This window comes from Virgibacillus aidingensis, from assembly GCF_010994035.1.
Lineage (GTDB): Bacteria > Bacillota > Bacilli > Bacillales > Amphibacillaceae > Virgibacillus_N.
Genome location: NZ_WIXN01000007.1, coordinates 1 through 57671 on the forward strand (window position 1 = coordinate 1; position 57671 = coordinate 57671).

The window sequence follows — 57671 nt, forward strand, 5'->3', positions numbered from 1 at the left end:
TCAAAGAACGGACTAAACGATACAAAATAAGGGACTTTAAAAATCTCCCACAAGTACTTGACTCAATCGGCGGGATCAGTGTGGTTGCACCCCAGCGCAATCCATTATAAAATTGTTCACCGACTGCATCAGTATCTACTGCATGCCACATCGCCTGACGCAGTGCCGGATCAGACATTTTCATATCTGGATCTGTAGCTACTTCACCATTGGAGGCATCCCATGTTCCCAATTTAAACCCAATGTACTGGTAATAACGATCAATCGTGCCCAGAAATTCCACATTGGACATCCCCGCATTATCCGGGTATTGATCAATCGGGAAGGAACTTACCGTATCCACACCGCCGGTTTCCAGTTCCTGAACAACAACATTTGGATTAATAACTCTTACAACTACACCATCAAGATTTGGTTCGCCTCTCCAGTAGTCTTCGTTTTTAACCATAGTTACAGACTCACCGGGTACAATGCTATCCACTTTAAATGGACCAAAACCAATCGGGTTTTCACGAACCTCAGGTGATTGAGACATATCGGCAACTTCCATATCACCAAAAATATGCTTAGCTAGCGGATATGTCCAGATACTTCCGGTGACAAGTGACGGTGTTGATTGAATATACGTAATTTCCAATGTCTTCTCGTCAATTACTTCAATACCTGAAATAGGTTCTGCATCTTCAATAGATAAATCAATTGTCTCGCCCTCATCATCCAGGAATTGCGCCCTATATTCTTCCATACCTTCAATATTAGTAAAATCAGAACCATACCGCGGGCCATCGTAATCCGGATGCCCAATTACCTCGTGTGCGAACAGCCAGTCTTCTGCAGTTACCGGCTCCCCGTCATGCCAGTTAACATTATCTCCGATAGTGAATGTAAATACATTTCCATCATCGTTTACTTCATAAGATGCTGCACCGTCATTTGTATACACATAGTTTTCATCCCATTGTAATAATGGTTCATCAAACCAGTCTAGGATTTGCGCATCAGGGTCACCGGAATAAAAGTTCCAGTTTAATGTACCTTCAAACGCAGTATCGGATACAAGTCCGAAATTCAGTGTACCGCCCTCGATGGCTTCACCTTCATTTGTTTTTATTTGACTGAAATCTTCAATCGAATAAAGCTCATCTTCTCCGCCTGCATCGTCTCCGTCATCTTCTTCCTCTGCTGCTTCATCATCTGCCGTTTCTTCTGAGTCAGCACCATCATCAGTTCCGGCATCTGCGTCCCCGTCATCTCCATTACATGCAGCCAGTGCAAGCAGCAGTACGAGCAGCAGCGCAAATAGTGCCTTCGTCCAAGTTGACTTTCCCATTAATTTAACCTCCCTTTTTTTCCTTCCCTCTTCCAGCCTGAATAACAAGACTGGCAATGTATACTCAACATTAATATTTATACAGCATATTAATGCAGGTATCAAAATAGTACAACAATCCCCCTTTGCCTCACCTCCTTAAGCTCATTAAATTTATCCTCTGCGCTGTCTGGCATCGGTTGCACGCTTTAATGCCTGGCCGACATTATTTACTGCAAGCATTAATAAGAGAATTAATACGGCAGCCGGCACCCATATCCACCATCTGAACTCCAATGTTTGCGGGTTGCGGGCATAACTGATCAATGTCCCAAGACTCGGCGTACTTTCCGGAAAGCCAAACCCAAGGAAGGACAGTCCGGATTCAATTCCGATATTTGCAGCCAATTGCAGTGTCATCGTTACAATAATAATAGATGTTAAATTCGGCAGCACCTGGGTAAGCATAATTTTTAAATTGGATGAACCCAATGTCTTGGAAGCCTGAACATAATCAAGCTCTCTTTCTGCCAGTGCTTTTGAACGGATAAGCCTTGCTACCCCCATCCACAGGAATGCGGCCATAATCAGGGAGAAGGCCCAAATACTGTAGTCGGGGACAATCGTAACAAATACAATTACCATCAATAATGTCGGCAGCACCATAAAGAAATCAACAAGCCGCATTAATGCATTATCAACATGGCCGCCAAAATAACCGGAAAGCAATCCTACCAATATCCCGACAAAACCGGCGATTAAAGTGACCAGAATACCTATGGCCAAAGAATTGCGTGTCCCGATGATCAGCTGGCCAAATACATCACGTCCGCCGTAATCGGTCCCCAGAATAAACTCATCCCCCGGCGGCTCGTGAATGGCAAATAAATCAACAGTAACAATTTCATCCTGATCGAGAATTATTGATATGCCAAATACAAAAGAACTGATAAGGACTAGAAAAATCAATGATATTAATGCAATTTTGTCTCTGACTATTTCCCGCCACAAGATCTTTAAACCGGATGGACTGCTGGTTGAATCCTGTGATTGAAGCTCCGCGTTTACCTTGGTTGTTTCCATTTTATTTCACCTCAGTCTATTTAATCCGTATACGGGGATCAATGATACTCAGTAGGATATCAGAGATTAACGCACCCAATATTGCTGCAATCCCAAAAATTAATACGACAACCGTCACCACACTAAAATCCCGCAGTAATACAGAATCCAGAAAAAGCTGCCCCATACCCGGATAACCATAAATATTTTCAACGAAGATAGACCCGCCGATTAACCCGGTAATTTCATAACCAAAAAAGGCTGCAATCGGAACGAGAGAATTCCTGAATATATGGCGGTTGTACACTCTTGATTCGGGTGCACCCTTTGCTCTGGCCGTAATGATAAAGTCCTTTTGTTTCGTGTCGATAATCTCACTTCTTAAGTATTGTACGGTGGAGACGGTCGTAATTACCGCCATGGAAAAAGCAGGCAGGAGCAGGTGCTGAACCTTACTGACAAAATAATCCCATGATCCGGGTTCAAGTCCCGGGGCAACACTTCCTCCGGTCGGAAACCAGCCTAACTGGAAACCGAATACCCAAAGCATGACCAGTGCTGTAATAAACAGAGGCGCTGCAAAACCAACATATGTATATCCTGTAATTAAACGATCTCCCCATGTATCATTCCAGCGTCCGCTGATAATTCCAAGCGGAAGTGCGATAGCATACGTAAATATTAATGTAGCTACGGATAACCAGAATGTATTAAGTAATCGCTGACCGACTAAATCACTGACAGGCATTTTAAATCTGAAGGACTGTCCCAGATCCCCCTGCACCAGTCCACTCACCCAATCCGCATATTTAATATGCCAAGGGTCGTTTAAGCCAAGTCTTTCCCTTTGTGCTTCAATCGCCGCAGGGTCAATGTTCGGGTCAATCAGACCGGTCAGTGCATCCCCTGGCATCATTTCTGCCATCAAAAAAACGATTATACTTAATAGAAGTATTTGAGGAAATGTTACAAAAAGTCGTCGCACAATAAATTTCCACATTTAACCATCAACCTTTCTGCGGTAAAGCTACTTTATGTGTACCTGATATGTTCTGCAGTTTATAAGCTAATCCATCATGATCAAAATAATCATTATAGGATTTATCATATTCTTCTTTTACTTCCTGTCTGAACTGCTGATGCGCTTTCCGCTTTTTCGGATCTATATCAGGTATGGCTGCAACCAGCCGCTTCGTATAAATATGCTGCGGGTTGTTAAAAATTTCATCCCTTGTCCCTTCTTCCACATAGCGGCCCTTATACATAATTCCTATATCATCACACATATGCTTGATAATACCGAGATCATGGCTGATAAATAAGTACGTTAGTCCGAGATCTTTTTGTATATCCTTCATAAAGTTCAATACTTGCGCCTGAACAGAGACATCCAGTGCCGAAACAGGCTCATCCGCAATGATTAATTTCGGCTTCAGGGCAAGCGCTCTTGCTACACCAATCCGCTGGCGCTGTCCGCCGGAAAATTCGTGCGGATACTTTAAGATGCTTTCCGGACTCAGGCCCACCTGTTCCATTAATTCCTGTACGCGTTTTTTGACTTCCAATTTGCTGAGCTTTTCATAATTTCGTATCGGCTCTGCCACGATATCAATGACCCGCTTTTTCGGATTTAAGGAAGAATAAGGGTCCTGGAAAATCATTTGAATATCCCGGCGGACCTCTTTGGATTGTTTCTGGCTGACTGACAGGTCCTTTCCTTCAAATGTAATTTCTCCGGAAGTAACCTTGTTCAGGCCGATAATCGCCCTGCCCGTTGTCGTTTTCCCGGAACCGGACTCTCCGACAAGCCCGTATGTTTTCCCTTCCTCAATGGATAAAGACACGCCATCAACTGCTTTCACATGACCGACAGTGCGCTGCAATATCCCGCCCTTGATTGGAAAGTGCACTTTTAAGTCTTTTACATCAAGAAATGCCATCAGAATGTTCCTCCTTGTTCTCCTCCGGGAAGTAGAATTGACTGTGACATGTGCAGCGCACAAAATGTCCCGGTCTTACCTCATGCATTTCCGGATTTTCTTCATGAGCTGATTCATCAATCCACGGAATCCTGGAAGCAAAACGGCATCCTTTCCGCGGCAGATATTGCAAAGAGGGCACTATTCCCTGGATCACATGCAGTTTATCCTGCACCTCATCGGCATTCGGTACAGAATTCAGCAGAGATCTTGTATAGGGATGGAGCGGATTTTCAAAAAGGGAATGCACATCCGCAATTTCTACAATTTGCCCGGCATACATTACCGCTACCCGGTCTGCCATTTCAGCTACAACACCGAGATCATGGGTGATCAGAATAACCCCGGCATCCATATCTTCTTTCAGTTCCCTTATCAAATCGAGAATTTGCGCCTGTATCGTAACATCGAGTGCTGTTGTCGGTTCATCAGCAATTAACAGCTCTGGCTTATTGGCAATAGCAATCGCAATAATGACGCGCTGACGCATCCCTCCTGATAATTCATGGGGATACTGATCATAAATATATTCCGGCCGGGGAATCCCAACCTGATTAAGTAAATCTATTACTCTCTCCCGGCGTTTCTCTTTTGAGAGATTTTTGTTATGGAGAAATAATGTTTCGGAAATTTGGTCACCAATGGTCATTAAAGGATTTAATGCTGTCAAAGGATCCTGAAATATCATAGCCATATCGTCTCCGCGCATTTGGTTCAGTTTAGCCGGAGAGAGCTTTGGAATATTCTGATCTTTGAAATAGATGTCACCTTCTATTTTTGCCCGATTATGGAGACCCATGACCGAGAAAGCCAATGCGCTTTTTCCTGATCCCGATTCTCCGACGATGGCAAGCACTTCATTTTTATTAACCGATAATGTTACATCATCCACAGCGGCATAATAATCATCTTTGATTCTGAACGATGTTTTTAAATTTTGTATTTTGACCAATTCTTCGCTCAAAGTAATCCCCCTAGATCTATCTTCACATAAGTTTGCTAATTAAATTTATCCTGTGAAGTTTCAAATAATTGACGTTAAAAATTTTTTTGAAGGTATTTTATTTGTTCTGAAAAATTTAACAGCAGTATAGTTACTATGCACCAGTTTTTTAAGGATTTGCTTTGCTGCATATACATAACGGATCCTTAATTACTTACTGCTTACAACAAACGAGTACACGGCTTTGTAATCGCCAACATAAATATTATTAAAAAATTTAACATAATTGTAATATGTACTTGTAATTATAAGGTGAACTACAGTAAAAAAGCAATATGTTTTTTAATATTTTTGTCCTTATCTGCTACTATTTTCCTTATATCGCTTATATTCATTCATCCTGGAGGTTTAAGAAAGTGTTAGAAGGGTAACTATAATAGTTTTGCAGGTACTTAGTCTCAGAATTAGTTAAAGCCACTATACATGAGGCTCATTAATTAATCAAGCGCGTAATTCATACTATTCTAATATGAATTAATAGAGTATATTGACTTCCCTATCTTTCTATTTTAAATGTCGTTAAATAAAATAACCTTTTCCTTTTGTAAATTCCAGAAACAAAGTTGAAACAAAACTGTAAGATTATTGCATCATAAAAAAGGAAATAGACTATTAGGCTTTACTGTGTACGATAAGTTATTAAGCTGCCACTTCAAACCTTTTTCCTAAAGTTTATGGGGGGTGGCGGTATCGTCCTGTTTTTGAAGTTAATCAATTAACGAGAGAGGGGTTCTTCCATGAAGGGAATCATATTGGCGGGCGGCAGCGGTACGAGGCTTGCTCCGAGTACGCACAGTATTAATAAGCATTTATTGGCTGTGTATGACAAGCCGATGATTTATTATCCGCTTTCCGTTCTCATGCTTGGCGGCATAAGGGAAATCATGATAATCAGCACGCCTGAAGATCAGCCACGATTCAGGGGATTGCTTGGGGATGGATCATCACTGGGAATCAACCTCAAATATAAGGAGCAAGCGGAGCCAAATGGCATTCCGGAGGCTCTAACACTATCACAGGATTTTATCGGTTCTGATGATGTAACCCTTATTTTGGGTGATAATATTTTCTATGGGCAGGGATTTACTACGATTCTGAGAAATGCGCTGAACAAGCACAGCAATGCAACTGTTTTCGGATACAGAGTTAAAGATCCAAGACGATTTGGTGTTGTCGAATTTGATGAAAACCAAAAAGTAAAATCCATCGAAGAAAAACCAAAAAACCCAAAATCCGATTTCGCGGTGACCGGCCTGTATATTTATGATAATAAAGCGGCAAGCCTTGCAAAAAATCTAAAGCCATCGGACCGCGGGGAATTGGAAATCACTGACTTGAACAGGGAATACTTAAAGCGCGGGGAACTCGATGTGGAACTGTTGGGCAGAGGGTTTGCCTGGATGGATGCGGGAACTCATGAGGCATTATTTGAAGCAGCCGAGTTTGTAAAAATCACACAGCAGAGACAAGGATTTAAATTGGCATGTCTGGAGGAGATAGCTTATTATCTCGGCTATATATCCCAGCATGAATTATACAGAAAAGGCAAATCCATGGAAAAAAATGATTATGGCCAGTACTTACTGGAAATAGCTAAAAGAAAGTACACAAAGCAGTATTGGGATCACACAGATCAAAATCCAATGTTAGGAATGGTTAAATGAAGAAACACAATCCAACACTCCTTATTACAGGCGGGGCCGGTTTTATCGGTTCCAACTTTGTAAACTACATGCTGCATCATTATCCGGACTATCAGATTATAAATATTGATAAATTGACCTATGCCGGGTCAAAGTCAAACCTGGCGGGTGCGGATAACAATGCCAACTACCTTTTTATCCAGGCAGATATTACGAATCGCACTCTAGTAAATGCTATTTTCAATGAATACGATATTACTGGTGTGGTCCATTTCGCAGCAGAGTCCCATGTGGACAGATCCATCAAAGATGCAGCGGTTTTTACAGAGACAAACCTCGTCGGAACAATGACACTGCTCCAGGCGGCCAAAAACGCCTGGGAAAAACGCGGCGCCCTGAAAGAAAGACGCTTTCATCATATATCAACGGATGAAGTATATGGTTCATTGGGAGAAACCGGCAAGTTTAATGAAAAAACACCGTATGATCCCCGTAATCCGTACAGCGCTTCGAAAGCAGGGTCCAACATGCTTGTAAAAAGCTTTGGACACACATATGGAATGAATATCATCATCACAAGCAGCTCCAACAATTACGGGCCCAGACAGCATGAAGAAAAGCTGATTCCCACTATTATTTCCAATGCTTTAAAAGGGCAGGACATCCCTATTTACGGGGATGGCAAGAACGTTCGTGACTGGCTGTATGTCGGGGATCACTGCCGGGCTTTGGATGTTATATTTCATCAGTCAGCGACAATGGAAAAATACAATATTGGCGGAGGCAATGAACTGACAAATATTGAAATTGCCACACTTGTTTGCGAAATTTTGGATAAGCAGGCAGATGTAAGCAGGGAAGAGTCTTTAACAAGTTTTAAAGAGTTAATCACTTTTACGGAAGACCGCTTGGGACATGACAGAAGATATGCGATTGATGATTCCAAACTCAAAAATGATTTAGGCTGGAAACCAAAAGAAAGTCTGACAACAGGACTTCAAAAAACCGTGGACTGGTATGTGAGCAAATGGCTGCCGCAGCTGACCCGCTGATTTCCGTCGTCATCCCCGTCTACGGCTGTGAAACCTGCCTGAAAGAGCTGTGCAGCCGACTGGAAACAACATTAACATCCATTCCAGCCAATTATGAAATCATACTAGTAAACGATGCCAGTCCGGACGATGCGTGGACGACAATCAAAGCATTGCATGAAAAAAATACAAATATTAAAGGAATTGATCTGGCGAAAAACTTTGGGCAGCATCATGCCATTACTGCAGGCCTTGATATTGCGGAGGGTGACTGGGTCGTTGTCATGGATTGTGATCTGCAGGATCAGCCGGAGGAAATACCAAAGCTTTATTTGAAGGCACTTGAAGGCTATGAAGTGGTTTTTGGCAAGCGCATAGAACGCCAGGATAACTGGTTTAAGAAAAAAGCTTCGCAGCTGTTTTACCTTATCTATGACTATTTTACCGGTGCATCCTCCGACTATACCGCGGCTAATTTCAGCATCATTTCACGAAAAGTAGTGCGCGGCTTCAGGCGAATCGAGGAGCAAAACCGTTTTTTTCCATTGTTTATTCAATGGATGGGATTTAAGACTGCTTCAGTGGAGATCAAACACAGTGAACGCAAAGCGGGAAAATCCTCCTACAACCTCAAGAAGCTGATCACACTGGGAACAGACGCTATTATTTCCCAGTCGAACAAACCGCTCCGGTTATCTATTCAATTTGGATTTCTCATAGCTTCCGTATCATTTATTTATGGTCTATATTTATTTGGCCGCTATTTTTTCCTTGATGAACCTGTGCAGGGATGGACCAGTGTCATGGTTTCCATCTATTTTATCGGGGGACTGATTTTTTTCAATTTCGGTGTGCTTGGCCTATATATCGGCAAAGTATTTAATGAAACGAAGGGCCGCCCTCTCTATTTGATCAGGGAAACAACGCAGGATGAAGATGGAGAAAAGTGACGTACAAGTCTATATAAAAGGAGTGGGATGGAAAATGGAATTGATAGATGGATATTTAAGACCCACACCATGGGATAAGCGGAATTTCCATGTGGAAACATACGAACTTGCAGAAGCCGGTGTTCAAGCATTGCAGGCAACAAATGAAACGGAAGGACATTTCACATTAAAAGTGGATCCTTCTGCAAACACGGAACAGCTGAACAAATATGGCTTTTACTATGTAGATACATTAATAGAACCGGCCTGCCGGAGAGAAAATCTTCACATATTCAACAAAGAGGATATACAGCTGTCAGCGGATTTTGACAGGGATGAAGTGCTGGAAATTGCTAAAGAATCCTTTAAAGGCGGAAGGTTTCACCGGGATTTTAATATTCCTGATTTCATGGCAGATCAGCGATATATGAATTGGGTCAGCGACCTGATTATTAAAGATATGATTGTCGGGCTGTATTTCCAAGGGGAGCTTGCCGGCTTCTATGGCTATGCCAATAATAAAGTGCTTCTGCTTGCCATTAAAAAAGAATTCCGGCAAGAAGGGCTGGCAAAACCGTTCACGAGTCATGCTGTATGGGAGCAGTTTGAACAAGGAGAATATGAGATGCTGACCACTTCCATTTCTGCGTCCAACATGAAATCCTTAAACTTATTTTTATCCCTTGGTTTCCGGCCGCAGGGCGCTGTAGATGTGTACCATAAACTAAACGGATCATTGCCGGTTGGGGTGTCGTGATGGGGTATTTTTATATTTTTGGTACCATTTTTTTCACCGTGTACGGTCAATTAATTATAAAATGGAAAATTGACCAGCATGGCAGCCTTCCTGAAGCCTTCTGGGAAAGAATTTCTTTCCTTCTGCAGCTGCTATTGAATCCGTGGATCCTTTCCGGCTTTTTCGCAGCGTTTTTGGCCGCATTAAGCTGGATGGCGGCAATGACAAAATTTGATATCAGCTATGCATATCCGTTTATGAGTCTTTCTTTTGTGCTCGTATTTATTTTATCGGCTTTTTTATTCGGCGAACCTGTTTCGATGCAAAAAATAATGGGTTTTGCATTAATCGTGCTTGGAATTATCATAATGAGGTGATTGCTTGATACCATTTTACAAACCATGTGTAACAGGAAAGGAATCCGTTGCAATTCAGCAGGCACTGACCAATGGAAAACTGTCCGGCAATGGACCCTTTGGAAATAAATCAGCAAAGTGGCTCGAGATGCGGCTTGGTTGTGAAAAAGCAGTACTCACGCCTTCCTGCACAGATGCACTGGAAATGACTGCCTTATTAATGGGGATAGAGCAAGGCGATGAAGTAATCATGCCTTCCTATACATTTGTTTCGACAGCCAATGCGTATGTTTTAAGGGGGGCGGCCATACGTTTCATAGATGTGGATCCATTAACAATGAACCTGGATCCCAATCTGATTGAGGATGCCATAACCGAGCGGACAAAAGCGATTGTTGCCGTCCACTATGCCGGCATTCCCTGTAATATGGATGAAATTATGGACATAGCAGCGCGCCACGGTTTATTTGTTGTAGAGGATGCGGCCCAGGCCTTGATGAGTACATATAAGGGGAAGCATGCAGGCACCATCGGGCATTTTGGCGCATTCAGCTTTCATGATACGAAAAATTACACTTGTGGAGAAGGCGGTGCCCTGATATTGAATGACTCCGCTTTTATGGAAAGGGCGGAGATTTTGCAGGAAAAAGGCACAAACCGCTCCCAGTTTGTACGTGGTGAAGTAGATAAATATACATGGCAAGATATTGGTTCTTCCTATTTATTAAGCGAAATAAATGCAGCTTATTTATCCGCACAGCTGGAGGATGCTGATGCTATTTTACAGGACAGGATGGCCTCCTGGGAATTATATCAGCAGGGGTTGGAGAATTTGGCCGGGGAGGGACTGCTGGAAATTCCCCATGTACCTGAGGAGACACGCCATAATGCACACATGTTTTATGTGAAAACAAGAGATGGAGAAACACGCAATCGGCTGATGAAATTTTTAAGGGACAAGCAGATTCAAACAGCGTCACATTACGTGCCGCTCCACAGCTCTGCGGCAGGAAGTAAATACGGTAAATTAGTTGGTGAGGATAAGTATACTACAGCAGACAGTGCAAGGTTACTTCGTCTGCCAATGTATTACGACATGGGAGAAGAGGCTGTACGTTATGTCATCGAACAAGTCCGGAATTTTTTCAAAGCATAATATTTTAATTGGTATTGCAGTATTTATTATTATTTTATATCTCATGCCCTATTTTATTCTGGGAGAAGACACCCACATCCGGGAGCATGACAATCTGGATTCAAATATAGTCTGGTATAAACTGCTTGCTGAAAGCGGTCAGATTTTCACTCTGACCGATACGAGACTGCCTAATGTCATCAATGGCCTGCCAAGAAGCACACTTCCTTCGGGGCTGGATGGCATGGTTTGGCTGTATGTACTTTTTGCACCGATGACTGCGTATACGATCGGGCAGACTATTATGCGTTTTGCTGCTTTTTTTGGGATGTATTTATTATTGAAACGGCATATCATCCGCAGGGAAAAGTACCAATTAATCGTCGTTGGGGCTTCCCTGGCTTTTGCCATGCTGCCGTACTGGCCATCGGGTATGCTTTCCATTGCAGGGCTGCCGCTTGCACTTCACCTTTTTTTGACGATTAAAAAACGCGGTAAAGATACCCCGTGGTATTATTGGCTTACGCTTTTACTGATCCCCTTCTTTTCAAATTTTGTGTTAACATTTGTTTTCTTTTTGGCAATCATGGGAGTTATATGGCTCATGGACTGGATTCGAAGCAAACGCCCAAATTGGATTTTTCTCATTGCGATAGCTTCAATGACAGCCATTTATGTAGTGAAAAATTATTTGCTCATATTCTCGATGTTTCTGGATGACGGCTTTGTTTCCCACCGGGAGGAAATGAATCTCGGCCATAATTCCTTTCAGCGCAGCGTGGAGCTTTCATTTGAAAACTTTTTATTTGACCATACCCATGATTTATCAGAACACATATGGGTGATTGTCCCTGTGATCGGAATAGCTTTCATTGCTGCAGCCCTCCGGAAACTAAACGGGAAGCTGCTGCTTGGACTGTTTTTGTTTAATTTTGCTATATCTGTCTGGTATGCGTTCTGGTATTGGGAAGGCTGGCGGATAGTAAAGGATAACTTTTCCGTGGCCAATACATTTAATTTTGCAAGGATTCATTTTTTTGACCCTGCGATTTGGTATGTCTGTTTTGCACTCGCTCTGGTTATTTTATGGAAGTCGTTCAGATATGGAAAGGTTATTGCTGTTTCACTGCTTGTGATCCAGTGCGGCATTTTATTTAATTTGAATGAAGAATCCAAGTACAGTGCATTTGGAAGAACCACTTTCCAGGAATTCTATTCGGAGGAATTGTTTGACGAGGTGCAGGAATATATTGGCATGGAGCCTTCAGCGTACAGGGTTGTCAGCATCGGCATGCACCCAACCATCGCACAGTACAACGGTTTTTTCACATTGGATACGTATAATAACAGTTTTCCATTGGAATATAAACATGCATTCAGAGAAGTGATTGAAGGAGAACTGGAAAAGAACCCGGGACTGGAGCGTTATTTTGATACATGGGGCGGCAGACTTTACATTTATGTCGGAGAACACGGGGAAGATTATATGTTTACCAAGGAACGTGAAGAAGAAGGAGCAATTGAAGAACTGAATATTAATACAGATGCTCTGAAAGCACTTGGCGGCGATTATATCCTCTCTGCCGTGCCGATTCAAAACAGTGAAGCACTTGGATTGGAACTGGAAAAAACCTTCGAGCACAAAGATTCCCCCTGGCGGATAAGACTTTACGCAGTAGAATAGCGGGACACGGGGACAGGTACCTTGTCCCAGTTTGTTTTGCTGTGGGACAGAGGGACAGGTACCTTGTCCCAGTTTATTTTTCCGGATTGCGAAGGAGGATGTTCGGGATCTTATGAATTCGGTAGGTGAATGAATGGGTTCTGTGGCATTCTGGATTTGATAAACCTGTTGAGTTAATGAATGAAGGTTTTCCCCAGCATTCGTTGCCTGATAAGCCAGATCTGTTAATGAATGACGATTTTTCCTCTCCATTCATTGCGTGATAAGCCTGATCTGTTAATGAATGAAGGTTTTCCCAACCATTCGTCGCCTGATAAGCCAGATCTGTTAATGAATGACGATTTTCCAACGATATTCGCCCGATCTGTTAACGAATTAAGATATTCCCTCGCCATTAATTGCGTGATAAGGCCGATCTGTCAACGAATGAAAGCTTTTCCTCGCCATTCATTGCGTGATAAGCCTGATCTGTTAATGAATGAAGATTTTCCCCACCATTCGTTGCCTGATAAGCCTGATCTGTCAATGAATGAAGATTTTCCCTCGCCATTCGTTGCTTGATTAGCCTGATCTGGTTACGTATTAAGATTTTCATCCGCCATTCGTTGCCTGATAAGCCTGATCTGTTAACGAATGAAGATTTTTCCTCACCATTCATTGCGTGATAAGCCCGATCTGTTAACGAATGAAAGGTTTTCCCCACCATTCGTTGCCTGATAAGCCTGATCTGTTAACGAATGAAAGCTTTTCCACTGCCATTCGCCGATTGATTAGCCCGATCTGTTAACGAATGAAGGTTTTCACCCACCATTCATTGCCTGATAAGCCTGATCTGTTAACGAATGAAGATTTTTCCCCACCATTCGTTGCGTGATAAGCCCGATCTGTTAATGAATGACGATTTTTCCTCACCATTCATTGCGTGATAAGCCCGATCTGTTAACGAATGAAAGGTTTTCCCCACCATTCGTCGCCTGATAAGCCAGATCTGTTAATGAATGAAGATTTTCCAACGACATTCGCCGCTTGGTTAGCCCGATCTGTTAACGAATGGAGACTTTCCCTTGCCATTCGTCGCCTGATAAGCCAGATCTATTAACAAATGAAGATTTTTCTCAGACGTTCATTGCTCGATAGGCACGGTATGTAATGTAATCGAAGAGGGCTTCGTCTTTTGAGAACTTAAGCAGAATGACAGGTGAATAAAATTTTAATTTCTCCCGCTATTCATCGACTTTTACGGTACAAAAATATTTTTAGCGTGCTAAACAAACACCTCCAACTTTCTCCCCTTCAGAAGAAAGCAGGAGGTTTTTTATATTTAATTTTCCATCAATAATTATTCCGAAATTTGCTCGGTAAAATCGGCCAGCAGCCTCGTTCCAAATCCTGTGGCAGACTTTGCGTAATAACCGTTTTCCTCACTTTGCATCCTGCCGGCCATATCAATATGAAGCCATCTGATGTTCTCCGGCACAAACCGGCGGAGAAACAGCCCGGCAACAATTGATCCTGCTTCACCTTTGGCACTTGTGTTATTAAAATCGGCATAATCACTTTCTATATAGCTTTCATAGGCGTCAACGAGCGGCATCGGCCAGTTAAAGTCGCCATTTCCATCACCAATTTGCTTCATTTTCCAGGACAGCTGTTCATCACCGAAAACGCCAGCCAGCTTTGTTCCAAGCGCATTCATAATGGCACCGGTTAATGTAGCTATATCCACAATATACGCTGCCTGGAGTTCCCCTGCTCTTATCAGTGCATCAGCCAGTATTAACCTGCCTTCCGCGTCCGTGTTGCCAACCTGCACATGTAATCCGTTTTTATAGCGAATGACATCCCCCGGGATGACCGATGTACTGTCAGGCATATTTTCCACAATGGGGATGAGTGCCACTGTATTGACCTTTGCTTTTGAAGCAGATAAAAGCTTCATTGCCCCTGCAACTGCTGCAGCACCCCCCATATCAAACCGCATGCTGCTTAGATCTTTTCCTCTTTTCAGGGTAATGCCGCCAGTATCAAATGTAACCCCTTTTCCTACAAGGGCAACAAGCGGCTTCGTTTCATCGCCGCAATATGTCATTTCCACAAATGCCGGCTCATGTATGCTTCCCCGTCCGACCGTCAATATGCCGTTCATTTCCTTTTCCTTGAGCATCTTTTTATCCAGTACGGTTATTTCCACATCCGTACCTGAAAACTCTTTCTCCAGCAATGATGGAAATGTTGCAGGATTCAGCTTGCTCGGTATTTCATTCATCAGATCGCGGGAAAAAGCGGTAGCTTCTGCACGGACTCTTCCCTTTTCCGCCCACTTTTCTACCTGTTCATCTCCCTCTATTTTCAAAACCGTTCTATCTCCAGTCTGTTCCGATTTATAAGAGGAGAAACTGTACTGTCCCAAATCCCAGCCCTCTGCAAAGGCAGTTACCAGTGCTGCTGTTTCCACCTCAGGAAATATTTCCTGTAAGGTTATTATGTTTACCACAGCTGCTTCTACGCTGTTCTTCCCTAAACTGCGGGCTACATCACCGGCGAGCATCCTGACTTTTTCACTCGTTTTGTTTTTCCCTTTTATTTCTTTTACCACAACGGTGAATTCATCATTAACAGGAAGCATACAAAATTTTCCCGGGGCATTTGCTGTATACTGTTTTATCGAATGGTTCTCCTGTATCAATTTACTTCCTTCATATATAATAGCTGCTTTTTTAATCATTTAATTAATCCTCCTCAAAAAGTCCCTTCCTAACATATTTATTCGACACCCGAAGTAATAAATCCTCCAACCAATAAAAATATATTTTTAAATCATTATAATGGATTCTACAATTCCGTCCCCTGCATATAATGAAGAATGTGTGTATATCTTTACATAATTAGGAGGTAACAGCAATGCCAAGTGCTCATCATCAAATGGAATTGGAGATCCCGATCCACCGTGCATGGAATTTCGTGAAAGATATGAATAACTGGGCCCCGCTCGTGCCGGGTTATTCCGGCCATAAACAGCTTAATGACAGACAATCCACCTGGACATTCACAGGGGAGGCAGGGTTCGTGCAGAAAACTGTTCAGTTGAGATTAGATATTAAAGAGTGGGCAGAACCCACCAGGGTGATGTTTACATTAAAAGGAATGGACGAAAATATATCTGGAGACGGATATTTTCAGGCAGATGCACTTAGTGAGAAATCCATAAAAATGACGGGGTACCTGCAAATCTCAGCCGGTGGATTTACCGGACCAATGATCAATCCAATTTTGAAAACGCTGCTACCAAAAACGATGAAAAGATTTACTGAATCGGTTGCATACAATATGATGAAACGGCAAACGGCAGAAGCAGTAAATATATAATTACAATGACAGCTTTTCACCGGGTATGATGGTGAAAAGCTTTTTATTATTATGGAAATATTGATCCCGGATTCAGCCTGTTTACTCTGCTGCCCCTGAATGATAGAATATAGCAGGCACCTATTTTCAAATGAATTCAAAAAAACTTCGGATGATTTGCTTAGAAAGGATCCGGCCTGCTATGACCAAAAGAAAATTTCATAAACCATCACTAGAATATGTACAGATAATTGTTGGCGCCACCCTTGTAGCACTTTCCTATAACTTGTTTCTATTGCCATCAAAACTTGCTGCGGGCGGAATATCAGGAATCAGTACAATTTTATTTGAATTGTACGCCTTAAGCCCTGCCTTCACGCAATTTTTAATTAATATTCCTATTTTTATTATAGGCTGGCTTGCCTTGGGATCGGATTTCAGCTGGAAAACACTGCTCGGTACTTTCTGGGTTCCTTTTGTTATTTGGCTTACCGCCGATATCCCATTTACAGTGACAAATCCCCTGCTTGGCGCCATTTACGGAGGGGTTATTTTAGGAGCCGGTCTTGGTATTGTATATAAAGGAAACGGATCAACCGGGGGAACAGCAGCCATTGCTCAGATAGTTAAAAAATTCACCGGCCTCTCAAGCGGCTATTCCCAGCTTTTTGTGGATGGCGTAGTAGTCATTTCTTCTATTATTGTGTTTAACCTGGAACTTACATTATTTGCGTTAATGTGTATCTATATTACAAGCAAAACGATTGATGTGGTGCAGCTGCGGACTTCTGCCACCAAATTGATTATGATTATTACTGAAAATGAAGAAAAAATTCAGCGGATCATCAGCAATGAAATAGACCGGGGCCTCACGAAAATCCGGTCTATTGGAGGGTATTCAAACACAGATAAAACAATGATCCTTTGTGTTACAGAAAATCAGGAGGCTGTTCAATTAAGGAAGATTTTACAAAAAGAAGAACCGGATTCTTTTGTTATTTTCATTAACGCATCGGAAATTCTGGGCCGCGGTTTCTCGTTGGACAAGTATTACGGGCAGAAATTATAAGAAATCTGGCGGTGATGCTAAATCATCGTCCTATGTTCTAAAAGACAAAAAAAGAACTCTATTTGGTTGATCATCAGACTCTGAAGTCTCTATTCCTATCAAATTTTCTCATATTAAATAAACGGATTCATTTTCACGAAATGAATCCGTTTCATAATTGTACCACCATTCACATTCATATTGATAAATCTATGCTGAATAATGAAAGCTCTTTGCGAGTTGCTGAATTTTTGGCATCATGCTGATATCCATATTTCCCCCGCTGACTACAATCCCGCAATGCCTTGATTTTAACTCATCTTTATACGCAAATAAAGCTGCAATCGCTGCTGCTCCCGCTCCTTCAATTAAAGTTTTATTACGCTCGAGCATATACAGAATAGCTGATGCAATTTCCGCGTCTGTTACCGTTACAATATCATCTACATATTCCTGGATGATCGGCAGTGTATGCTGACCCGGTCTTTTCACGGCAATGCCTTCCGCAATTGTATTAACGGAAGTAATATGCATCATCCTCTTCTGATGGAAGCTTTTATGCATGGCTGGCGCCCCTTGTGCCTGCACGCCAATAATCTTTATGTTCCGGTTGACATGCTTGGCCCCAACAGCGATCCCGCTTATGAGGCCGCCTCCTCCAATGGGAACGATGATTGTATCCATACGGTCTTCCTGTCTCAGCATCTCCATGGCAATTGAACCCTGGCCGGCCATGATGTCGTGATCGTCAAACGGGTGAATATATACTGCCCCTGTCTGCATTTGCTTCTTCAATGATGCCTCATATGCTTCCTGAAAGGTTTCTCCCGTTAAAATCACGTCTGCTCCGTAATTTCGAGTGGCATCGACCTTTGCAGCCGGCGTTTTTTCTCCCATATAAATCGTAGCTTTTACGCCCAATTTAGCGGCAGCATAAGCCACCCCCTGTGCATGATTTCCGGCTGAAGCGGTAATCACGCCTCTTTTCAACTGCTTTTTTGGAAGCTGCATCAGTTTAAAAGTAGCACCCCTGAATTTGAAGGCACCGGTTTTCTGCTGGTTTTCCATTTTAAAATAAACATTTTTGCCAACTATTCGATTGGTTGTTTCTGATGTCAGTAAAGGTGTGCGATGGACAATCGGCTTTAATCGGCCCATCGCTGTATGCACTTTTTCGCCTGTTAAGCAATCCCCAAAGGTTTCACTCTCCCCTGTTCCTGAAGTTTAATTCCTTTTCTCATATGCCTCGATTTTTGCTTCATGATGCAACGTCAGTGAAATATCATCCCAGCCATTCAAAAGTTTCTGTTTATGATATTCCGGAATATCAAAAGCTACTTCCCTACCATTATCATCTGTAATGGTTTGCAGCTTTAAATCAACAAATAATTCCAATGCCCCATCTTCAGCCTGCTTCATCCATTGCTTTACCTGTGCTTCATCCATTTTTACAGGCAGCAGTCCGTTTTTCAGGGCATTATTGTAAAAAATATCTGCAAAACTTGGAGCAATGATTACTTTAAACCCGTAGTCATGTAACGCCCACGGGGCATGTTCCCGGGAAGAACCGCAGCCAAAGTTTTCACCTGCCAATAGTATGGAGGCTTCCTTGTATTTATTGTCATTCAAACTGAATGTTTCTCTCATTTTTCCATCATCATCGAATCTCCAGTGGTAAAAAAGAAATTGACCAAATCCGGTGCGTTCAATTCTTTTTAGAAACTGCTTTGGGATGATCTGATCTGTATCCACATTGCTCCGGTCCAGCGGATAAGCACTTCCTTTATGACTTTCAATTGCTTCCATAATAAAAGTTCCTCCTATCGATCCGTTATGCCACTTTGCAGGAGGGATAACACATCTCCCTCTCAGCTAAAGCTAGCTGACAGCACCGGCAAATTCCCGAACATCTACAAAACGCCCTTCTATTGCGGCCGCTGCGGCCATTTCCGGACTTACCAGATGTGTTCTTGCCCCATTCCCCTGTCTTCCTTCAAAATTCCTGTTGGAAGTGGATGCACATCTCCCGCCGGGAGGAACGACATCGTCATTCATAGCAAGACACATGCTGCAGCCGGCTTCCCGCCATTCAAATCCGGCTTCTTTAAATACTTGATCCAATCCCTCTTTTTCCGCCTGCAGCTTAATGCTGAAGGAGCCCGGAACCACGATCGCTCTTACGTTGTCGTTTACCTTTTTCCCTTTCACAATGGCAGCTGCCTTCTGCAAGTCACTTAATCTCGAGTTGGTACAGGATCCGATAAATACATGATCAATTTCAATCGAACTGATCGGCTGATTTTCTTCCAATCCCATATATTCCAGTGCACGCTTTACGTCCTCAGCGTTTTCCGCTTCCTCCAGGGATGGGGTTGCAGCATTTACCGGCACACACATCCCTGGATTTGTTCCCCAGGAAACCTGCGGCTCAATTTCGGCAGCTTGAATTGTAACTGTTTTGTCATATACTGCTCCTTCATCAGTGGCGAGATCCAGCCAGGCAGCTGCTGCTTCGTTAAAGGCATCTCCTTTTGGAACATATTCCCTCTCTTTTAAAAATTCCACGGTTGTTTCATCCGGACTGATTAAACCTGCTCTAGCTCCTGCCTCAATCGACATATTGCAAATAGTCATCCGCTCTTCCATGGATAAATTGCGAATTGCCTCGCCCGTATATTCAATGACATGTCCGGTGCCAAACTTCACGCCGAACTTCGCAATGATTGCCAAAATTAAATCCTTGGCAGTGACCCCTGGGCCCAGGTTCCCTTCCACTTTCACATTTAACGTTTTTGGGCGTTCCTGCCAAATGGACTGAGTGGCAAGCACATGCTCTACTTCACTTGTTCCAATACCGAAAGCCAAAGCTCCGAACGCCCCATGGGTGGAAGTGTGGCTGTCCCCGCAGACAATTGTTTTACCGGGCTGGGTCAGGCCGAGCTGCGGTCCGATCACATGAACGATTCCCTGATCCGGATGGTACATGTCTGCCAGCGGAATTCCATATTCTTTACAATTGTTTTTCAATGTCTCCATCTGTTTTTTGGCAACTTCATCTTTGATGATATCCCTGTTTCTGGTCGGCACATTATGGTCCACTGTTGCATAGGTCAAATCAGGCCGGCGCACGGTGCGGTTATTGAGCCGAAGTCCCTCAAAAGCCTGGGGAGAGGTTACTTCATGCACTAAATGCAGGTCAATATACAGTAAATCCGGTTTTCCTTCCTCTGCATGCACCACATGTTTATTCCATATTTTTTCAACTATCGTTTCAGGCTTTCCCATGTAAAATCCCCCCGTTTACGCGTACATACTGCAAATACTGTCTGAAACGCTTCTTGTCGTTAACATATCCAAGACAACTTCTGTCATTTCCTTTGTACCTACTGTCTTGCCGCCTTTAACCTGTAAATCTGAAGTGTGATACCCCTGCTCCAGCACTTGATTGACTGCTTCTTCCATTTCGCATGCTTCTTCCTCCATGCCAAAGGAATATCTCAGCATCATGGCAGCCGACAATATCATCCCGAGCGGATTTGCAATTCCCTTTCCGGCAATGTCAGGTGCGGAACCGTGGACTGGTTCATACATCCCAAAACCGTCGGAGCGGATGCTGGCTGATGGAAGCATGCCGATGGATCCGGTTAAAACAGATGCTTCATCACTTAAAATATCCCCGAATAAATTTTCCGTGACCATCACGTCGAAACCGGACGGATTTGTAATCAATTTCATCGCTGCTGCATCTACAAGCAAGTGCTCCACCTGGACATCCGGATAGTCCCTTGCCTTTTCATTGACAACTTCTCTCCACATCCTGCTTGATTCAAGGACATTTGCTTTATCTACAGAAGTAAGATGCTTTCTTCTTAATCTGGCACTTTCAAAAGCTTTATCCACGATCTTTTCCATTTCATTTCTGGTGTATGCCAGTGTATCCACAACCGCTTCTCCATTGTTTCTCCGTTCACTTGGCTCCCCAAAATACAGGCCTCCGGTTAACTCACGGATAATCATAATATCACTGTTTTTAACCCTTTCCTCTTTTAAAGGGGAAGCGTGAAGCAGCGGACGGAAGCTTTTTACAGGACGCAGATTGGCAAATAGGCCGAGCTCTTTTCGAATTTCCAGCAGTCCTTTTTCCGGACGCAAGTGGCTTGGGTATTCATCCCATGTTGGACCTCCTACTGCTCCAAGCAAAACCGCATCCGCATTCCGGCATGCATCCAAAGTTTCCCGAGGAAGCGGTGTCCCGTATAGGTCAAGCGCTTCCCCTCCAATGGCATGCTCTTGAAAATTAAAGCGGTGGCCATATTCATTTGCAATCATATTTAAGACAATTTTTGCCGATTCCATAATTTCTTTTCCTACGCCGTCTCCCGATAATAAAACAATTTGCTTATTCATCACGCTTCCTCCTCAAGGATTTTCTTTGTTTGTTTTATTTTAGTTTTTGAAGCCTGTGGCATAAACTCAACCAATGCTAGGAACGGATTACTTCTTTTTTAAGGTTTGTTTGCTGTACAACATGCCGGTTAACTGCGTTGATAAATGCATTTGCAGATGCTTCCACTACATCCTGCGCAGCACCGCGGCCATTCACTGTCTCCCCATTCACCATCAGCTGGACGTGGGATTCTGCCAAGGCATCCTTCCCGCCGCCAACAGAACTGATCTGGTAATCTATAAGATTAACTTCTTCTGCAATCAGCGCTTCCAGCGTTTTGTACAATGCTTCCACACTTCCTTGACCTGTACAGGCTGTCTGGACGATGTCTCCTTCCGGTGTTTTCATAGAGACGGTAGCCGTTGGAATGTTCGCTGTACCATACTGCACCTGAAACATCTGCATTTCATATTTACTGGCAGCAGCTGTATCTGTTTGAATATCTGTCAGCAAGGTAAAAATATCATCATCGGTTACTTCTTTCTTGCGGTCTGTCAGCAGTTTAAATGCATCAAAAGCTTCTTTCAATTTTTCATCTGACAGTTCATATCCAAATTCCTTCACTTTGTCTTTAAATGCATGACGCCCGGAATGCTTTCCTAAAAATAGTGTATTGGACTTCACACCGACCATTTCCGGTGTAATAATTTCATAGGTTTCCGTATTTTTTAATACACCATCCTGATGTATCCCTGATTCATGAGCAAAAGCGTTCCTTCCCACTACTGCCTTATTGCCCGGCACGGACATGCCCGTAAATTTGGCAATCATGTCACTGGTTCTTTTAATTTCATCTAATTTAAGATTTGTATGATAAGGATAAAAATCAGAGCGAATTTTCAGTGCCAGCGCCACTTCTTCCAATGCGGCATTGCCGGCCCTTTCCCCGATGCCGTTAATCGTGCCTTCCACTTGGGTAACCCCGTTTTCCACAGCTGCTATGGAATTCGCAACCGCCATTCCCAGGTCATCATGACAATGACAGGAAAGCTGGACTTTATCGATATTTGGCACGTTTTCCCGCATATATCTAAACATTTCGCCGTATTCGTTCGGTGTTGTATAGCCTACAGTGTCAGGCAGGTTAATCACTGTGGCACCTGCATCAATGACCTGCTCGATAATCTGCGCCAGGAAGTTCCAGTCTGACCGGGAGGCATCTTCTGCCGACCATTCCACCTGAGAAAATTTTTGTTTAGCGTAGCTTACCATGGAAACAGCTGTATCTATTACCTGTTCTGGTGTTTTTTTCAGCTTATAAGTCATATGAATCGGGGATGTTGCCAGAAAAAGATGCAGGCTTGGAGATGCTGCTCCTTTCAGTGCTTCCCATGCAATATCCACATCCTGTTTTGTCGTTCTGGCCAGCCCGATGACAGAAGTATCTTTGATTGTATCCGCGATGGCCTTTACTGCCTGGAAATCTCCTTTGGAGGAAGCAGGAAATCCTGCTTCCATTCTGTCGACGCCAAGCCGCTCCAGCTGCTTTGCAATTTCCAGCTTCTCCACCTGATTCAAATTGACACCAGGTGATTGTTCTCCGTCCCGCAATGTGGTATCAAATATTTTAATTTGTGACATGAACTTTCACATCCTTTTGTTTTGATTGTTGTGCTTTTTGCAGCGGCTGTTTTACAAAAGGCATTAATTCACGTAACTCCCTTCCTACAGTTTCAATTTGATGCTGATTTTCTCTGGCATTTATGGCATTAAACTGTGGACGATTCGCCTGATTTTCCAGGATCCAGCCTTGCGCAAATTTACCTGACTGCACATCCTCGAGAATCTCTTTCATCCGTGCTTTTGTTTCATCATTTATAACACGCGGTCCGGATACAAAATCACCCCACTGGGCTGTATCGGAAATAGAATAGCGCATGTTCTCCAGTCCGCCTTCATACAGCAGATCAACAATCAGTTTCATTTCATGCAGGCATTCAAAATATGCTACTTCAGGCTGATAACCTGCTTCAGTCAATGTTTCAAATCCTGCTTTGATTAAATTGGTTACACCGCCGCAAAGTACAGCCTGCTCGCCAAATAGGTCTGTTTCCGTTTCTTCCTGAAAACTGGTTTCCAATACGCCGGCTCTTGCTGCTCCGATTCCCTGTGCATACGCAAGGGCTACTTTGGCCGCCTCCCCGGTAACATCCTGGTAAACCCCGTATAATGCCGGAACACCTTCTCCTTCTTCATATGTTCTTCTTACTAAATGCCCCGGTCCCTTTGGAGCTACAAGAAACACATCCACATTAGACGGCGGTACAATTTGACTGAAATGAATGTTAAATCCGTGTGCAAACGCCAGCGCATTCCCTGCTTCCAGGTTTTCTTTTATGCTTTCGTTATACACCGCTGTTTGCTGTTCATCCGGCAGCAGAACCATAACAATATCCGCCTGCTTTGTGGCTTCAGCTACGGAAACCACAGTAAACCCGTCTGCTTCCGCTTTCTTCTGTGAATTTCCCTGACGCAGTCCGACCACGACATCATACCCGCTTTCGCGAAGATTCTGTGCATGCGCATGCCCCTGGGAACCATAGCCGATGATGGCAACTTTTTTAGCCTTTAATACTTCTGTTTGAATATCCTTTTCATACAATACTTTTGTCATTTTAATTCCTCCCAATTTTTTGTTTATAGGTAATTATCAATTAATAGCTTGTAAATAAATTTGTAATCTTGCTTTGTCAGACCGGCAACTGGTGTGACTTTCTTTAACCTGTGCGTCACTAAACAGGTGATTCTGCCTTTGTCTTTAAATTAAATGTGAATTAATTTCTGCTACTCTTTCCGGCTGCTGTCCTCTCAGGAACGCCGTTACGCCGGTTTTAGTTAATTCCTTAATTCCATATGGTTTGAGTAGAGAAATCAATGCTTCCACTTTATCCGGTTTCCCGGTCACCTGAATTGTCAGGCTGTCTTTGCTGATATCTATCACAGATGCCCTGAACGGGGTGATGATTCCTTGAATTTCTGCCCGCAGTCCGCCGCTGCCGCCTACTTTAATTAATGCAAGCTCCCTGGCTACAATTGCCTTATCTGTAATATCCTGCACCTTCAGAACGTCAATTTGCTTATGCAGCTGTTTTGTCAGCTGTTCCAGTTTATGTTCATCGTGTACATCTACGACAAAGGTCATTTTAGATACACCGGGGGTTTCCGACGTGCCGACGGAAATACTTTCTATATTGAATTGACGTTTATACAGCATTCCGGTGATCCGGTTTAAAACCCCGCTTCTGTCTTGAACAGTTGCGATGATGATCCGTTTCATTTCGTCACCCCTATCATTTCATGCAGGCCTTTTCCGGGGGCAATCATTGGAAAAACTTTTTCCTCCTGTGCAACCCGGCAATCTACGACAACCGGACCATCATAAGCCATCACATCTTTTAGCATTTCCAGTGCTTCCGTCTCCTTCTCCACCCTTATCCCGCGAATTCCATAGCTTTCAGCAAGCTTTACAAAGTCAGGGTTATTGGAAAGAATGGATTCGGAATATCTTTTTTCGTAAAAGCTCTCCTGCCACTGCCTCACCATTCCAAGTGCTTCATTATTTACAATCATCACTTTTACGGGAAGATTTCTTTCCTGTATAACCGACAGTTCCTGCAATGTCATTTGAAAGCCGCCATCCCCAACTAATGCAACAACAAGGTCTTTAGGATAGGCCAGCTGCGCTCCTATCGCAGCCGGGAAGCCAAATCCCATTGTTCCAAGCCCGCCGGAGGTTACCCAGCGGTTTGGTTTATCAAAGGCATAGTACTGGGCTGCCCACATTTGATGCTGTCCTACATCTGTTGTGACAATGGCCTCACCTTCAGAAGCCTTGTAAATTTCTTCAATCAGCCACTGCGGCGACAAAAGCTGCTTCGGTTTCTCATACCAAAAGGGATAATTTTGATTATTTTCCTTCAATGTCTGCTGCCAAGCTTCCTGATCGGGGGCTTCGATTTCTATTTCGAGCAATGTTTTTAATGCTTCTTTCGCATCTGCGACAACTGGAATTTCCGTGGTTACATTTTTTCCGATTTCCGCAGGGTCAATATCAATATGGGCTACCTTTGCATCCGGAGCAAAATCGTGTAAATTGCCTGTCAGTCTGTCATCAAATCTGGCACCGATATTAATTAATAAATCACATTCATACAAAGCTGTATTTGCTGCATAACTCCCGTGCATCCCCGCCATCCCGAGCGATAATGGATGGGTGCCTGGAAAACTTCCCAATCCAAGAAGTGTATTCGTTACCGGCAGCTCATATTTAACGGCAAATTGCTTCAGCTCTTCGGTTGCATTAGCAAATAACACACCTGCACCTGCCAGGATAAGCGGCTTCTTCGCACGGCCGATCGCTTGTGCAAGTTTTGTAATCTGCAATGGATTCGGATGTTTATTCGGCTGGTATCCCGGTAAATAGAGATCTTTTTTCACATTCCACTCCGCTGCCCCGGCAGAAATGTTTTTCGGAATATCAATCACCACCGGGCCGGGTCTCCCTGTAGCAGCTATGTGAAAAGCTTCTTTCACGATACGCGGCAAATCCTCTGCATGATGAATTTGATAATTATATTTAGTCACCGGTGTGGTCATTCCCATGACGTCTGCTTCCTGAAAAGCATCAGTGCCGATCACACTGTCAGCAACTTGACCCGTAAAAACGACAAGGGGTATGGAATCCATCATGGCATCTGTCAAACCGGTAATTAAATTTGTGGCCCCGGGGCCGGAGGTGGCAAGCACAACACCTGCTTTTCCGGTAACACGGGCGTACCCTTCCGCTGCATGAATTGAACCTTGTTCATGGCGGGTTAGTACATGTTCAAATGGTGCCTCACTCCGGTACAGCGCATCGTAAATTGGCAGCACAGCCCCTCCCGGATAACCAAATATGGTATCCACTCCTTCATCTGCCAAAGACTCAATCAGCAGATCAGCCCCTGTTATCATTTTTGTCCTTCGTTCCATCTCTCGCTTTGCTTCAACCTTCACTACCACATGCCTCCTTAGTGCTAAAATTTAATATGTTAAACCCTGACTTTCATTGACATTGCCGGGTTTATTCAACTTATTTCTGTGTTTCCGAGAATAAAAAAGGACCCTCTTCTCCCTATCTGCACACATATTTACAGAGTTGTTGGGGAGAAAAGAGTCCACTTTTCACGGTACCACCCAGGTTTACAGCATCCTTGCGAATACTGCCTTGCAAGCTGAAGTATCAGCTTGAATGGATAACAGGTACACTTGGGTGCACCCGGCTGAGTCTAATTGGAATGTAAGTACCGTTCAATCTCAGCACTCAGGGATGATGTCGAAACAATTTGCACTTCCGGGCTCCCAGCAACCCCGGATCTCTGTAAGCTGCATTGTTATTGTTTCTTTATTCCCGTCATCGAGTTATTATTTAATGGTTTTGTTGTTTTTCACTTCATGGCTGTTTTAAGAATATTTGATATTGCCGATAATCATATAACGTATTTTTCAAACCGTCAACAGCTATTTTTTATTTTTTTGACACTTTAGATAAATCAATAAAATTGTATGCGTTTACATCCCTGTTAAATAGACCTTTTCATTTTTATATTACAGTTTGATTACAATTTATTCACGCGATATATCACTTAGGTATTTGGTGTATTATTTCCATTTTATTACATTAATTATAAAGTTTTCACCGAATTATAGGGATTTACCTATACATTAAAATTTTATTTTTATCTTATAATAAAAAATTATTTTTATTTATACCGTAAATTTCAATTCTAATATATTACTTATGATAAATGGTTTAGTTTGTTGCAATTTTCGACTTTAATTAAGCAATAAAACCAATATATTACTTTTTAACAGAAAAACTCGCATTTACTTGTCATTTAGTGAATGCGAGTCTTGATTATACTAAGAACTTACAAATTTCAGCTCCCATTTTCTTGGAGCTGCGTGACAGCTGGTCCTCGTCCCGCCGAAAGACTTGGGACTGCGGGATGCCTGGTCCTCGTCCCACCGAAAGATTTGGGACTGCGGGGCGCCTGTCCTCGTCCCACCGAAAGATTTGGGACTGCGGGGCGCCTGTCCTCGTCCCACCGGAAGACTTGGGACTGCGGGATGCCTGGTCCTCGTCCCACCGAAAGATTTGGGACTGCGAGATGCCTGGTCCTCGTCCCGCCGGAAGACTTGGGACTGCGGGGCGCCTGGTCCTCGTCCCACCGGAAGACTTGGGACTGCGGGGCGCCTGGTCCTCGTCCCACCGAAAGATTTGAGGTAATTTTTATTTTCCTTACGTGCGTGGAAAAGACTCCGGCATGGCCGAAGTCTTTTAACTCTCTCAATCTATTATCTGCTATGAATTTAAATAGTCGGTAACTGCACCTTTCGATGAACAGGAAACATTATGGGCATATTTGCCAAGCACCCCTTTCTTATATAATGGCGGTGCTGTCCATGCTTTTTCCCTTTTTTCCAGTTCATCTTCACTGATTTCAAAAGAAATTTCTTTTTTATCAGAGTCGATCGTCACCATGTCTCCCTCTTTCACAAAAGCAATCGGTCCGCCGGACTGGGCTTCCGGTGCAATATGGCCGACAACCAGACCGTGGGTGCCGCCTGAAAATCTGCCATCTGTTAGCAGGGCAACTTTTTCCCCAAGACCTTTACCTACGAGAATGGAAGAGACTGAAAGCATTTCCGGCATGCCCGGACCGCCTTTTGGCCCAACGTAGCGGATGATGAGGACATCCCCTTCATTAATTTTATTATCCATGACAGCTGCAGTCGCTTCTTTTTCTGTATCAAACACTCTCGCAGGACCGGTGTGCCTGCTCACTTTGACACCGGAAACCTTAGCAACAGCTCCGCTTGGTGCCAGGTTCCCTTTCAGCACGATGAGCGGCCCGTCCTTCCTTTTCGGGTTGTCAAACGGCATAATTACATCCTGTCCTTCTGCCAAGGAGGGTGCATCCGCCAAATTTTCAGCTACTGTTTTTCCGGTTACTGTCAGGCAGTCCCCGTGAAGGTATCCGGCTTCATAAAGCAGCTTCATCACAGCCTGTACTCCCCCGACACGATGCAGATCCTGCATGACATATTTACCGCTCGGTTTCAGGTCAGCCAGGTGCGGCACTTTTGCCTGAATTCTATTAAAATCTTCTATCGTTAAATCTACTTCCAGCGCATGTGCGATAGACAGAAGATGCAGTATGGCATTTGTGGAACCGCCCAGTGCCATTACAACGGTAATCGCATTTTCAAAAGCTTCCTTCGTCATAATATCTTTTGGAAAAATACCTTTTTCCAGCAAGTGATAGACAGCTTCCCCTGCTGCCGCACAATCCGCTGCTTTTTCCTTGGATTCAGCCGGGTTTGAAGAGCTGCCAGGCAGACTCATTCCCATTGCCTCTACCGCAGATGCCATCGTATTTGCTGTATACATGCCCCCGCAGGAACCTGCACCAGGACAGGCATGACATTCAATCGCATTAAGCTCCTTATCATCAATCAATCCGTTGTTATGCTTGCCAACCCCTTCAAACACGGAAACAATATCAATATCTTTTCCCCGATGGGACCCGGGAGCAATCGTACCGCCATAGACAAATACAGCAGGGACTTCGGAATTTGCAATGGCTATCATGCAGCCGGGAATATTTTTATCACAGCCCCCAATTGCTATAAGGCCGTCCAGATTTTCTGCACCTATCACTGTTTCAATCGAGTCTGCAATGACATCACGGCTCGGGAGGGAATAGCGCATTCCCTGGGTCCCCATGGAAATCCCGTCAGAAACGGTAATCGTATTGAAAACAAGCGGTACTCCGCCTGCCCGCTCAGCACCTTTCTTGGACTGAATTGCCAAATCATCAATATGTACGTTGCACGGCGTCACTTCGCTCCACGTACTGGCCACCCCGATCATCGGCTTTGTAAAATCTTCATCCTTCAGCCCCACGGCACGAAGCATCGCCCGGTTTGGCGCCCGCATGGCTTCCGACGTGTCATACACCTGGCTTTTGACACGCAAATCTTTTTCTTTCACATCTGTATCTTTACTCATCTTAAAAATCCCCACCTTTCTTTAACGAATTATTATATGCTTCTTTTTTAAATAATTCAATGAATTTTTTTATTTCGGATCGAATAACAGGGAAAGGATTAAGTTTAAAAGATAATGACTTTAAAGCGGACCGGGAGGAACTTGATAATGTGTGCAGGCGAGGTTAGAAGCGGATTTGCCCATTAATAAAAAAGGCAAGCTGGCAGGGATGTAAATAAAATATATTCTTTTTAAATTTATCGGCCTGGTGTGGAAATGAATGCCGAAGTTTACTCATCGGCTGGATCTGGCAATGAAGGGGAAGATTTATTCATCATTCACTCATAAGCTGAATCTGGCAACGAAGGCGAAGATTTATTCATCGTTCATTCGCTCATCGGGAGAATCTGGCAACGAAGGCGGTGATTTCCTCATCGTTCATTCGCTCATACGGGGAATCTGGCAACGAATGGGAAGATTTATTCATCGTTCGTTCACTCATAAGCTGTATCAGGCAATGAAGGCGAAGATTTATTCATCATTCATCCACTCATCGGGAGAATCAGGAAACGAAGGCGATGATTTTTTCATCATTCATTCACTCATCGGCTGGATCAGCCAACGAAGGCGATAATTTATTCATCATTCGTTCACTCATCGGGGGAATCAGGAAACGAAAGTGGAGATTTCCTCATCATTCGTTCACTCATAAGCTGGATCAGGCAACGAAGGCGGGGATTTCCTCATCATTCGTTCACTCATCAGCTGAATCAGGCAATGAAAGAGAAGATTTATTCATCATTCATTCGCTCATCAGCTGAATCAGGCAATGAAAGAGAAGATTTATTCATCGTTCATTCGCTCATCGGGGGAATCAGGCAACGAGGGAGGAGATTTCCTCATCATTCGTTCATTCATCCGGGGAATTAGACAATGAACGCATAAAATCTCCGCCTTTCGTTCACTCATCTACTGTATGATGCTATGAACGAATGCCTGATTAACCTTATTAATGGCTTTAAAACTTATAAAGAACCGTATTAAACATACACCCGCTTAATCCGTTCGAGCAAACTCGCCAATACTTCATCGACAATCGTGTTTGCCCAGCCGGCGACTTCCCGGGCATGAATTTCATCCCCTTTCTGTCTGCCTATGATGATGACCTCATCGCCCTCCCGCACATCGGGGATATGTGTTACATTCACGATCGTCTGATCCAGGGAGATCGTACCAATAATATCTACACGCTGTCCGCGGATCAGCATCTCTCCGTTATTGGAAAAAGTCCGCTGATAACCATCTCCATGGCCGATCGGGATGATTGCTATTTTTTCATTGGCAGGAGTTACATAGCTGCCGCCATAGCCAATGGGGGTATTCACAGGCAGTTCCTTGAGAAGAAGCACCTTTGTCTTCAGTGTCATTACCGGTTTCAAATCTATCAAATCATTTTGGCGGGCATCTGGAGGATAGCCAAACAGGGCTATTCCCGGACGAACCATATCCAGGTGCATATCCGGCCGTTCAATCGTAATTGTAGAACCGCCCACATGCTGCACAGGAAAATAAAAGCCGTGTTTATTCAGCCTGGAAACCGTCTCCTTAAATGAATTGAATTCCTTCTCCGTCTTCCTCCATTCCCCGTCATCCGCACTGGAAAAATGCGTATAAATCCCTTCCCAGTACAGACCTGGAAGATCATATACTTCTGCACAAAATTCCACAGCTTCTCCGGGCGGAATTCCGAAGCGGTGGAGACCGGTGTTAATTTTCAAATGCACAGGGGCGGGCCGGTTTTGTTTGACCGCCTCCCCACTGATGGCTGCTGCCAGCTTTTTTGAAGAAATCGAAGCGGTCAGATTTTGTGCCACAATGTCCGCAGCACGCTCTGGCATGACAGCACTTAATATGTGAATCGGTACGGTAATTTTATTTTTCCTGAGCAATAATCCCTCTTCTACACTGGTAACACCAAGCCTTTGTGCACCTGCTTGAATTGCTTCCATACCCATTTTCACAATCCCATGTCCATATGCATTCGTTTTTATCACCGCCATGAATTCACTGTTTTTGGCCAATGATTTCAGCCTGCCGATATTTTCCCGGTATGCCTGCAAGTCAATAACAGCTACCGTAGGGTGGTGGGTGGTTAATTGATTTACACCGGTCTTCAACACACACACTCCCTTTCTATGAAATATGGTAAAGAAAAAACGCGATTTTCCTAGCTATAAAGCTTGCGGAATTCCCCGATTATTGATTTGGTAATTTCTCCGGGCTTACCCTTTCCAATTACATGATCATCCACTTTTAAAATAGGAATGATATCCGATTTCGTTGCTGATACAAATACCTCGTCTGCATCCAGTAATGCATCCACTGTATATGTTTCTTCATGAACATCAAGTCCGAGCTTTTCACACAGCTCTATGATTTTCTGTCTTGTAATGCCATTTAATATATAGTTATCAGCCGGGTGTGTATACAATGCGCCATTTTTTACAATAAAAACATTTGATGCACTTGCTTCGGTCACTGTCTCTCCGCGATGCATAATTGCCTCCACTGCATCATGTTTGACCGCTTTCTGTTTGGCCAGCACATTGGGGAGGAGATTTAAAGTTTTAATGTCACAGCGCAGCCAACGGATATCCTCTGTCAAAACCGCATTTGCACCTTGATCCTCCATGTCGCTCATTCTTTCTTCCTCTCGTGTATAACCAATCGTAACAGGTGGTGTATCATCTGGCGGGAATTCATGCCATCTTGGCGAAGTTCCCCTGGAAACCTGCAAATAAATAATTCCTTCCTTCAATTCATTGGCCGCTGCCAGCTTTTCCAGTTTCTCTTCCATCTCCCCGGCCGGCAGCGGGAGATTTAATTGCAGTTCCTTTGCACTTCTCTCCAATCGGATAAGATGTTCTTTCATCATAAGCGGTTTTCCATCATAAACACCGATGACTTCATAAATCCCATCTCCAAATTGATAGCCTCTGTCCTCAATATCCACCACTAAATCCCTGTCAACGATCTCATCATTAAACAATATTTTATTCATAAAATGCTCCTCCCCTCAAAACAGTGTTTTTTCTTAACAAGTAATCCCCGGTTACATCCAAAAGCAGCTTTGTATCAATGCTGCTGCCGCTGATCACTATGACTGTTTGTGACCCGGCAGAAATTTTCCCGTGGAGCATGGCGCCTATCCCCGCCCCTGCCGCTCCTTCTGCGGCCATTTGATGTTCATCCTGTATAAACCCAATTCCGTCTGCAATTTCTTCCTCGTTTGCCAGTACGATATCATCAGCAAATCTTTTAACTAATTCAAGAGTATACCGATTGGCGAGGCCAATTCCCCCTAGCAGACTGTCTGCCAGTGTATCTTCTTCTTGCACCATGACCGGCTTCCCTGCCTTAATGCTCTCATACATGGCGGCACCACGATCCGTGGAAACACCGGTTATTTTTATATTGCTGTCTGCAGCCTTCATGGCTATGCCTAACCCTGAAAGCAGACCGCCTCCGGATAATCCGGCAACCACCATATTGGTCTCTGGCAGATCCTCTAAAATTTCCAGGCCAATGGTTCCATTTCCGGCAATCATATAAGGATCATCAAAAGGGTGAACGACCGTTAAGCCGGATTTTTCCTGTAATTTATAGCAGCGCTGTTCCGCTTCATCCTGTGTAGTACCCGCTATTTCTATTTTTGCCCCGGTTTTCTCCAATGCGTTTACTTTTGCATCCGGCACCCTTCCGGAAATACAAATTGTAGAAGCTATACCAAGCTTATTCGCCATATACGCAACACTTCTGCCAAAATTGCCGGTAGAAAAAGTGGTTACTCCCTTCGCTTTTTCGCTGCTTGTTAAAGTCATCAATTTATTGGCTGCTCCGCGAATTTTGAATGAGCCGCTCGGATGCAGATTTTCCAGTTTCAAAAAAATATTTGCTGAAGTCAATTCCGAAAGCATTGGTGAATAAATAAGCGGTGTCTTTTGTACGTAAGGTGACATCCGTTTTTTTGCCTGCCAGATATTACTTATACTTATTGCTTCACTTTGCATCAATACTCCTCCCCCAAAAGCTTTATGTAACCGCTTTAATTTATTATGGGAAGAAAAAGAAGGAGAGGTTTCCCCTTCTTTTCGATCAAAACTATTCCATTCCAATAGCCACATATTGTGATTCTACAAAAGCTTCTATTCCTTCATGGCCGCCTTCCCTGCCGAGTCCGCTTTCCTTCATGCCGCCAAATGGCACCTGTGCAGCGGATGGGGCTCCGTTGTTCCAGCCGACAATGCCAAAGTTCAATTGCTCAATGAATTTCGTTCCCCTTGCTACATTGTCTGTATACACATATGCCGCCAGCCCGTATGGTGTGTCATTGGCATATTTTATGCCTTCCTCATCGGAACTTATTTTTTGAATTGGCGCAACCGGGCCAAATGTTTCCTCCTGCATAATCACCATGGAAGGATCAATATTTTTCAGCACGGTTGGGGTGTAGAAAAATCCATCTGTATCATTTTCATAAGGTTTGGCACCAGTTACTGCTTCTGCGCCTTTATCAAGCGCGTCATCAACATGGCGCTTGACTTTTTCATAGCCGTCTTTATTGATTAATGGACCAATTTTCACGTCATCATTTATGCCGTTGCCAACCTTCAGTTTTTCTACCTCTTTTGCAAATTTATCGGTAAATTCATCATAGATTTTTTCATGAACATAGACGCGGTTTGCACAAATACATGTCTGTCCGGAATTTCTGAATTTCGATGCGATCAGACCTTTCACCGCCTGGTCCACATTCGCATCTTCCAGTACGATAAACGGCGCATGGCCGCCTAGTTCAAGTGATAGTTTTTTCACCTTGTCTGCGCTTTGCCTGATTAATAGTTTTCCAACTTCAGTGGAACCGGTGAACGTAATTTTACTTACCTTTTCGTTCTTCATCATTGTCTCAGCTATTTCTGAAGATGAGCCGGTTAATAAATTTACCACTCCTTTTGGAAAACCTGCTTCCTCGAACAGCTCCATCATTTTCACCGCAGTAAGCGGACTGTCTCCGGAAGGTTTCATGATGACCGTACAGCCAACGGCAAGGGCCGGGGCCATTTTTCTTGTCAGCATCGCAGCAGGAAAATTCCATGGAGTGATTGCCCCTACGACTCCTACCGGTTTTTTCCATACCTGCAGTCGTTTATCACTGGCATGGGTTGGGGTTACGGAACCATAAATGCGTTTCCCTTCTTCCGCGAACCATTCCACAAAAGAAGCTGCATAGACCACTTCCCCCCTTGATTCTTCTATCGGCTTTCCCATTTCCAGTGTCATCATTTTCGCAAGTTCTTCTTGATTGTCCAGCATAAGCTGGTGAAATTTTTTCAAATATTTGGCCCGTTCATATGCAGTAAGGCGGGACCAGTCATAAAATGCCTCGTGAGCAGCTTGAATGGCCAGCTCCGTTTCTTTGGCACCGCCGTTGGGTACGGTGCCGATTACTTCCTGGTTTGCCGGATTCACGACATTTTTTGTATCCAGGTCTCCTCCCGTCCACTCTCCATTAATGTTTATCAAATATTTTTTTGCTTCGCTCATCACTTTCACTCCAATCTCTATTTCTATTACACCAGTTCATTGACTCAGCGAAAATATATCTGGTGCAATAGGCGGTTTTACGCTTTTACCTCAGCCATAACTTCTTCAATGGCTTCCTCGAGAATGGTTAATCCTTCCTCCAGCTGTTCATCTGTAATAACAAGCGGCATTAACAGGCGCACAACATTATCATGCATACCGGCTTTGAGTGCAATCAGTCCCCGTTTATGGGCTGCCTGCAGCACTTGGCCGGTAACTTTCTTTGCAGGCTCTTTCGTATTGCGGTCTTCTACAAATTCCAGTGCACACATGGCACCCAAGCCACGGTAATCGCCGATGACTTCAAAGCGGTCATACATTTTTTCGAAGTGTTTTAATACAGTTTCTCCAATGTTTTCCGCCCGTTCATTTAAGTTCTCATTTTCCATCACATCAAGTACCGCAAGTCCTGCTCTGCATCCAAGCGGACTTCCGTTATACGTACCGCCCAATTCACCGGCATTGGCACTGTCCATGACTTCTTCCCTGCCAATCACGCCGCTGATTGGTATTCCTGCCGCCATGGATTTGGAGATAGTAATCAGGTCAGGTTCTACACCATAATGCTCCATGGCAAAATATTTTCCGGTACGGCCAAAGCCGGTCTGTATCTCATCAGCGATAAATAAAATACCGTGTTTTTTGCAGAGGTCATACACACCCTGCACAAATTCCTTATCCGGAACGATGAATCCGCTCTCGCCCTGCACCGGCTCCATAACAAATGCCGCAACAAGTTTTGGATCCACTTCCGTGATAAAAAAGTTTTCAATTTGCTTCAGGACAAAATCATTGTATGCTTTTTTGGACATTTCCTCCGGACGGCGGTAATGATACGGGAATGGCGCATGATAAATTTCAGGTGCAAATGGTCCGTATTCATACTTATATGGGTGAATCTTCCCTGTTAATGACATTCCCATTAAAGTGCGTCCGTGAAACCCGCCGGAAAACGAAACAATCGATTTTCTTCCGGTATACTTTTTCGCTATTTTGACGGCATTTTCCACTGCTTCCGCCCCGCTGTTAAAAAACATCACTTTTTTATCAAAACTGCCTGGTGCGAGCGCAGCTATTCTTTCAGACAGTTCAATATAGGAATCATACATCATGACATTGAAGCCGGTGTGAATAAACTTATCCACCTGGTCATGTAAAGCGTTTACAATTTCATCATGGCTGTGTCCGACATTAATCACGCCGATAGCCCCGGCAAAATCAATAAACTGATTGCCATCCACATCCTTGATCAGCGCACCTTTGGCTGATTCAGCGAAAGTGGGCACCCCGTATCCCGATCCGTGTGGTACGGCTGCATGCCTTCTTTCCAGCAGTTCCTTTGCTTTTGGTCCCGGCAGTTCGGTTTGAATACGTGCAAATTGCCTTGTCATGGTTAGAACCTCCTTGAATTTTTAATTATAATTACCATCCAGCAGTTTCTCTTCCACATATTCAATATGTGTACGCACTTTTTCCTGCACTTTCTTTTCGTCTTTAGTTGCAATTGCTTCATATAAATCCTTATGCTCCTCGTAGAAGGATTGATGACTGGAATAATATTTATCCAAATGCATAAGAAAAGTACGAATTTGAACTTGAAGAGACTGATAGATTTTTACAATACGCGAATTCCCGCATAAGTGAACAATATAGCTGTGGAATGCTGTATCCAGATCAAACAATGCGTGCCAATCTTTTTCTGCTGCTTTTTGCTTCATTTCATTGATAATTTTTTCCAATGCTGCCATATGCTCTTTATCCAGCTTGGGAAGTGCTTTTTTAAAAGCTGTTGTCTCCAGCAGTGTGCGGAGTTCGATCATTTCGTTAAAGTCCTCACCGGTAAAATCCGCAACATACGTTCCTTTTCTCGCCTGGCTGACGACCAGTTCTTCCGCTTCCAGTATTTTTAATGCTTCCCGAATTGTACTCCTGCTTACGTCATACTCCTCGGCAAGATCTGTTTCCAGCAGGCGCTCCCCAAACGCCATATCTTTATCCCAGATCCTTGCCCTTAACTGTTCCGCAATAAGCTCACTCAATGGCTTTTGCTCAATCGCATAATCATTACTGCCCATAATCTCTCTCCTTCTTTTCGCAACATAGGGACGGTTCTATTGTTTCATTTTATTGCGGGTTTTTCTTATACATAATACCAAAAATAAGTTGCCGACTCCGATAATTTTCTTTTGTTTGGTAACTTATTTGCGTGATATGCTGCCGCTTGATGACGGTTTTCTTTATAGACCAGCCCCAACGTTTAATGTCGATTGTCGACATTAATGGTTTATTCTCATAATAATTCAGAATTCCTTTATTGTCAATGATAATTTGAGACTGCGATACAGTCGTTTTACTCATTGGCGGGATCAGGTGACGAACGAGATGGGGTTCGCTACTTTCGTTCACTCATTGGCGGGATCAGGCGACGAACGGGACGGGGTTCGCTTCTTTCGTTTACTCATCAGCGGGATCAGGCGACGAACGGGACGAGGTTCGCTTCTTTCGTTCACTCATCAGCAGGATCAGGTGACGAACGAGATGGGGTTCGCTACTTTCGTTCACTCATCAGCAGGATCAGGCGACGAACGGGACGGGGTTCGCTTCTTTCGTTCACTCATCAGCAGGATCAGGTGACGAACGGGACGGGGTTCGCTTCTTTCGTTCACTCATCAGCAGGATCAGGCGACGAACGGGACGAGGTTCGCTACTTTCGTTCACTCATCAGCGGGATCAGGCGACGAACGAGATGGAGTGCGCTACTTTCGTTCACTCATCAGCAGGATCAGGTGACGAACGAGAAGAGATTCGCTACTTTCGTTCACTCATTGGCGGGATCAGGTGACGAACGAGAAGAGATTCGCTACTTTCGTTCACTCATTGGCGGGATCAAGCAACGAACGAGAAGAGATTCGCTTCTTTCGTTCACTCATTGGCGGGATCAAGCAACAAACGAGAAGAGATTCGCTACTTTCGTTCACTCATTGGCGGGATCAGGTGACGAACGAGAAGAGATTCGCTACTTTCGTTCACTCATTGGCGGGATCAGGTGACGAACGAGATGGGGTTCGCTACTTTCGTTCACTTCCCACCGTAAAGATTTGCATGATTTAAAATTGTTATTTAGAATAGGCACAGAAGCTGAAACCATTATGACTTGAGGAGTGGTGTGCATGAAAAAAAAGATTATCGCCTATAATCGTGTGGAAAAACCGGTGCTGGATGAATTAAAAGAGAAGTATGATGTACGTTTTTTTAACAGTCCCGAACCGATAAATGACCCTGCGTTTCTGGAACAATTAAAAGAAGCGGAGGGCATTATTGGTCTGGAGCTTCCAGTGAACAAAGAGCTGTTGGATCATGCTCCAAATTTAAAAATCGTCAGTAATGTATCTGTCGGCTACAACAACCTGGATCTAGATGAATTGAAAAAACGCAATATAATGGCTACCAATACGCCGGATGTGTTAAATGATACGGTTGCCGACACAGTGTTCGGTATCCTGCTTGCGGGTGCCAGAAGAATCACCGAACTGGACCGGTTCGTTAAAAATGGTAAATGGCAGCAGGAGGCTGTTGATCCCGAATACTTTGGCGTTGATGTGCACCATAAAAAAATTGGGATTATTGGACTGGGAAGTATAGGCTGGGCCATTGCGAACAGAGCACACTTTGGTTTTCACATGGATGTTTTGTACCATACCAGAAGCAGAAAGATAGCGGCGGAAGAAACCTTTGCAGCCACTTACTGTGCACTCCCCAAATTATTGGAGGAGTCCGATTTTGTTTGTATGATGACCCCGCTTACCAAGGAAACAGAAGGCATGATCGGTTTGGAAGAATTTAAGCGAATGAAGGATACCGCTATTTTTATTAATGCCTCCCGGGGAAAAACAGTAGTGGAAAAAGAGTTAATCCAGGCGCTTCAAAAAGGAGAAATTGCGGGTGCTGCCCTTGATGTGTTTGAAAATGAGCCAATCGAAACAGACAGTCCGCTCCTTCAAATGGAAAATGTGGTGACAACTCCGCATATCGGCTCCTCCACCCATGAAACAGAATTGAAAATGTCAAAGCTTGCTGCAGCAAACCTGGAAGCTGGCCTGAACGGAAAAAAACCGCAGAATTTAATTTGGGAATGAAACACGGGACGGTCCTCTGTGGCACCCGTGTTTCATTGCGGCTGCAACAACAGAACCGTCCCCGTGTTTCAATTATGCTAAACGAATATTGGGTTTTATATATAGTTCCCTTGGGTAGTCTGCAAGTACTTCGACGCCTGTTTCCGTGACGCGGAAGGATTCACTGATCTCCATGCCGACATGGCCGAGGTCGATGGTTGGAATCATGTGGAACACCATATTTGGTTCAAGGATTGTTTTGTCTCCCGGCCGCAGACTGGCAGTATGCTCTCCCCAATCAGGGGGATAATTCAGACCTGCCGAATAGCCGATTCTCGATTCCTTTCTTATTCCATTTTTATCAATGGATGCTCTCCAGGCCAGCTCTATTTCCTCACAGCTCACACCTGGCTTCACCGTATCTAAAGCTGCGTTTAATCCTTCAATCACTATTTCACTTAGTTTTTGGATTCCTTCATTCGCTCTTCCAATTACAGCGGTCCGGGCCAGTGGCGAATGGTACCTTTTGTAACAGCCGGACAGTTCAATAATTACTGGCTGCCCTTCTTCAAATGTCTCATCTGTCCAGGTAAGGTGACATGCTCCGGTTTTTTCTCCCGTAGGCAGTAAAGGAACTATGGATGGATAATCACCGCCATACTCCTCTGTTCCGCTTATCTGGGCATGGGAAATAGCAGCTACAACATCACACTCACGTACTCCTTCATTAAGCTGCTCATATGCTACCATCATTGCTTTTTCCGAGATATAAGCAGCTTTTTTAATATATTCTATTTCCTGATCCGATTTCACAATGCGGATCCAGTTAACCAGATTGGTTCCATCTTTAAATTCTGCATCCGGCAGCCCCTTTGTTAAATGGATATAGCTTCTTGCGGTAAAATAATAGGCATCCATTTCGACTGCAATTGTTACATTATGCAATTGCTGCTGTCTTAAAAAACCACTGACAAAATCCATTGGATGTCTCACATCAGACTGCACATAATGATCAGGATAAGGCAAAATATGCATATCATCCAACCATGTCGTATGTCTGGCCGCATTGGCGTCCAGACCCCTTCCTATCCAATACGGCTGATCATCTTCCAAGCTGACGATCAGCAATTGATGCACATAAAAGGACCATGCATCATAACCTGTTAAATAGTTCATGTTTGCAGGATCTGTCACGAGCAGTACATCAATTCCTTTATCCTGCATCCTTAGCTTTGTTTTCGCCAGTCTCTCCTTAAACTCGGCAATAGAAAAGGCTAACATGGAAATCCTCTCCTCTCAAATCTCATTATTTTTTTAGCTATTGTAATCGGTTGCAAAAACGATAAAAAAGATTTTTTTAATATATTTACAGACTTTTATTGCGATATCTGCTGTGGTATAAAAAGAATGGTTTAAAGTAATTGACGATATAGAAAAAATGGAATATAAAAAAATAAATAAAATTGCTGTTTAGTTAGTTTATGCTGTATGATATGTCTTGTCGCTAATTTTTTACATTGTCGATTGTCGACATATATCCGAGTGTATATATTATAATTCATCGGTTTTTCAAGTGTCAATCTTTTTTTTCGTTTTTTTAAATACTTTTTCAATTCAATTAAACAAACAACTATTTTATCTATTTTATTCCCGCAATATCAGACTAAAAAACACACAGATTAAAAAAATCCGTGTGTTTCTTCCAGCTTAAAGCAATCAATCGAAACTTTCCGGGTTTGTGCCGGCCCGGTCATTTTTATTCAATCCCTGAATCTGTTTCATTTCATCCTCAGTCAACGAAAAATCAAAAATATCCGCATTCTCTTCTATCCGCTTATCCGTAATTGTTTTTGGAATTGTAATAACTTTGTTTTGTACGTCCCACCGCAAAATCACCTGTGCAGCGGTTTTGTTATATTTTTCCCCAATCTCTTCTAACACCGGTTCATCTAAAAGCTGTCCCCTTTTCAGCGGTGACCATGCCTCAAGCTGAATCCCTTCCCGCCTGCAAAAAGCATGCAGCTCCTCCTGTGTCAAATGGGGATGATATTCCACTTGGTCAACAGCAGGCTTCACTTCACATCCATCCATCAAATGCTGCAGATGATGAATATGAAAATTACTAACCCCAATGGCTTTTACCCTTTCATCTTTATAAAGCTTTTCCAATGCCCGCCATGTTTCCTTATACATTCCTTTTACCGGCCAATGAATTAAATAAAGATCCAGGTAATCAGTTTGCAGATTTTCCAGGCTTTCCTCAAATGCTTTTAAGGTGTTCTCATAGCCCTGCTGGTCATTCCACACCTTTGATGTGATAAAAATATCATCCCTTGGCACCCGGGAATCCTTTACAGCTTGACCTACTCCTTTTTCATTAAAATAATAAGATGCAGTGTCTATGCTCCTGTAACCCGTCTCCAGCGCAGTATTCACTGCCTGGTACACAACATCCCCATCTTCCACCTTATACACACCGAGACCAAATCCCGGCATTCTCACTCCATTATTTAAAGTAATGGTATCCTGCAGATGTGTGATCATAATTATTCCTCCAACTACATTGATTTAATTATTTTCCCTTTACCCGATAATTGACAGTCATAGTGCCGGAATAGAGAATTTTTGTTTTATTGCCCGCACTCCCTGCTTTCACCCATTATATCATTTCATATTCTTCGGCTGAATAGCAAGAAAGAACCTGGAAGCAAGCAGCAGAAAAGTGTACACTATATGTTAACTTCTTATTTATTATTATTGAGTCTCTGCACCTTTATTACCGGATATTGCAGAGCAAATCTGTGAAACTGCTAAAACAAATGGGGGGATAATTTATGCAGGAGTTTCCAACAGACATTACATTTTATTATCCTTGGCGCAGCTACCAGAAGGAAGTACTTCAACACTTGGAGACACATCTCAACAATGGACATCTCCATTTGGTGGCACCGCCCGGTTCAGGAAAAACAGTTCTCGGTCTGGAGGTCATGCTGCGATTAAATAAACCTACATTAATTGTGGCCCCTACACTGGCGATCCGAAACCAGTGGGTAAACCGGTTCAGGGAACTTTTCTTGCAGGTTAAGAAAAAACCTGAATGGATTTCCACTGACTTGTACGACCCAAAATTTATGACTGTTACGACATATCAGGGATTGCACGCTTTATTTAAAGAGGACGACAAGACGGAACCGGAAGAAAATGTTATTGATGACGCAGAAGAAGAGATGGAACAGATCGTGCAATCAGAGAAAAAAACTTTCCGGGAAAAGTTTTTTCAGCAGCAGTTCGAAACCATTGTGCTTGATGAAGCCCATCATTTGCGGACAAGCTGGTGGAAAACTAGTCTTTATGTAAAAAACAAATTAAAAAACCCCGCTATTGTTGCTTTAACTGCCACGCCACCGTATGATGTGGATCAATCAGAATGGGATAAATATATCGAATTATGCGGCCCGATTGACGAAGAAATAGAAGTTGCTGCACTTGTAAAGGAAGGAGATCTCTGTCCCCATCAGGATTATGTATGGATGTCTGCTCCAACAAAGAAAGAAATGGGCCCTATAGATGCCTTTCACAAAGAGGCGGAAGAACTGAGAAAAGGACTTTTACATAATACTGCTTTTAAAACCCTGATCGAAACACACCCATGGATGCAATCAGAAAAGTATGTGGAAGAAAAACTCGGTAATCATGGTTACTTTATCAGTATGATTCTTTATTTAAAGGAAATTGGCAGCACACAATGGGAAATGCCCTTTGAATTAATCGATGAAAAAGCAAAACATCTCCCCTCCTTTGACTTGGATTGGACGGAAGAGCTGCTGACGGCCCTCTTTTATCAGGATGAATTGGTAGATCCGGGAGAAGAACCCCTGAAAAGTATAAAAAAGCAATTGTCAAATATCGGAGCACTTGAACACCGGAAAGTTAAATTGAACGCTACAAAATCAATGGAACGAACCTTATTACATAGTGCATCCAAGCTGGAAAGCATTAATAAAATTGTTTCCCTGGAAAGACAGGCGCAAGGGGATAAACTTCGGCTTGTCATTCTGGCAGACTATATTTATGCAGATGATTTGCCGAAAAACGCCGATGAAAAGAAACCGCTGATCCGGCTTGGTGTTATTCCCATATTTGAAAATATAAGAAAAGAACTTGGCAGCAGATGCAGACTTGGTGTATTAACAGGTTCCGTTGTCATTTTGCCCAGAGATATCATTCCTCTTCTGGAAAAACATCATCTGAGCTTCAACACAGAAACACTTCCCCATGACGCGGAATATGTGAAAGTGACCTGGCAGGGGACATCCCGGCAGTATATGGTCAGGGTTATTACCGATATTTTCTCCAAAGGAAAAATTGATGTATTGGTTGGCACGACAGCACTTCTTGGTGAAGGATGGGATGCTCCAAGTGTAAATACGCTTATCCTCGCCTCTTATGTCGGTACATTTATGCTGACCAACCAGATGAGGGGACGTGCCATTCGCACCGAGCCCGGCAATCCTGACAAGACAGCGAATATCTGGCACCTTATTTGCGTGGATCCAAAATCTGCAGATGGCGGTTATGATTTTCACGCTTTGAAAAGGCGGTTCCGTTCTTTGTCAGGACTGGATGAAGAGCTGCCATTGATTGTTTCCGGTCTGAACCGGCTTCGTCTTCCTGTCCGGCAATTTACCAGGGATGAAATACTGACAGTCAATAATGAAATGACAGGCAGAGCCACAAACCGAAAACGTCTGTTCTCACGCTGGCAGGAAGCTGTAAATAAAGGAGAAGAAAAGCGGGAAGAAGCACTGGTGGATCCATCTGCAGTACCGAGACCTTTTGTTTTTCGCAATACATTAAAATCGTTGTTGACCATTACCCTCGTTACAGTTATTAACGTCCTAAGGGGGATGGGCAACCAGCAGCATCACTATCGGCAGTCGGATGATCTGATTATTCAATTGATCGCAGGATTGATCATCGGGATTATTTTATCCAGTCCCTTCTGGTGGAAGGCACTGAAAATTTTTATCAAAAATGCTTCGGTAGAATCCAGCATGAGAGAAATAGGAAATTCCGTTTACCACACTTTATATAAACTGGACCTGATTCAAACACCCATTTCCCAGAATAAAGTGTATGCTGATGCGTCCCCTGATGGTGAAGTGGTATGTTACCTTGAAAATGGTACAAAGCATGAACAGAAGTTATTTCTGCAATCTTTACAGGAAATTGTTGATCCAATTGAAAATCCCCGTTACCTGCTGCACCGGAAATCCGGCAGCCGATTGTGGGTCCGTCATGACTATCATGCCATACCGGAAGAAATAGGCCGAAGAAAAGAAAATGCAGAAACCTTGCTGGCGGAATGGAAAAAAAGAGTCGGTCAAGCCGAACTCATCTACACCAGAACGCCCGAGGGAAGAAAAAAGTTATTAAAGGCCCGCGTCCGCGCCATGTCCGGCCAGTTCGTCAAACGATCAGAGCGGATCAGTGTATGGAGATGATTTTTGACAACACGGAACTCCCATTTTACACATGTATAATAACATCTTGATTGCTCCCGGATCGGAAAGTCCCGATCAGGGAGTTTTATTTTAGCGGTTTTAACACGTATGCGCCATATATAAAATGTACCTTAGTTATATCCAGAAACAAACACTATAATGCCTGTTCAGACGCCGTACAGACTGTACTGGATGTTTTTTCCACAACTCGTGCCAGGCAATTCCGTATTCATTTTTTCAAAATGAGCGTCTTTGCGCTCATACCGCCGGGACGGGGTTAAAACCTTTTACTGAGGCAAAAATTTCACAGAACCCTAAAGTTATAAAATTCCCCATCAGCAGATAGCCGGTTTTCCACGTGTACCGTCTTACCATTCAGGGTATAGATAAACCTAGCAATAGAACAAGAGGTGTACTATGCTGGAACAGATACTTAATTCCAATCTGATCATTCTTGCTATTTCGATTATCCTGATCACCAGCATTCTCAGTGTCCAATTTTCCGTGAGAATTAACGCACCCTCCCTCATCTTTTTTATTTCTTTAGGGATGATTGTCGGCGGAGAACTGCTGGGTCTGGTTTCATTTGATGATCCGGCAATTGCACAGCTGATCGGCATGATGGCACTCGTCATCATTCTTTTTGATGGCGGCATGAAAACAAATTGGCAGACTATCCGGCCGGTAGCTTTTCCCGCACTTTCCCTTGCAACAATAGGAGTATTCATCACGAGCATTATTCTGGGAGCTGCTGCTAAATTGATTTTTGACTTTTCCTGGCCGGAAGCTCTGCTGATGGGAGCTATCGTCGGCTCGACAGACGCTGCAGCTGTATTTGCTATGCTTCAGGGAAGAAACATTACAAAAAGACTGGAGGCAACCCTGGAAGCAGAATCGGGTGCAAATGACCCGATGGCCGTATTTTTAACTACTTCCTTTATCGCAATGATTACAGCGGAAGGTAACGGCATAATAGCGCTTATTTGGGATTTCTTCTGGCAGATGGGGATCGCGCTGCTCCTCGGGCTGTTTATCGGAAAACTCGGCAGCAAAGCATTATACCGGATTACCCTTTCTTCCAGTGGATTATATCCATTGCTCGCGATCTCCTTTGCCTTTTTTGCCTTCAGTGTAAGCGAGCTTGCCAATGCGAGCGGACTGCTTGCGGTTTACGTGAGTGCGATAGTGATCGGAAACTCAGGGTTAAAACAGCGAAACGCAATCCTTCGTTTTAATGAAGGATTTACCTGGATCGCACAAATTGGCTTATTTTTCATACTTGGACTCATTGTGATCCCGAGTGATTTGTTTTCCATACCCATTATTTTACAGGGATTGCTGCTGTCAGTAATACTTATGCTGGCAGCACGCCCGATCGCTGTATTCATCTCTGTAGCTGGAATGAAATTCAGTCTCAAGGAAAAAGTATTTCTCTCCTGGGCAGGGTTACGGGGAGCTGTACCGATTGTATTGGCACTTTTTCCGATGCTTGCAGGACTGGAATACAGCCAGCTGTATTTCAATATCATTTTCTTTATCGTATTAACTTCTGTAGTTATTCAGGGATCAACGATGCAGTTTGCAGCAAATAAACTTGGGCTTGTTACTTCGGATGATGCCATCCCGCTGCATACAATGGATTTACTATCTGTTGGCAAAAAGGACTTGGAAATTGTGGAATACTTTATTAATGATAAGCATATTGTGACCGGGAAAAGTATTAAACAGATTGAGCTTCCGGATAAAGCAAATATCATTCTGATTATCCGCCATGGAGAAACGATCCCGCCAACTGCGGAGACGGTGCTTCAAAAAGAAGATATACTTTATATTCTTGTACCTGATGATGAGATGGAGATTTTGAACAAAAAATTAGCGGCCAATTCCCCTTCAAATGGTGAAGGATAGCCGCTAAGACCTTCATTCTCCCTGCTTGCCAATATACCTTTTATTATCCTGCAGTTAAGTAATCACAACTAAATGGTCAACTTTTACGGGAACTGTACAGCAAGTAATTAGCCTTTTTTCAAGATGAGAAATGCTTCGTCAAAATTTCATCTCACCCTATATAAACCCGTGTCTGAACATATATCTGTACTACCATATACAATGCCAGGGCATATTTCCAGTTGAACCGGATCCCATTTGTGAAACCGGATAATCCGTTAGAACCGCTTAGCGTAATAATAGGCATAATCAGCGGTGAAAGCAAAATGGAAATCGCACTTCCTGACGTCACTGCCAGCACAATTAATTCCGGCTCATACGGTAAGTGGATGCTTCCCAGAATTCCTCCCACAAGGACGAGTACAGTTAATGGACCCAGGCCAAAAAAGCCAAGAACGATAATAATAAATGGAAGAAAATAAAGCAGATTTAAAAATGGCACCATTTCCTGCAGCGTATAAATACCATCCACTACCGTTTGCGCAAATGCCGTCTGGTTCAGTGAAAATATCAGCATACCTGCACCAAGCATTACGGAAAGCTGGTAGGATTGCTGAGTAATTTTATGCTGCATATGCGTTTTGACATCCGCATAAAAGTGATTCATTCTGCCTTTTCCAATAAAATAAACGATCGTCCAAACAATAATGGTTAAAGGAATGAGAATCAGCAGCTCAATATCCAAAAGACTATAAAGAAGAAAAATCGTTCCAAACAATGATATAAATAAAACGGCAAATTCAATTACGTTTTTATTTGTTTCCTTTTGGTTAACCGATTCCCGAAGTACTTCATCAATTTCACTCTGCAGCCCCGCTGTTAAATCCACCCCGGATCTTTTTTCCTCAAAAAAGGAAAAAATGACAGCCAGAACAACGCCAATACCTGCCATCAGCATCCCCTGTAAAATAGATATAAACAAGGAGGCTTCCATGACATCAACTACAAATACAAAGCTGGGAATACTAATCACCCATAAAGTAGATAAAGCAAATCCGCGCAGGAGTGCTGTTCCTTTAAATTTTTCCCACGCCTCTCCTTTTTCATCCTTTAAAATCATTGTGACAAACTGATACATCATCGGAATTGCACCAAATAAAAGGAAATAGGCAATAATTTGAGTGAAGGTAACCATCCCGGCATAAAACTTCCTGCTTGAATCCAGCAATTTATGCCCGAAAACAACAATTGCTTCCATATAGAATTCCTCTTTTAATACCCAGCTGATCATCGGTACAACAATAAGCAGCCCAATCACATTGCTCATCTGCAAAAGCCCGCCTGTAAAGCCGTAAAGCAGTTCGGTATCTGAAATCAGGAATATAATAAATCCGCTTAAGAATAGTGTTAAAGGCAATTTGAAACGGCTGATTTTATAGTTTACAAGTGCAAACGCAAATAATGCCAATCCGCTGAACATCAAAACAAGCAATAGTACTTCGTTTTCAAAAAAATAAGTAATAAAATGTAAAAGTGCATATACACTTACTGCAATACTTAATCCCCATTTGTGCATTGATTCTTTTCTCCCTGGTCAACTTTCTCTATATCCAAGGATAAACTATATGTAGAAATATAGAAAGGTTTCAGTTTTAAGAGAGAAGCAAATTTGCCCATAATAAAAGCTGCATGTCTTTCTGTCATCCAATGATAAACCCTTGTATAACTACAAACAGCAAGAAAAGAAATACTAATAGACTCGCAACCCCCAGCCATGTTTTTTTCTCCTGAAATGCCATGATACCAATCACCAGCATTAAGAGTGAAACGGCTAGTAACGTGAAAGGAAATACATTCATATTGTTTGTCAGTAAACTAAACAAAGATAATACTATCACGATCATGGCAAGTACTGTTCTGGCTTGTTTCAGCAACTCGATCCCCCCTTTGTAGTTATCTGTATCCGGCTCATTCCGGCAATAAGTCCATTCGTTCCTGCATATGGACTGCTTTCTGAAAAATTAGTTTTCCATATTCATTTTCTGTAAAACATTTAATTTAAAGGCTGGTTTAATGATGCCAATTTTTTCATCTCTTGCATTCAGCACAGGGGCATGATAATAATCAGCCAAATGATCCCAAATGGACGCATCTCCAATATGGAGCTGTCTTAAAACTTCCATGGACGCAACGCTTGTCCCTCTGGCATTTCCGTCATCTATCTTTACAGCTACACCAACTCCGGTATCTCTGTCTCCAAAGCAATGAACTCCTTCCGCCCCACCTTTTGCAGCAATTCTGCCCCGAAATATATTCATCAAATCAGTATCAAAACGTTTTGTTCCTGCAACCATTTCCGGGTAATTGGCCATGGCATCTCTGATTCGCTTGAGTGCATCTCTTCTCTCCCCGGAACCAGTTGCCCAATCATCCGGTGCAGCAAGCCTGCTGAATGCTCGTGCCAGCTGGATAAGTGGAATTCTATGTACAGGCACCCCGCAGCCATCCACTGATGTTTTAATATCTTCTTTGGCAACATCACTCACATTGGAAATGACCTCCATAATCTGCTGCTGATATGGGTGCGATAACTCCCGGTATGAAGCAACGTCCATGTTTTGCTGCTGAACTCCCGCCAGCATTCCGGCATGTTTTCCGGAACAATTACTGTAGAGCGGCGTTAACTGTCTTCCCTCACGCATTAATTGATTATAGCTGTCGATATCTCTGGGAATATGCGTGCCGCACTGCAAATCATTTTCTTCCAAACCGATTTTTCGTAAAACCTCTGCTACTGCGCTTCGATGAAATGGCTCTCCGCTATGGCTTGCACAAAATAAAGATAGTTCCCTGTCTGTTAAGTTATATGCCTCCAATGCACGTGACTCAACAACCGGTACTGCCTGAAATGGCTTCATGGATGAGCGGGCAAAGGTCAGCCTGTTCGGATCCCCATAATAGGCCAGCAAATCTCCTTTTACAGAAACCACAGCGATATGGACATCATGGGCACTTTCCACATAGTCTCCCCGGTACACTTGAATCGGTTTTAATGTAGAATTCATCTTTTTCGTCCTCCCCTTTTTGATTATCTTTCCAAGTTAATGGTATTCCTGAAATTGCATTTCATTTATTTAGTACCCGTTTACTGTCTTGAGATGCGATGCTTCATAATTCGGTATGAAGATTGCACTGCAAAACATAAAGCTAATGGAAAATAGACTTTTTAGATGTGAATCTAAAAATAGAATGACAGTATACGAGTATTATAAATTAACCAAAAGCCTGAAGTAAGAGAGCTGCGATAACTAATATTCCGGTTTTCCGCATCCTGCTTTTTTACGGTTGAAGATATTTTCTTAGTATTTACTTTATCATAAGTCATGTTGTATGGATATGTATGTGTTATGATGCGGAAAATTATTTCTGCAAATATTTGTATGCGGCATCAGTAAAGATTACAGAAAGTAAGCCAAGTATTTCCCAGGAAATATATTGTCGAATTTAAATGCGGTTTTGAATTAAAGGAAAAAGAGCAGCCCGGGGATGAACTGCTCTTTAAGTTGAGGATAATTTGAGGATACATTTGAAAAGTTAAAGCCTTTTCAAGCGTGGAAATAATTGAGTTGAAAGTGACGTTATTTACGTTTGTTACGGGACAATTATCCCCTTTTTAATTTGTCTCCGACACGTATTACTAAAGTCACAATTAATCCTCTTTTTTGTTTTATCTAGTTCTATTATCCTATTTATATCAACTGGCAGAAAAAAAGTCTAATAGCCGTTTTTGATTTTTGGTTATGGATTCGACAAAAATCCGAGAAGAAATTATCCATTTCGACAAGTGTTTTCGTAAAATCCAGCTAGTTTTGCTTACCAAAATTGGATTTCAGCATTTTGTTCGACAAATTACTACAAAAGCGTTTGTCATTAGACTAAATAGCCTTTATGAATGTTTTCCTGCTTGATTAATTCCTGCCATTGCCTTAGTTATTGTTTAAATAAAATGACACCGGCAGCAAACCCTTTAGTATTTCGTTGATATTTTACGTTTTTTTCTTCCTTACTTCCCAGTTTGTTTACTATTTAACCAGTAAAATTATTCAAGTGTAAGATAATATATATTCTCTTCTGCCTTATTGCTAATAATCTGAGAAAGTCAACATCCATATGCCAGATCCTGGCAGCATAATATTAATCACAACGAAATAAAATATAATGTGATTCCCTCTTCGATTATATAAAGGGGTGTGAAGGATGATGAATGTTTGCGTATTTTTCCAATCATCCATGCCCCGCCTTTTCATTCAGCTGCATCGCGTTTTCAGCATGTTCATCTGGAGTGGCCGGCCGGGATCTTTCATTCCGGAATATGCCATATTTCTTTTTAAACCGTTCCAGGATCCTTATCCAGCTCACACTAAACACAGCAAGGGGGAAAACAGTGGAAAGCGCGTGGGCAAGATCGTGATAGATACTTGAAACATAAACACCATTTGATTAGTTCCTTCTTCTAATTGTACTTCGAATAGGCCATCAGACTGTATGTCAATTGTTTCCCCGTTAACCATAACAGATGAAGTTGCTTCACCATCCACCTCATCGATGGCTTCTGTGTTAAATGATATGGATTTCTCTGAAACGGTCATGCCATCTTCCAGCTCATCAGCTGAAATAACCGGGTGAGCGTTATCCGGCGGCATTTCCACAATCACCTTTGCAAATGGCCTTGTAATATTCCTTTCAGAAGCATCATTAAATCTCTCTGCTGTGAGTGTATAGGTTCCTGGTTCATCAATACTTAAAACGACTTCTTCATTTCCATCTGTTACAGCTTAATTATTTTCTGTATATTTCTGCCCGTCAATTAAGATGGCTGCACCCTCTACTGGAGGAACAGCATCATAGTTCACCAGAAAACTCCCAATTACAGTGGCGGGAACGCGCCGGCTTTGCACCGGCCTTCCCTTTTAATGATTAACAGCAGTCTGCTGGCAATCAACCCATTTTTTCGTATTCAGTTACTATATACTAATCTACAAAAATGGAGCGTCAACCTCTAATTCGGTTTGGACCTGTTTTTTGGAGATAGCTCAATTTTGGAATTCCAATCTTTTTGAGGTTCAGTTTTTTCACGTTTAGGATTAAATATGATAAACTAGCATTCATTATATTGATTTCAGATTCTGCTTTTTTTCCAATTATTTCTGTCAGGAGGGGCGTTCTCAAATTGGACAAGAATACACGCTATATTTACCTTATCGTTATATTCGTCATGCTTATGTGGGGGATGAATGTATCGGCACTTAAAGTAATCGTGGAAAACTTCATGCCAATTACGATTACTTCCCTTCGTATTCTCGTTGCCGGTCTGGTTGTCTTTATCATTTTAGCTTTTGCCGGAGGGGTACGGCTGCCTAAAAAGAAAGAATGGTATTTCATTGCTGGAGGGTCCGTATTCAGTGTTGTGCTGCACCACTATTTTTTAGCAAGCGGCCTTACGATGACAAGCGCCGCTAATACTGGATTAATTTTAGGTATGGGTCCGGTTTTAACTGTTATTTTTGCTACAGTTATTTTAAAAAGAAAACCTTCGAAACTCCAATTCACCGGTTTTATTTTCGGGTTTATCGGAGTAAGTTTTACCGTGCTTGCAGGCAGTGAAGGCATTGATACCATTAACCTGGGTGATTTATATATTTTGCTGTCAATTTTATCCCAGGCACTTAGTTTTATTGTTATCAAGAAGGCAGCAGAATCCATGGATCCAAGACTGTTTACAGGCTATATGCTAATTTTTGGTTCCGTTTTTTTATTTGTTATCAGTCTGTGGAGCGAACCAAATGGCATAGCCTCTCTAAGTAATGTTGATTATACTGTTTGGCTGGTATTTCTATTTTCAGCTGTGATAGCAACCGGTGTCGGCCATATGGCTTATAACTATGCGATTAGCCAATTGGGGCCGGCTGAAACATCCATATTCCTGAATTTAAATACGTTTTTTTCCATTATAGGAGCAGCCATATTCTTAAATGAAGTTATCTTATTTTCTCATTTTATCGGACTTATCTTCATTGTTTCCGGAGTAATTTTTGGATCCGGCGGGCTGGAAGCATGGTTGATCGGGAGAAGAAAAAAACGAATGTGAAGATGGTGCAAAGAAATCGGGAGGATTTCCCATTCAGCACAATAAAAAATAAGGGCAGCTGAACAGCTACCCTTTGTAGGATATATTTCCTTTTTCTTGATTATCGTTTTCATATGCGATCAGGATAATTTCTTCTCCTTTTTCCTCGCTGAGTGTTTTTTCTAGTGAACGAACTTGCTGAAGTGTTGTTTCTGATAAATTTGCCGGATCGTACTGTTTCTTTTCCATTTTCATCACCTTTCCTATTTGGATATTTAAAGCAAATACTGCCTGTTCTTACCCAAGAACTCCGCTTTCATTCGTGAATTCCGCAGCTAACGGTGATTCCCGCTATGAATAGTTTCCGTCAATTCTGTTTCCGTTTTTGTATGATCATGTTCATCACAATAATATACAACCGTTTTGATGACGTGGGATATATGGCAGGTTCGTGTGTGCCGGATAAAATTTTTCCAATACGAATATTCATGGCTCCCAACTTCTATTGTATCGTAGCTGGTACTGTATTCGACCCAGTTATGGGTTGAGCCGCTCGTTTCTGGTTCCGTATTGCTGACTGTGGCATCTGCTATCAGTGTATTGGATAAAGAAGATACTAAAATAATAAAACCAATCGCAAGTATTTTTCTCATTTTAACCAACCCTTTTATTCCAACGCTATTCATATTATGCCTTGTATCGTCTAAATTATGCGTATTGAATTTCATTTCGATTTTTAAAGGGAAAAAGTTGTATTTATTGCCCGGAATATCTTTATTGCTTTACCGAAACAAAGTTGATAAGATGCTAATAGGTTTAAGAGAAAGGTTGGTGATCAGCGTGTCTATCGAGCGTGTAAAAGCACATTTTAAACAATGGAACCGGGAAGCAGAAGTTATGGAGTTCAAGAGCTCCAGCGCAACTGTTCAGCAGGCTGCTGAAACCATTGGCGTATTACCTGAGCAAATTGCCAAAACACTGTCTTTCAGAGGGAAAGAAGATAAAGCAATACTCGTTGTGGCAGCAGGCGATGCTAAAATTGACAATAAAAAATTCCGTCATACATTCGGCTTTAAAGCTCGGATGCTTAGTCACGACGAAGTACAGGAACAAACAGGACATGAAGTCGGGGGTGTATGTCCGTTTGGACTGGCAAATGACCTTGACGTCTATCTCGATGTTTCCATGAAACGATTTGATAAGGTATTTCCAGCTTGCGGCAGTACGAACTCAGCAATTGAGTTAACCTGTGAAGAATTGTTTACCTATTCCTTTGCAAAGGCCTGGGTTGATGTATGTAAAGGATGGCAGGAAGAAGAAATTGGAATAACTTCAGGCGAAAGTTCCAAGAGTGCTACTTAGTGCAGCACTCTTTTTGATTTAAAAAAATTTGCTTTTGCAAAGCAGCACCAGTCATTCAGTGTATAGGCTTTATTTGCGAACTCCTTTCGGAAATAATGCCGGAGTTCCTGAAGTGCGATACCTGTTAATACCGTATACCGGTTGGTGTCATACTTCGCTTCTTCCAAACTAATACGCATGGACTTACTGACAATATCTCTGATTTTTAATTGGAGCTTCAATTATCCACTTCCGTATATTAAGAGAAAGATGGCTCTGTGTTTAAGGTTGTTCGTGCTATTTATAAGTTGTAATATATCTTCTTTTGAAAGGTTCTAGCCTCGAAAAGCGATGTTCTTCTACTGTTACAAATTAATTTGCAACAGTAGAACCGTCCCGCTGTTTGGATCAGTCTTCCTGGACAGGATCCTTACATCGTTTTCACTTCCATAATGTATATGATAAACTGAATTCACCAAATTTTACTGTTCATACCAATGGCTGAATAAATGCATGTTTCAATTAAAACTATTTATTTCAGTCATATGGAAGAACCTGCTTGTTATATATATAAAAATAACTACCAATGAAATGCACATGTAACATACCCTTTTGACTGAAAATTTCTTTTTGCAACGTAAGGATCGTCCCAATGTTTATCACTGTTTATAAGGAGTGATTTTATATGCATCATTCGAAGAGAATTGATGAAATAATTGAAAACAAGCGAGACAAGTTTATTTCCGTTAGCCAGCGGATCTGGGAGCTGGCTGAGAAGAGCTACGAGGAGACTGCATCTGCTGATCTTCTCTGTAGAAGTCTGGAAGAGGAAGGGTTTGCGGTAGAAAGGAATGTGGCAAATATTCCTACAGCTTTTATTGGTTCCTATGGAAGCGGAAATCCGGTAGTAGCAATATTGGGTGAATATGATGCACTTGCCGGGCTCAGCCAGGAGGCGGGTATTGCTGAACAAAAACCGGTTAAGAAAAACGGAAATGGGCATGGCTGCGGTCATAATTTGCTGGGGACAGGGGCACTCGCTGCTGCTGTAGCTGTTAAAGATTATATGAGAGAACATAATATAACTGGTACCGTCCGATATTATGGATGCCCTGCAGAAGAAAATGGAGACGCTAAAGCATATATGGTTCGTGATGGAGTCTTTGACGATGTTGATTTTTCCCTTACGTGGCATCCAGCTCCGGCCAATGCGGTAAGTGCCATGAATGCCCTGGCTACCTACCAGGTTTATTTCCGTTTTAAAGGTCGTTCAGCCCATGCTGCTGCGGCTCCCCACCTTGGCAGGAGCGCACTTGATGCAGTGGAGCTGATGAACGTCGGTGTCAATTATTTGCGTGAACATATTATACCACAGGCAAGGATCCACTATGCTGTTACCAATACAGGCGGCTATTCACCAAATGTCGTCCAATCGGATGCTGAAGTACTTTATTTAATCCGAGCTCCGAAAGTGAATCAAGTAGAACTAATCTATCGGCGATTGGTTAAAATTGCTGAAGGAGCAGCCCACATGACAGAAACGGAAATGGAGCTGGAATTTGACAGTGGTACATCGGATTTAATTAAAAACAGAACCATCGATCAGGTTATGCTGAATAACTTCCATAAACTTGGCATTCCTGAATTTACCGAAGAAGAGATTCAATTTGCCAAAAAGATTCAGGCCACATTAAGTAAAGATGAATTAAATAATCTATGGCATGAAAGTATGAAAGGCCAAATTTTATCTGACACAATATTACCGTTAACTGATGAAGAAGCATTCGCCTCTACAGATGTAGCAGATGTAAGCAATGTTACACCTACAAGCCAGGCGCATGCAGTCACCATGGCAAACGGCACCTCTCTTCATACCTGGCAGGTAGTGGCACAGGTCGGCTCTTCCATTGGCCAAAAAGGAATGCTTCATGCAGGAAAAGTAATTGCATCCACCGCAGTTGAAATGATACAGGATGAAAATCTGATTCAACAGGCAAAAGAGGAATTAACAGAAAAGTTTGGCGGCGAAAGTTATGTTTCTCCTATTCCGGAAGATGTTGTACCGCCAGTAAATAGAAAATAATTACCACACGGGAGTTTTGTTTAATTTGCCACTTAGAGTAGTGATGAGTTGCGATATGTTGTTATTTTTCCAACTTTTATCAGCTGTTATACACACTCTCCATTTATCGGAGATGCATCCCAAAAACATATTTACGAAATAATATGATTTTGCAATTTCTCATATTATTAATATGGAAAATTTACGTTTTTAATGTAGAAACATTAATTTAATGTACAAAAATGCATAAAATGAGGCAGCAATTTTCGTTTTTATCTATTTGCCCGGATATTAAAGGAGTGGTATATTATTAACAATCCATGAGAAAGGAGGAAGAAAAATGCCGACAGAAAAAATATTGATGAAATTAGTCAAAAGCGTGGAGGGATTAGCGAAAGAAATAGATGTTATAAATTCTACGATGGCTACCAAAGATGACCTAGCTGGTATGGCTTCAAAAGAAGACTTGAATCGCATGGCTACCAAAGACGACATCACTGGTATGGCTTCAAAAGAAGACTTGAATCGCATGGCTACCAAAGATGACATCGCCGGGATGGCTTCAAAAGAAGACTTGAATCGCATGGCTACCAAAGACGACATCACTGGTATGGCTTCAAAAGAGGACTTGACTCGCATGGCTACCAAAGATGACATCGCCGGGATGGCCACTAAAGAAGATATACAGCGGCTTGAAACAAAGATGAACGAGCATGACTATAAAATTGACCGCAACTTTCAACAAATAGCAACCAACGCTGAGAAACTGCATGAATTTAGCGCAAATAGCGTAAGATTGGAAAAAATAATGGAAACACTTTCGATTCGTTCTATTGAACAGGAAGGGAAAATAAGAAATTTGACTGTTCCTGCCGATTATACACCTTCCAAATAATGGGTGCTTCATTAATACAATACTGATTAATTAGCAGTTATTGCCTCACATTCAGACAGTTAAGTTACACATAAACTCTATTATTATAGTAAAAATAAAATCCCATTAAATAATGTTGATGGCTGTCTAAAACAATAAAGACAGCCTTTTAACCTCTTTATAAGAATTATTTATCTTGATCTTTCCAAACCAAAAGACGGCTTTCTCAAAATATTGAACAAGCGTAAGGTAACCTGTTACCGCACCAGGGTGCCGTATATTTGCATTCTTCCTTTAACCATTGATCTTTTCATTACCTCTTGAAAAGGGATTCCCAATAAATGAGCGGCCATCACCATCTCCTCCTATTAAAATTTGC

The 57671-nt window shown here is 42.7% G+C and carries 48 protein-coding genes and 1 riboswitch; of the genes, 17 read left to right on the forward strand and 31 right to left on the reverse strand.

Features of this window, described 5'->3' with window-relative positions:
• The 5 genes from GHD25_RS07450 to GHD25_RS07470 all read right to left on the reverse strand — a co-directional run.
• A partial coding sequence (locus GHD25_RS07450; protein WP_240452271.1) for an ABC transporter substrate-binding protein occupies positions 1-1330 on the reverse strand: 1330 nt, incomplete at its 3' end.
• 153 nt (positions 1331-1483) lie between these two features.
• Positions 1484-2392, reverse strand: coding sequence for an ABC transporter permease (locus tag GHD25_RS07455; RefSeq protein ID WP_164215762.1), 909 nt, complete (start codon positions 2390-2392; stop codon positions 1484-1486).
• A gap of 16 nt (positions 2393-2408) precedes the next feature.
• Positions 2409-3371 (reverse strand): oligopeptide ABC transporter permease, encoded by a 963-nt coding sequence (gene opp4B / locus GHD25_RS07460; RefSeq protein WP_164215763.1) that lies wholly within the window; start codon positions 3369-3371, stop codon positions 2409-2411.
• A gap of 7 nt (positions 3372-3378) precedes the next feature.
• Positions 3379-4311 carry an ABC transporter ATP-binding protein gene (locus tag GHD25_RS07465; protein WP_276207807.1) on the reverse strand — a complete coding sequence of 311 codons (933 nt, stop codon included), beginning with the start codon at positions 4309-4311 and terminating at the stop codon, positions 3379-3381.
• Positions 4298-5314, reverse strand: coding sequence for an ABC transporter ATP-binding protein (locus GHD25_RS07470; RefSeq protein ID WP_164215764.1), 1017 nt, complete (start codon positions 5312-5314; stop codon positions 4298-4300). The genes GHD25_RS07465 and GHD25_RS07470 overlap by 14 nt, the downstream gene beginning before the upstream one ends.
• A 776-nt stretch (positions 5315-6090) precedes the next feature.
• Between GHD25_RS07470 and rfbA the strand changes: the two genes are divergently transcribed.
• The 7 genes from rfbA to GHD25_RS07505 are packed head-to-tail and all read left to right on the forward strand — an operon-like array spanning position 6091 to position 12867.
• Entirely contained in the window at positions 6091-7017 is a 927-nt protein-coding gene (gene rfbA / locus GHD25_RS07475; RefSeq protein ID WP_164215765.1) for a glucose-1-phosphate thymidylyltransferase RfbA, read from the forward strand.
• Complete coding sequence (gene rfbB / locus GHD25_RS07480) at positions 7014-8048, forward strand: dTDP-glucose 4,6-dehydratase (RefSeq protein WP_164215766.1); 1035 nt, start codon at positions 7014-7016, stop codon at positions 8046-8048. The genes rfbA and rfbB overlap by 4 nt, the downstream gene beginning before the upstream one ends.
• On the forward strand, positions 8024-8977 hold the full coding sequence (locus GHD25_RS07485) for a glycosyltransferase family 2 protein (protein ID WP_164215767.1): 954 nt from the start codon (positions 8024-8026) through the stop codon (positions 8975-8977). The genes rfbB and GHD25_RS07485 overlap by 25 nt, the downstream gene beginning before the upstream one ends.
• A gap of 22 nt (positions 8978-8999) precedes the next feature.
• Positions 9000-9713 carry a nucleotidyl transferase family protein gene (locus tag GHD25_RS07490; RefSeq protein WP_240452272.1) on the forward strand — a complete coding sequence of 238 codons (714 nt, stop codon included), beginning with the start codon at positions 9000-9002 and terminating at the stop codon, positions 9711-9713.
• Positions 9713-10069 (forward strand): EamA family transporter, encoded by a 357-nt coding sequence (locus GHD25_RS07495; RefSeq protein ID WP_164215768.1) that lies wholly within the window; start codon positions 9713-9715, stop codon positions 10067-10069. The genes GHD25_RS07490 and GHD25_RS07495 overlap by 1 nt, the downstream gene beginning before the upstream one ends.
• 4 nt (positions 10070-10073) lie before the next feature.
• The gene (rffA, locus tag GHD25_RS07500; protein WP_164215769.1) at positions 10074-11204 is read left to right on the forward strand and encodes a dTDP-4-amino-4,6-dideoxygalactose transaminase; all 1131 of its coding nucleotides are present in this window, start codon (positions 10074-10076) and stop codon (positions 11202-11204) included.
• Positions 11167-12867, forward strand: coding sequence for a DUF6044 family protein (locus GHD25_RS07505; RefSeq protein WP_164215770.1), 1701 nt, complete (start codon positions 11167-11169; stop codon positions 12865-12867). Before rffA ends, GHD25_RS07505 begins: the two co-directional genes overlap by 38 nt.
• Before the next feature lie 394 nt (positions 12868-13261).
• Here the strand turns inward: GHD25_RS07505 and GHD25_RS07510 are convergent, their stop codons facing one another.
• Positions 13262-13570 (reverse strand): hypothetical protein, encoded by a 309-nt coding sequence (locus GHD25_RS07510; RefSeq protein ID WP_164215771.1) that lies wholly within the window; start codon positions 13568-13570, stop codon positions 13262-13264.
• Positions 13571-14206: 636 nt separating this feature from the next.
• Positions 14207-15592: a leucyl aminopeptidase family protein gene (locus tag GHD25_RS07515; protein WP_164215772.1), complete on the reverse strand. Its 1386-nt coding sequence runs from the start codon at positions 15590-15592 to the stop codon at positions 14207-14209.
• A 176-nt stretch (positions 15593-15768) separates the two neighbouring features.
• Here GHD25_RS07515 and GHD25_RS07520 point away from each other — a divergent pair, with 176 nt between their 5' ends.
• Positions 15769-16233 carry a CoxG family protein gene (locus tag GHD25_RS07520; RefSeq protein ID WP_164215773.1) on the forward strand — a complete coding sequence of 155 codons (465 nt, stop codon included), beginning with the start codon at positions 15769-15771 and terminating at the stop codon, positions 16231-16233.
• Positions 16234-16414: 181 nt separating this feature from the next.
• Positions 16415-17281, forward strand: coding sequence for a YitT family protein (locus tag GHD25_RS07525; RefSeq protein WP_164215774.1), 867 nt, complete (start codon positions 16415-16417; stop codon positions 17279-17281).
• 189 nt (positions 17282-17470) lie between these two features.
• Here GHD25_RS07525 and ilvA read toward each other — a convergent pair whose 3' ends face one another.
• The 9 genes from ilvA to ilvD form a co-directional block, all read right to left on the reverse strand.
• Positions 17471-18418, reverse strand: a complete 948-nt coding sequence (ilvA, locus tag GHD25_RS07530; protein ID WP_164215906.1) for a threonine ammonia-lyase — start codon at positions 18416-18418, stop codon at positions 17471-17473.
• 66 nt (positions 18419-18484) lie between these two features.
• Positions 18485-19066: a 3-isopropylmalate dehydratase small subunit gene (leuD, locus tag GHD25_RS07535; RefSeq protein ID WP_164215775.1), complete on the reverse strand. Its 582-nt coding sequence runs from the start codon at positions 19064-19066 to the stop codon at positions 18485-18487.
• 72 nt (positions 19067-19138) lie between these two features.
• Complete coding sequence (leuC, locus tag GHD25_RS07540) at positions 19139-20545, reverse strand: 3-isopropylmalate dehydratase large subunit (protein WP_164215776.1); 1407 nt, start codon at positions 20543-20545, stop codon at positions 19139-19141.
• Positions 20546-20560: 15 nt separating this feature from the next.
• A complete protein-coding gene (gene leuB / locus GHD25_RS07545; RefSeq protein ID WP_164215777.1) occupies positions 20561-21667 on the reverse strand; it encodes a 3-isopropylmalate dehydrogenase in 1107 nt (368 codons plus the stop codon).
• Between the two features lie 76 nt (positions 21668-21743).
• Positions 21744-23288, reverse strand: a complete 1545-nt coding sequence (locus GHD25_RS07550) for a 2-isopropylmalate synthase (RefSeq protein ID WP_164215778.1) — start codon at positions 23286-23288, stop codon at positions 21744-21746.
• Positions 23275-24321: a ketol-acid reductoisomerase gene (gene ilvC, locus GHD25_RS07555; RefSeq protein WP_164215779.1), complete on the reverse strand. Its 1047-nt coding sequence runs from the start codon at positions 24319-24321 to the stop codon at positions 23275-23277. The genes GHD25_RS07550 and ilvC overlap by 14 nt, the downstream gene beginning before the upstream one ends.
• A gap of 144 nt (positions 24322-24465) precedes the next feature.
• Positions 24466-24984: an acetolactate synthase small subunit gene (ilvN, locus tag GHD25_RS07560; RefSeq protein ID WP_164215780.1), complete on the reverse strand. Its 519-nt coding sequence runs from the start codon at positions 24982-24984 to the stop codon at positions 24466-24468.
• Positions 24981-26702, reverse strand: coding sequence for an acetolactate synthase large subunit (ilvB, locus tag GHD25_RS07565; protein ID WP_164215781.1), 1722 nt, complete (start codon positions 26700-26702; stop codon positions 24981-24983). The genes ilvN and ilvB overlap by 4 nt, the downstream gene beginning before the upstream one ends.
• Positions 26703-28050: 1348 nt before the next feature.
• Complete coding sequence (gene ilvD / locus GHD25_RS07570) at positions 28051-29760, reverse strand: dihydroxy-acid dehydratase (RefSeq protein ID WP_164215782.1); 1710 nt, start codon at positions 29758-29760, stop codon at positions 28051-28053.
• 557 nt (positions 29761-30317) lie between these two features.
• Here ilvD and GHD25_RS07575 point away from each other — a divergent pair.
• Positions 30318-30560: a hypothetical protein gene (locus GHD25_RS07575; RefSeq protein WP_164215783.1), complete on the forward strand. Its 243-nt coding sequence runs from the start codon at positions 30318-30320 to the stop codon at positions 30558-30560.
• 219 nt (positions 30561-30779) lie between these two features.
• Here the strand turns inward: GHD25_RS07575 and alr are convergent, their stop codons facing one another.
• The 6 genes from alr to GHD25_RS07605 form a co-directional block, all read right to left on the reverse strand.
• Positions 30780-31916, reverse strand: a complete 1137-nt coding sequence (alr, locus tag GHD25_RS07580; RefSeq protein WP_164215784.1) for an alanine racemase — start codon at positions 31914-31916, stop codon at positions 30780-30782.
• A gap of 50 nt (positions 31917-31966) precedes the next feature.
• Complete coding sequence (gene dat / locus GHD25_RS07585; protein WP_164215785.1) at positions 31967-32800, reverse strand: D-amino-acid transaminase; 834 nt, start codon at positions 32798-32800, stop codon at positions 31967-31969.
• Positions 32793-33809 (reverse strand): pyridoxal-phosphate dependent enzyme, encoded by a 1017-nt coding sequence (locus tag GHD25_RS07590; RefSeq protein ID WP_164215786.1) that lies wholly within the window; start codon positions 33807-33809, stop codon positions 32793-32795. Before GHD25_RS07590 ends, dat begins: the two co-directional genes overlap by 8 nt.
• A 91-nt stretch (positions 33810-33900) precedes the next feature.
• Positions 33901-35343, reverse strand: a complete 1443-nt coding sequence (locus tag GHD25_RS07595; protein ID WP_164215787.1) for an NAD-dependent succinate-semialdehyde dehydrogenase — start codon at positions 35341-35343, stop codon at positions 33901-33903.
• Positions 35344-35420: 77 nt separating this feature from the next.
• A complete protein-coding gene (gene gabT, locus GHD25_RS07600) occupies positions 35421-36773 on the reverse strand; it encodes a 4-aminobutyrate--2-oxoglutarate transaminase (RefSeq protein ID WP_164215788.1) in 1353 nt (450 codons plus the stop codon).
• Positions 36774-36794: 21 nt separating this feature from the next.
• Positions 36795-37457, reverse strand: a complete 663-nt coding sequence (locus GHD25_RS07605; protein WP_164215789.1) for a GntR family transcriptional regulator — start codon at positions 37455-37457, stop codon at positions 36795-36797.
• A gap of 1095 nt (positions 37458-38552) precedes the next feature.
• On the opposite strand from GHD25_RS07605, the gene GHD25_RS07610 reads away from it, so the two are divergent.
• Complete coding sequence (locus tag GHD25_RS07610; RefSeq protein ID WP_164215790.1) at positions 38553-39518, forward strand: 2-hydroxyacid dehydrogenase; 966 nt, start codon at positions 38553-38555, stop codon at positions 39516-39518.
• 72 nt (positions 39519-39590) lie between these two features.
• Here the strand turns inward: GHD25_RS07610 and GHD25_RS07615 are convergent, their stop codons facing one another.
• The gene (locus GHD25_RS07615; RefSeq protein WP_164215791.1) at positions 39591-40778 is read right to left on the reverse strand and encodes a M24 family metallopeptidase; all 1188 of its coding nucleotides are present in this window, start codon (positions 40776-40778) and stop codon (positions 39591-39593) included.
• A 435-nt stretch (positions 40779-41213) separates the two neighbouring features.
• Positions 41214-42041 (reverse strand): aldo/keto reductase, encoded by an 828-nt coding sequence (locus tag GHD25_RS07620; protein WP_164215792.1) that lies wholly within the window; start codon positions 42039-42041, stop codon positions 41214-41216.
• A gap of 290 nt (positions 42042-42331) precedes the next feature.
• Here GHD25_RS07620 and GHD25_RS07625 point away from each other — a divergent pair, with 290 nt between their 5' ends.
• Entirely contained in the window at positions 42332-45001 is a 2670-nt protein-coding gene (locus tag GHD25_RS07625) for a DEAD/DEAH box helicase family protein (RefSeq protein ID WP_164215793.1), read from the forward strand.
• A gap of 417 nt (positions 45002-45418) precedes the next feature.
• Positions 45419-46909 carry a potassium/proton antiporter gene (locus GHD25_RS07630; RefSeq protein ID WP_164215794.1) on the forward strand — a complete coding sequence of 497 codons (1491 nt, stop codon included), beginning with the start codon at positions 45419-45421 and terminating at the stop codon, positions 46907-46909.
• Between the two features lie 151 nt (positions 46910-47060).
• Here the strand turns inward: GHD25_RS07630 and GHD25_RS07635 are convergent, their stop codons facing one another.
• The 4 genes from GHD25_RS07635 to GHD25_RS07650 form a co-directional block, all read right to left on the reverse strand.
• A complete protein-coding gene (locus GHD25_RS07635) occupies positions 47061-48464 on the reverse strand; it encodes a hypothetical protein (protein WP_164215795.1) in 1404 nt (467 codons plus the stop codon).
• A gap of 124 nt (positions 48465-48588) precedes the next feature.
• Positions 48589-48822, reverse strand: a complete 234-nt coding sequence (locus GHD25_RS07640) for a DUF3953 domain-containing protein (protein WP_164215796.1) — start codon at positions 48820-48822, stop codon at positions 48589-48591.
• Between the two features lie 87 nt (positions 48823-48909).
• A complete protein-coding gene (locus GHD25_RS07645; protein WP_164215797.1) occupies positions 48910-49953 on the reverse strand; it encodes an asparaginase in 1044 nt (347 codons plus the stop codon).
• Positions 49954-51303: 1350 nt separating this feature from the next.
• Complete coding sequence (locus GHD25_RS07650) at positions 51304-51603, reverse strand: hypothetical protein (protein ID WP_164215798.1); 300 nt, start codon at positions 51601-51603, stop codon at positions 51304-51306.
• Positions 51604-51745: 142 nt separating this feature from the next.
• Positions 51746-51910: riboswitch (cobalamin riboswitch) on the reverse strand.
• A 208-nt stretch (positions 51911-52118) separates the two neighbouring features.
• Between GHD25_RS07650 and GHD25_RS07655 the strand changes: the two genes are divergently transcribed.
• A complete protein-coding gene (locus GHD25_RS07655) occupies positions 52119-53036 on the forward strand; it encodes a DMT family transporter (protein WP_240452273.1) in 918 nt (305 codons plus the stop codon).
• A gap of 66 nt (positions 53037-53102) precedes the next feature.
• On the opposite strand, the gene GHD25_RS07660 is transcribed toward GHD25_RS07655, so the two are convergent.
• Both GHD25_RS07660 and GHD25_RS07665 read right to left on the reverse strand, forming a co-directional pair.
• The gene (locus GHD25_RS07660) at positions 53103-53270 is read right to left on the reverse strand and encodes a hypothetical protein (protein WP_164215761.1); all 168 of its coding nucleotides are present in this window, start codon (positions 53268-53270) and stop codon (positions 53103-53105) included.
• Between the two features lie 80 nt (positions 53271-53350).
• Positions 53351-53743, reverse strand: coding sequence for a hypothetical protein (locus GHD25_RS07665; RefSeq protein ID WP_164215799.1), 393 nt, complete (start codon positions 53741-53743; stop codon positions 53351-53353).
• A 112-nt stretch (positions 53744-53855) separates the two neighbouring features.
• On the opposite strand from GHD25_RS07665, the gene GHD25_RS07670 reads away from it, so the two are divergent.
• Complete coding sequence (locus GHD25_RS07670; RefSeq protein WP_164215908.1) at positions 53856-54377, forward strand: YbaK/EbsC family protein; 522 nt, start codon at positions 53856-53858, stop codon at positions 54375-54377.
• On the opposite strand, the gene GHD25_RS07675 is transcribed toward GHD25_RS07670, so the two are convergent.
• Positions 54374-54598, reverse strand: a complete 225-nt coding sequence (locus GHD25_RS07675) for a hypothetical protein (protein ID WP_164215800.1) — start codon at positions 54596-54598, stop codon at positions 54374-54376. The genes GHD25_RS07670 and GHD25_RS07675 overlap by 4 nt on opposite strands.
• A 443-nt stretch (positions 54599-55041) precedes the next feature.
• On the opposite strand from GHD25_RS07675, the gene GHD25_RS07680 reads away from it, so the two are divergent.
• Both GHD25_RS07680 and GHD25_RS07685 read left to right on the forward strand, forming a co-directional pair.
• Positions 55042-56439, forward strand: a complete 1398-nt coding sequence (locus tag GHD25_RS07680; protein WP_164215801.1) for a M20 family metallopeptidase — start codon at positions 55042-55044, stop codon at positions 56437-56439.
• A 319-nt stretch (positions 56440-56758) separates the two neighbouring features.
• Positions 56759-57313 carry a hypothetical protein gene (locus tag GHD25_RS07685; RefSeq protein ID WP_164215802.1) on the forward strand — a complete coding sequence of 185 codons (555 nt, stop codon included), beginning with the start codon at positions 56759-56761 and terminating at the stop codon, positions 57311-57313.
• The last annotated feature ends 358 nt before the right edge of the window (positions 57314-57671 follow it).

Excerpts from the sequence above, each read along its gene's own strand:
- GHD25_RS07455 (WP_164215762.1), bottom strand. The coding sequence starts at position 2,392 with ATGGAAACAACCAAGGTAAACGCGGAGCTTCAATCACAGGATTCAACC.
- opp4B (WP_164215763.1), bottom strand. The coding sequence starts at position 3,371 with ATGTGGAAATTTATTGTGCGACGACTTTTTGTAACATTTCCTCAAATA.
- GHD25_RS07465 (WP_276207807.1), bottom strand. The coding sequence starts at position 4,311 with ATGGCATTTCTTGATGTAAAAGACTTAAAAGTGCACTTTCCAATCAAG.
- rfbA (WP_164215765.1), top strand. The coding sequence starts at position 6,091 with ATGAAGGGAATCATATTGGCGGGCGGCAGCGGTACGAGGCTTGCTCCG.
- rfbB (WP_164215766.1), top strand. The coding sequence starts at position 7,014 with ATGAAGAAACACAATCCAACACTCCTTATTACAGGCGGGGCCGGTTTT.
- GHD25_RS07485 (WP_164215767.1), top strand. The coding sequence starts at position 8,024 with ATGGCTGCCGCAGCTGACCCGCTGATTTCCGTCGTCATCCCCGTCTAC.
- GHD25_RS07495 (WP_164215768.1), top strand. The coding sequence starts at position 9,713 with ATGGGGTATTTTTATATTTTTGGTACCATTTTTTTCACCGTGTACGGT.
- GHD25_RS07505 (WP_164215770.1), top strand. The coding sequence starts at position 11,167 with ATGTCATCGAACAAGTCCGGAATTTTTTCAAAGCATAATATTTTAATT.
- GHD25_RS07515 (WP_164215772.1), bottom strand. The coding sequence starts at position 15,592 with ATGATTAAAAAAGCAGCTATTATATATGAAGGAAGTAAATTGATACAG.
- GHD25_RS07520 (WP_164215773.1), top strand. The coding sequence starts at position 15,769 with ATGCCAAGTGCTCATCATCAAATGGAATTGGAGATCCCGATCCACCGT.
- GHD25_RS07525 (WP_164215774.1), top strand. The coding sequence starts at position 16,415 with ATGACCAAAAGAAAATTTCATAAACCATCACTAGAATATGTACAGATA.
- ilvA (WP_164215906.1), bottom strand. The coding sequence starts at position 18,418 with ATGGGCCGATTAAAGCCGATTGTCCATCGCACACCTTTACTGACATCA.
- leuD (WP_164215775.1), bottom strand. The coding sequence starts at position 19,066 with ATGGAAGCAATTGAAAGTCATAAAGGAAGTGCTTATCCGCTGGACCGG.
- leuC (WP_164215776.1), bottom strand. The coding sequence starts at position 20,545 with ATGGGAAAGCCTGAAACGATAGTTGAAAAAATATGGAATAAACATGTG.
- leuB (WP_164215777.1), bottom strand. The coding sequence starts at position 21,667 with ATGAATAAGCAAATTGTTTTATTATCGGGAGACGGCGTAGGAAAAGAA.
- GHD25_RS07550 (WP_164215778.1), bottom strand. The coding sequence starts at position 23,288 with ATGTCACAAATTAAAATATTTGATACCACATTGCGGGACGGAGAACAA.
- ilvC (WP_164215779.1), bottom strand. The coding sequence starts at position 24,321 with ATGACAAAAGTATTGTATGAAAAGGATATTCAAACAGAAGTATTAAAG.
- ilvN (WP_164215780.1), bottom strand. The coding sequence starts at position 24,984 with ATGAAACGGATCATCATCGCAACTGTTCAAGACAGAAGCGGGGTTTTA.
- ilvD (WP_164215782.1), bottom strand. The coding sequence starts at position 29,760 with ATGAGTAAAGATACAGATGTGAAAGAAAAAGATTTGCGTGTCAAAAGC.
- GHD25_RS07575 (WP_164215783.1), top strand. The coding sequence starts at position 30,318 with ATGATTTTTTCATCATTCATTCACTCATCGGCTGGATCAGCCAACGAA.
- dat (WP_164215785.1), bottom strand. The coding sequence starts at position 32,800 with ATGAATAAAATATTGTTTAATGATGAGATCGTTGACAGGGATTTAGTG.
- GHD25_RS07590 (WP_164215786.1), bottom strand. The coding sequence starts at position 33,809 with ATGCAAAGTGAAGCAATAAGTATAAGTAATATCTGGCAGGCAAAAAAA.
- GHD25_RS07595 (WP_164215787.1), bottom strand. The coding sequence starts at position 35,343 with ATGAGCGAAGCAAAAAAATATTTGATAAACATTAATGGAGAGTGGACG.
- gabT (WP_164215788.1), bottom strand. The coding sequence starts at position 36,773 with ATGACAAGGCAATTTGCACGTATTCAAACCGAACTGCCGGGACCAAAA.
- GHD25_RS07605 (WP_164215789.1), bottom strand. The coding sequence starts at position 37,457 with ATGGGCAGTAATGATTATGCGATTGAGCAAAAGCCATTGAGTGAGCTT.
- GHD25_RS07610 (WP_164215790.1), top strand. The coding sequence starts at position 38,553 with ATGAAAAAAAAGATTATCGCCTATAATCGTGTGGAAAAACCGGTGCTG.
- GHD25_RS07615 (WP_164215791.1), bottom strand. The coding sequence starts at position 40,778 with ATGTTAGCCTTTTCTATTGCCGAGTTTAAGGAGAGACTGGCGAAAACA.
- GHD25_RS07620 (WP_164215792.1), bottom strand. The coding sequence starts at position 42,041 with ATGATCACACATCTGCAGGATACCATTACTTTAAATAATGGAGTGAGA.
- GHD25_RS07625 (WP_164215793.1), top strand. The coding sequence starts at position 42,332 with ATGCAGGAGTTTCCAACAGACATTACATTTTATTATCCTTGGCGCAGC.
- GHD25_RS07630 (WP_164215794.1), top strand. The coding sequence starts at position 45,419 with ATGCTGGAACAGATACTTAATTCCAATCTGATCATTCTTGCTATTTCG.
- GHD25_RS07635 (WP_164215795.1), bottom strand. The coding sequence starts at position 48,464 with ATGCACAAATGGGGATTAAGTATTGCAGTAAGTGTATATGCACTTTTA.
- GHD25_RS07645 (WP_164215797.1), bottom strand. The coding sequence starts at position 49,953 with ATGAATTCTACATTAAAACCGATTCAAGTGTACCGGGGAGACTATGTG.
- GHD25_RS07660 (WP_164215761.1), bottom strand. The coding sequence starts at position 53,270 with ATGAAAATGGAAAAGAAACAGTACGATCCGGCAAATTTATCAGAAACA.
- GHD25_RS07665 (WP_164215799.1), bottom strand. The coding sequence starts at position 53,743 with ATGAAATTCAATACGCATAATTTAGACGATACAAGGCATAATATGAAT.
- GHD25_RS07680 (WP_164215801.1), top strand. The coding sequence starts at position 55,042 with ATGCATCATTCGAAGAGAATTGATGAAATAATTGAAAACAAGCGAGAC.
- GHD25_RS07685 (WP_164215802.1), top strand. The coding sequence starts at position 56,759 with ATGCCGACAGAAAAAATATTGATGAAATTAGTCAAAAGCGTGGAGGGA.